The sequence below is a fragment of the Psychrobacter sp. P11G3 genome, assembly GCF_001435845.1.
GTDB lineage: Bacteria > Pseudomonadota > Gammaproteobacteria > Pseudomonadales > Moraxellaceae > Psychrobacter.
The window spans coordinates 1-57,671 of the sequence record NZ_CM003596.1 but is presented as its reverse complement, the minus strand read 5'-3'; the positions used below and the strand labels follow the sequence as shown (position 1 = coordinate 57,671).

At 42.7% G+C, this 57,671-nt stretch carries 48 protein-coding genes (1 of these 48 running past the window's edge); 22 read left to right on the top strand and 26 right to left on the bottom strand.

All coding sequences use genetic code 11. The annotated features are described in order from the left end of the window. The 3 genes from AK824_RS00235 to AK824_RS00225 all read right to left on the bottom strand — a co-directional run. Positions 1–347: the 5' portion of a DnaJ C-terminal domain-containing protein gene (locus tag AK824_RS00235; RefSeq protein WP_057757681.1), read on the bottom strand. The gene continues 679 nt to the left of window position 1, outside the view; only the first 347 of its 1,026 coding nucleotides appear in the window; its start codon is at positions 345–347; the stop codon falls past the left edge of the window. 151 nt (positions 348–498) lie between these two features. Beyond that, on the bottom strand, positions 499–2,553 hold the full coding sequence (locus AK824_RS00230) for an Lnb N-terminal periplasmic domain-containing protein (protein WP_057757679.1): 2,055 nt from the start codon (positions 2,551–2,553) through the stop codon (positions 499–501). Between the two features lie 121 nt (positions 2,554–2,674). After that, on the bottom strand, positions 2,675–3,166 hold the full coding sequence (locus AK824_RS00225; protein WP_057757676.1) for a DUF3015 family protein: 492 nt from the start codon (positions 3,164–3,166) through the stop codon (positions 2,675–2,677). A 499-nt stretch (positions 3,167–3,665) separates the two neighbouring features. Between AK824_RS00225 and AK824_RS00220 the strand changes: the two genes are divergently transcribed. Continuing rightward, positions 3,666–4,028 carry a septal ring lytic transglycosylase RlpA family protein gene (locus AK824_RS00220; RefSeq protein WP_057757673.1) on the top strand — a complete coding sequence of 121 codons (363 nt, stop codon included), beginning with the start codon at positions 3,666–3,668 and terminating at the stop codon, positions 4,026–4,028. A 72-nt stretch (positions 4,029–4,100) separates the two neighbouring features. Here the strand turns inward: AK824_RS00220 and AK824_RS00215 are convergent, their stop codons facing one another. Next, a complete protein-coding gene (locus AK824_RS00215) occupies positions 4,101–6,122 on the bottom strand; it encodes an ABC-F family ATP-binding cassette domain-containing protein (RefSeq protein ID WP_057757670.1) in 2,022 nt (673 codons plus the stop codon). Positions 6,123–6,783: 661 nt separating this feature from the next. Between AK824_RS00215 and erpA the strand changes: the two genes are divergently transcribed. The 8 genes from erpA to AK824_RS00175 all read left to right on the top strand — a co-directional run bounded on the left by erpA (position 6,784) and on the right by AK824_RS00175 (position 15,253). After that, on the top strand, positions 6,784–7,164 hold the full coding sequence (gene erpA, locus AK824_RS00210) for an iron-sulfur cluster insertion protein ErpA (protein ID WP_057757666.1): 381 nt from the start codon (positions 6,784–6,786) through the stop codon (positions 7,162–7,164). A gap of 353 nt (positions 7,165–7,517) precedes the next feature. Then, positions 7,518–9,092, top strand: a complete 1,575-nt coding sequence (gshA, locus tag AK824_RS00205; RefSeq protein ID WP_082624521.1) for a glutamate--cysteine ligase — start codon at positions 7,518–7,520, stop codon at positions 9,090–9,092. A gap of 139 nt (positions 9,093–9,231) precedes the next feature. Then, positions 9,232–9,744 (top strand): disulfide bond formation protein B, encoded by a 513-nt coding sequence (locus AK824_RS00200; RefSeq protein WP_057757661.1) that lies wholly within the window; start codon positions 9,232–9,234, stop codon positions 9,742–9,744. A 442-nt stretch (positions 9,745–10,186) separates the two neighbouring features. Beyond that, entirely contained in the window at positions 10,187–10,825 is a 639-nt protein-coding gene (locus tag AK824_RS00195; protein ID WP_057757658.1) for a copper resistance protein NlpE N-terminal domain-containing protein, read from the top strand. A gap of 261 nt (positions 10,826–11,086) precedes the next feature. Beyond that, complete coding sequence (gene mpl, locus AK824_RS00190; protein WP_057757655.1) at positions 11,087–12,568, top strand: UDP-N-acetylmuramate:L-alanyl-gamma-D-glutamyl-meso-diaminopimelate ligase; 1,482 nt, start codon at positions 11,087–11,089, stop codon at positions 12,566–12,568. A gap of 342 nt (positions 12,569–12,910) precedes the next feature. After that, entirely contained in the window at positions 12,911–13,165 is a 255-nt protein-coding gene (locus tag AK824_RS00185; protein WP_057757652.1) for a GlsB/YeaQ/YmgE family stress response membrane protein, read from the top strand. A 211-nt stretch (positions 13,166–13,376) separates the two neighbouring features. Continuing rightward, positions 13,377–13,931 carry a peptide deformylase gene (gene def / locus AK824_RS00180; protein WP_057757649.1) on the top strand — a complete coding sequence of 185 codons (555 nt, stop codon included), beginning with the start codon at positions 13,377–13,379 and terminating at the stop codon, positions 13,929–13,931. A 146-nt stretch (positions 13,932–14,077) separates the two neighbouring features. After that, on the top strand, positions 14,078–15,253 hold the full coding sequence (locus AK824_RS00175; protein ID WP_057762254.1) for a type III PLP-dependent enzyme: 1,176 nt from the start codon (positions 14,078–14,080) through the stop codon (positions 15,251–15,253). A 77-nt stretch (positions 15,254–15,330) separates the two neighbouring features. Here AK824_RS00175 and AK824_RS00170 read toward each other — a convergent pair whose 3' ends face one another. From AK824_RS00170 to dnaJ, 3 genes are all read right to left on the bottom strand, one after another. Continuing rightward, positions 15,331–16,257, bottom strand: a complete 927-nt coding sequence (locus AK824_RS00170) for a hypothetical protein (protein WP_057757644.1) — start codon at positions 16,255–16,257, stop codon at positions 15,331–15,333. A gap of 77 nt (positions 16,258–16,334) precedes the next feature. Next, entirely contained in the window at positions 16,335–17,165 is an 831-nt protein-coding gene (dapB, locus tag AK824_RS00165) for a 4-hydroxy-tetrahydrodipicolinate reductase (RefSeq protein WP_057757641.1), read from the bottom strand. A 172-nt stretch (positions 17,166–17,337) separates the two neighbouring features. Beyond that, complete coding sequence (gene dnaJ, locus AK824_RS00160) at positions 17,338–18,474, bottom strand: molecular chaperone DnaJ (protein ID WP_057757637.1); 1,137 nt, start codon at positions 18,472–18,474, stop codon at positions 17,338–17,340. Positions 18,475–18,728: 254 nt separating this feature from the next. Here dnaJ and AK824_RS00155 point away from each other — a divergent pair, with 254 nt between their 5' ends. Further along, positions 18,729–19,547, top strand: a complete 819-nt coding sequence (locus AK824_RS00155) for a DUF2939 domain-containing protein (RefSeq protein ID WP_227511173.1) — start codon at positions 18,729–18,731, stop codon at positions 19,545–19,547. A 156-nt stretch (positions 19,548–19,703) separates the two neighbouring features. On the opposite strand, the gene AK824_RS00150 is transcribed toward AK824_RS00155, so the two are convergent. Together AK824_RS00150 and AK824_RS00145 are read right to left on the bottom strand one after the other, a co-directional pair. Next, positions 19,704–20,768, bottom strand: coding sequence for a disulfide isomerase DsbC N-terminal domain-containing protein (locus AK824_RS00150; protein ID WP_057757634.1), 1,065 nt, complete (start codon positions 20,766–20,768; stop codon positions 19,704–19,706). A 377-nt stretch (positions 20,769–21,145) separates the two neighbouring features. After that, positions 21,146–21,850 carry a pseudouridine synthase gene (locus AK824_RS00145; protein ID WP_057757631.1) on the bottom strand — a complete coding sequence of 235 codons (705 nt, stop codon included), beginning with the start codon at positions 21,848–21,850 and terminating at the stop codon, positions 21,146–21,148. A gap of 197 nt (positions 21,851–22,047) precedes the next feature. On the opposite strand from AK824_RS00145, the gene AK824_RS00140 reads away from it, so the two are divergent. The 4 genes from AK824_RS00140 to AK824_RS00125 all read left to right on the top strand — a co-directional run bounded on the left by AK824_RS00140 (position 22,048) and on the right by AK824_RS00125 (position 25,143). Then, a complete protein-coding gene (locus AK824_RS00140) occupies positions 22,048–22,650 on the top strand; it encodes a YigZ family protein (RefSeq protein ID WP_057757628.1) in 603 nt (200 codons plus the stop codon). Positions 22,651–22,879: 229 nt separating this feature from the next. Continuing rightward, the gene (locus AK824_RS00135) at positions 22,880–23,977 is read left to right on the top strand and encodes a YheT family hydrolase (protein ID WP_057757625.1); all 1,098 of its coding nucleotides are present in this window, start codon (positions 22,880–22,882) and stop codon (positions 23,975–23,977) included. Positions 23,978–24,036: 59 nt separating this feature from the next. Next, entirely contained in the window at positions 24,037–24,588 is a 552-nt protein-coding gene (locus tag AK824_RS00130; protein ID WP_057757622.1) for an acyl-CoA thioesterase, read from the top strand. A gap of 177 nt (positions 24,589–24,765) precedes the next feature. Further along, positions 24,766–25,143 carry a DsrE family protein gene (locus AK824_RS00125; protein ID WP_057757617.1) on the top strand — a complete coding sequence of 126 codons (378 nt, stop codon included), beginning with the start codon at positions 24,766–24,768 and terminating at the stop codon, positions 25,141–25,143. Between the two features lie 114 nt (positions 25,144–25,257). Here AK824_RS00125 and AK824_RS00120 read toward each other — a convergent pair whose 3' ends face one another. Continuing rightward, complete coding sequence (locus AK824_RS00120; protein WP_057757614.1) at positions 25,258–25,515, bottom strand: abortive infection family protein; 258 nt, start codon at positions 25,513–25,515, stop codon at positions 25,258–25,260. Between the two features lie 216 nt (positions 25,516–25,731). Between AK824_RS00120 and AK824_RS00115 the strand changes: the two genes are divergently transcribed. Then, entirely contained in the window at positions 25,732–26,775 is a 1,044-nt protein-coding gene (locus AK824_RS00115) for an NAD(P)H-dependent flavin oxidoreductase (protein WP_057757611.1), read from the top strand. A 25-nt stretch (positions 26,776–26,800) separates the two neighbouring features. On the opposite strand, the gene AK824_RS00110 is transcribed toward AK824_RS00115, so the two are convergent. Then, complete coding sequence (locus tag AK824_RS00110; RefSeq protein ID WP_057757608.1) at positions 26,801–27,520, bottom strand: aspartate/glutamate racemase family protein; 720 nt, start codon at positions 27,518–27,520, stop codon at positions 26,801–26,803. A gap of 344 nt (positions 27,521–27,864) precedes the next feature. Here AK824_RS00110 and AK824_RS00105 point away from each other — a divergent pair, with 344 nt between their 5' ends. Further along, positions 27,865–28,119 carry a DUF2798 domain-containing protein gene (locus AK824_RS00105; protein ID WP_057757605.1) on the top strand — a complete coding sequence of 85 codons (255 nt, stop codon included), beginning with the start codon at positions 27,865–27,867 and terminating at the stop codon, positions 28,117–28,119. Positions 28,120–28,229: 110 nt separating this feature from the next. Here the strand turns inward: AK824_RS00105 and oppF are convergent, their stop codons facing one another. The 5 genes from oppF to AK824_RS00080 form a co-directional block, all read right to left on the bottom strand. Next, positions 28,230–29,252, bottom strand: a complete 1,023-nt coding sequence (gene oppF / locus AK824_RS00100; RefSeq protein ID WP_057757604.1) for a murein tripeptide/oligopeptide ABC transporter ATP binding protein OppF — start codon at positions 29,250–29,252, stop codon at positions 28,230–28,232. A 3-nt stretch (positions 29,253–29,255) separates the two neighbouring features. Continuing rightward, complete coding sequence (oppD, locus tag AK824_RS00095; RefSeq protein WP_057757601.1) at positions 29,256–30,425, bottom strand: oligopeptide ABC transporter ATP-binding protein OppD; 1,170 nt, start codon at positions 30,423–30,425, stop codon at positions 29,256–29,258. Positions 30,426–30,452: 27 nt separating this feature from the next. Continuing rightward, a complete protein-coding gene (gene oppC / locus AK824_RS00090) occupies positions 30,453–31,358 on the bottom strand; it encodes an oligopeptide ABC transporter permease OppC (protein ID WP_057757598.1) in 906 nt (301 codons plus the stop codon). A 98-nt stretch (positions 31,359–31,456) separates the two neighbouring features. Then, entirely contained in the window at positions 31,457–32,377 is a 921-nt protein-coding gene (gene oppB, locus AK824_RS00085) for an oligopeptide ABC transporter permease OppB (RefSeq protein WP_057757595.1), read from the bottom strand. A 175-nt stretch (positions 32,378–32,552) separates the two neighbouring features. Next, positions 32,553–34,223, bottom strand: coding sequence for an ABC transporter substrate-binding protein (locus tag AK824_RS00080; protein ID WP_057762248.1), 1,671 nt, complete (start codon positions 34,221–34,223; stop codon positions 32,553–32,555). Positions 34,224–35,150: 927 nt separating this feature from the next. On the opposite strand from AK824_RS00080, the gene AK824_RS00075 reads away from it, so the two are divergent. Together AK824_RS00075 and AK824_RS00070 are read left to right on the top strand one after the other, a co-directional pair. Then, the gene (locus tag AK824_RS00075) at positions 35,151–36,128 is read left to right on the top strand and encodes a zinc-binding dehydrogenase (RefSeq protein ID WP_057757593.1); all 978 of its coding nucleotides are present in this window, start codon (positions 35,151–35,153) and stop codon (positions 36,126–36,128) included. Between the two features lie 191 nt (positions 36,129–36,319). Then, entirely contained in the window at positions 36,320–37,324 is a 1,005-nt protein-coding gene (locus tag AK824_RS00070) for a YhdH/YhfP family quinone oxidoreductase (RefSeq protein WP_057757590.1), read from the top strand. Positions 37,325–37,405: 81 nt separating this feature from the next. Here AK824_RS00070 and AK824_RS00065 read toward each other — a convergent pair whose 3' ends face one another. From AK824_RS00065 to guaA, 3 genes are all read right to left on the bottom strand, one after another. Next, positions 37,406–39,010, bottom strand: coding sequence for a hypothetical protein (locus tag AK824_RS00065; RefSeq protein WP_057757587.1), 1,605 nt, complete (start codon positions 39,008–39,010; stop codon positions 37,406–37,408). Positions 39,011–39,108: 98 nt separating this feature from the next. Then, complete coding sequence (locus tag AK824_RS13610; protein ID WP_197411804.1) at positions 39,109–39,261, bottom strand: hypothetical protein; 153 nt, start codon at positions 39,259–39,261, stop codon at positions 39,109–39,111. Between the two features lie 233 nt (positions 39,262–39,494). Beyond that, entirely contained in the window at positions 39,495–41,105 is a 1,611-nt protein-coding gene (gene guaA / locus AK824_RS00060; protein WP_057757585.1) for a glutamine-hydrolyzing GMP synthase, read from the bottom strand. A gap of 694 nt (positions 41,106–41,799) precedes the next feature. Between guaA and AK824_RS13655 the strand changes: the two genes are divergently transcribed. Continuing rightward, entirely contained in the window at positions 41,800–43,926 is a 2,127-nt protein-coding gene (locus AK824_RS13655; protein ID WP_057757582.1) for a YadA-like family protein, read from the top strand. A 201-nt stretch (positions 43,927–44,127) separates the two neighbouring features. Here the strand turns inward: AK824_RS13655 and AK824_RS00050 are convergent, their stop codons facing one another. Next, positions 44,128–45,288 carry a MalY/PatB family protein gene (locus tag AK824_RS00050; RefSeq protein WP_057757579.1) on the bottom strand — a complete coding sequence of 387 codons (1,161 nt, stop codon included), beginning with the start codon at positions 45,286–45,288 and terminating at the stop codon, positions 44,128–44,130. Positions 45,289–45,654: 366 nt separating this feature from the next. Here AK824_RS00050 and AK824_RS00045 point away from each other — a divergent pair, with 366 nt between their 5' ends. Beyond that, complete coding sequence (locus tag AK824_RS00045) at positions 45,655–46,473, top strand: hypothetical protein (protein WP_057757576.1); 819 nt, start codon at positions 45,655–45,657, stop codon at positions 46,471–46,473. A 193-nt stretch (positions 46,474–46,666) separates the two neighbouring features. On the opposite strand, the gene AK824_RS00040 is transcribed toward AK824_RS00045, so the two are convergent. After that, positions 46,667–47,467 (bottom strand): crotonase/enoyl-CoA hydratase family protein, encoded by an 801-nt coding sequence (locus AK824_RS00040; protein ID WP_057757573.1) that lies wholly within the window; start codon positions 47,465–47,467, stop codon positions 46,667–46,669. Positions 47,468–47,696: 229 nt separating this feature from the next. On the opposite strand from AK824_RS00040, the gene AK824_RS00035 reads away from it, so the two are divergent. Beyond that, a complete protein-coding gene (locus AK824_RS00035; protein WP_057757570.1) occupies positions 47,697–48,434 on the top strand; it encodes a LysE family translocator in 738 nt (245 codons plus the stop codon). An 87-nt stretch (positions 48,435–48,521) separates the two neighbouring features. Beyond that, positions 48,522–49,559, top strand: a complete 1,038-nt coding sequence (gene rlmF, locus AK824_RS00030) for a 23S rRNA (adenine(1618)-N(6))-methyltransferase RlmF (protein ID WP_057757567.1) — start codon at positions 48,522–48,524, stop codon at positions 49,557–49,559. 106 nt (positions 49,560–49,665) lie between these two features. Here rlmF and AK824_RS00025 read toward each other — a convergent pair whose 3' ends face one another. The 5 genes from AK824_RS00025 to dnaA all read right to left on the bottom strand — a co-directional run bounded on the left by AK824_RS00025 (position 49,666) and on the right by dnaA (position 57,596). Further along, the gene (locus AK824_RS00025; RefSeq protein WP_057757564.1) at positions 49,666–50,292 is read right to left on the bottom strand and encodes a manganese efflux pump MntP; all 627 of its coding nucleotides are present in this window, start codon (positions 50,290–50,292) and stop codon (positions 49,666–49,668) included. Between the two features lie 126 nt (positions 50,293–50,418). Continuing rightward, positions 50,419–53,034, bottom strand: coding sequence for a DNA topoisomerase (ATP-hydrolyzing) subunit B (gene gyrB / locus AK824_RS00020; RefSeq protein ID WP_082624520.1), 2,616 nt, complete (start codon positions 53,032–53,034; stop codon positions 50,419–50,421). Positions 53,035–53,545: 511 nt separating this feature from the next. Further along, positions 53,546–54,757 (bottom strand): DNA replication/repair protein RecF, encoded by a 1,212-nt coding sequence (gene recF / locus AK824_RS00015; RefSeq protein ID WP_057757562.1) that lies wholly within the window; start codon positions 54,755–54,757, stop codon positions 53,546–53,548. Positions 54,758–54,895: 138 nt separating this feature from the next. Next, complete coding sequence (dnaN, locus tag AK824_RS00010; RefSeq protein ID WP_057757559.1) at positions 54,896–56,071, bottom strand: DNA polymerase III subunit beta; 1,176 nt, start codon at positions 56,069–56,071, stop codon at positions 54,896–54,898. A 160-nt stretch (positions 56,072–56,231) separates the two neighbouring features. Then, positions 56,232–57,596: a chromosomal replication initiator protein DnaA gene (gene dnaA / locus AK824_RS00005; RefSeq protein WP_413772225.1), complete on the bottom strand. Its 1,365-nt coding sequence runs from the start codon at positions 57,594–57,596 to the stop codon at positions 56,232–56,234. Positions 57,597–57,671 lie beyond the last annotated feature (75 nt).

Below are 57,671 nucleotides of genomic sequence, written 5' to 3'. Positions count from 1 at the left end.
CGAAAACCACCATCACCAAAGGCCTCACCGTCACCAAACTGATCTTTGATATCTTCCCAGCGAAAACCACCTTGACCCGCACCAGTTTGCCCATTGCTCCCAAACCCACTTGATCTACTTTGACCCGCGAACGGATTATTTAGCATAGCGTCATATTCAGCGCGCTTTTCTTTATCTCTGATCGTTTCATAAGCGTTGTTTATTTCTGCAATTTTATTATCAGCGTCTGGATGATCACTGACATCGGGATGGTATTGACGAACGAGCTTACGGTATTTTTTTTTGATATCAGCGTCTGAGGCGTCTTTTTTGACCCCTAAAATGTCATAGTAGTTTTTCTCTGCCATGTTATTTTCCCCAAAATAAAAACATATTAGTGGTATCAGTCTGCCAATTTCAAACGATACGGTATAAATGGCTACTAGATTTTGCTATAGCAATTTTTGTAGCCTACTTATCATCATAACAATAATTACAACAAACACCGTTATATAAATATTACCAGTAGTGGTGCCAAGCGACTGCAGCATCGATCTTATCTGAATCACCTATCACTACGCTATTATCGGCCATCACAGTGTCTGAATATGTCATTATAAGTCTGGCGTCGTTATTCTTTGATAGCTGCTGGCGTAATGTCAATTTGGCAACATCAATAGCAGCGCGCCCTTCTCGCTTTGAAGTTACGTAAGACAATTCAGCACTTTGGTTATTACGTTTCATACGTAAGCCAAGCTCAATACCGATATCTGCGTGTCTATCTTGATCATGGACCGTCGCATTGACCATACCATAGCCCAGTATATGTTTACCAAACTTAGCGCCTGCGCCAACGCCAGCTTGTGCGTAAGGGCTATGCCGATTACCAGTAAACATGTCTGTACGAGCGCCTGTTTTCAGTTGCCAAGACAGTTTAGGTTCGCCTGATAATGTTTGTCTAAGATCTTCAATCTGCTGCATGTCTAAAAATACGAAATCCGTCAATGTCCATTGATGCACATTAAAGCTATAACCCAGTGACGCTTTTACGGCTTCAAAACGTTTATCAATATCTGTATGAGCGTTAAGTGGGTCTTTTACAAATAACGATAAACCAACTTCTGCCCTCTCCTCAGATAAAACGACTGTGGTCTGCGTGGTTTTGTTGCTCAATGCTGGAGAGGGTTTGTTTGGTACAGGCAGCTGAGCCAAACCATTGCTAGCTGGTAGCGCAAAACGCTGACTGAGCAATTCGCTTTTGAAAGCTTGCTGCTTCAGTGTATTGTCTTGTGTGATTTTATAAGTACGATGTAAGATCAGAAAATCAAGCGCAACCGCCCTATCGTCCGCGTTTAAGGTAGCAAGCGGGGCAGTGCTTTCTGTACGAATGACAGAGTTTATGATGGCTTGTATTGGCTTAGATAATTGTACAAACTTCTCGCGCAGCTGCGTTTGTTCAGAGGGCAAATAGCGTACTGAAAACACTAAGGAATCAGCGCCGTTGTCGTGTTCTAATAGCTGATCGAATACATAATCTGGCGCATACCAAGGACCTACTCGCTCAGTCGTTTTTATGTCGCTTATCAGCTCAAGTAACTCTCCTGAGCGATAACCACAATTTTGTTTGATGAAGTAATAGTCAAATCGAGCGGACTTTGCTTCGTACAAATGATAGTTCAATAATTGCGTTTCAAAGGTATCTAGATTGAGCACGTACTCCCACATATCACGTTGCTCGTTCTTGGAATATACCGCGTCTTGTTTAAAAAATTCCGTCTCTGAAAACCCAGCATCATAAAACCCAAATAGTCCTTTAAGCGCGTACATCGCACCGTTCTCATTTTCTGGAATACGAGCGCCGAAGTTGTATGAATTATTAAGTAAGTCCTCGCTAGATAGCCCTCTGACATCACTGTTCGTATTATTTGCATTATCTATAGGCGTGTTGGTTTTGACCAGTACATGACCAAATGAAGAAGCTGGGTTTTTTAGATAGCTGCTTACTAGGATCAGGCTTATTTCTTGATTTGCATCGGGTAATTTTGAGCAGTTTTTGAGATCGACGTTCAGCTCTGGTAAATGATGATTAAGCCATAAATATCTGGCTGGATACTTACAAACTACGCCCTCATTATTTATTTGCTCTATCGTTGCTATAAGCTCTGCATAGGGATCAAAATTGCGTTTCGAACGAGGCTTAGGATTGGTTAAATAAAAATCTGGTGAGATGACTTCAGCCCTGCCATTTTTATAAAACAATAGATGTTGCCACTGGGAGTGCTTAGCCAATGATTTTAGTTTTATGGGGTCAATAGCGGTATCTTTATGAGAGTTTTGGTTTTGCTCCTGTACCTGCGATTCATCGAGTCGTTGTACGCTTGGCTCAATATCTGGCAAATTATCGGGCTCACTTGAAGTCATATCTACTGCGATAGACGAAGCATTACTAGAAGAGAATTTATTTTCTTTATCTACTGTTACTGGATTTGAAGCATAGGCATTCGTTTCATCAACTTCCGCATTGCAAATAGTCGTTGCAGCCAAGCAAGCTACCCATAAAAACATTTTTTGCATTTTATTTAGATACCATAAATACATGAGCAATAAAAAACACGTAAGCACTAGGTTTACGTGTTTTTATCATTAAATTATCAAAATTTTGAGTATTAAACTAAAAACTTAATACTTTCAATATTTAGATAATACAGCTTTGCTTAACGATGCTAAATAGCGTCTCAGCATTTTGATCTTGCGTAGCAGTACGATAGGCAGAAGTCTGAGTATATTGACCATATTGTGCGCGTACACTAGCAGCTGAATCACAGTTAGCAACGCTTTGTAGGGCAGATAAATGAGCACCTTGACCTGAAGCTAAGTCTTTTTCCACACTTGGGAATGCTTCTTTGATCAAAACAGCCGCTCTAACATTGCCACCTTGGCAAGTTTCAGGAGACATAGAATTAGAAGTCGCAGCGGTAGTACCCCAATCCCAAGTCACGTTAGAGATAATAGCAAGGATAGGACTTGAATTACCGAACAAAGCGCCACCAATACCGCATTCTTTGTATACTTGCTCAATCGTACGACCAGTCTCTATTTTTTTAAATTTAGAGCCAAGATCAGCATTCGCTGTACTAAACGGAATCATTGCCGCGACAACTGAAGCGAACGCAATTTTTTTCAACATAAAACTTCCTCGAAAGACGATAAAAAATAGATTATTTGATAAAAGATCAAACTTATTATGAGTATATTTGATAGATACTCTAGAATAATGTTTAACCTTATGCATTCTACAAAATAGTAAGAATATAGCAAGGTTTTTTTACATTATATTATCTATTACTATTTGAGCTTTCATAACGATAATTATGCTATATCGATAGATTTGGTCTTTATATATTACCTATTTATATTACGTTGTGGGCTTTCCAATATTTTGTCGGCTTCTTTATGAGAATCACTCTTTATAAGTCTAATTTTAGTACCTACGTCATCATTATTTTTGCTAAAAAATATCTATTTTTCCTTAAAAAACAGGTATTTGACCTCATGAGTTTTTTACACGGCAGTAATAATATGACAAGCTAGCTCTTGTAGAATCCCCTATTATTCATACTCATAGGGAGTATAGATAACGTAGGCAAGAGCATCTGTCTATTTTATTAATTGCTTAAAGGTATTAAATGTCTTATTTAATCAAGTCTTTGGTTGTCACTTTATCGCTACTACTTAGCACCACAGTTTTTGCAGCCAATACCAGTTATTACGGTAGTAAGTTTCATGGCAAGCGCACAGCGAGTGGTAGTATCTTCAACATGAACTCTTTAACCGCTGCACATCGCACGTTACCGTTCGGCACGAAGGTACAAGTAACCAATCAAAAGACAAAGCAGAGCGTCGTTGTAAAAATCACGGACAGAGGACCTTTTATTAGAGGTCGTATCCTTGATTTATCAAAAGCCGCTGCTGGTGAAATAAACTGTCAGCTTTGTACGACCACGATGGAAATACTGTCGTACGGCGATGGCAAATATCGTAAGGAATAATGTAATAAAAAAGGGATGGCTTATGCCATCCCTTTTTTATGTCTGCTTATATAACTAACTATCTATAACGCTTTATACGAACTTAGCTTCCATCTCTTCTAAAGTCGTCATTGATAGTAGTAACTTTTCTTCATTATCACTATGCTGCTGCTGTAGCGCCGTTTGCTCATTAAGCAATACAAGTAAGTCAGACTTACGGCTCTCTTCGTACAGCTCGGTATCAGCCAGTTTTTCTTCAAGCGTTACAAGCTGCTTATCAATCTTAGCCAGTGTCTTTTCTGTTTCCTCTATTTCACGGCGGATAGGTGCTGTCATTTTACGCTGTTCAGCGGCTAGCTTACGCTGCTCTTCTTTACTAAGTGCAGGCGTCGCAGCTTTGCTTTTTGACGAATTATCAGATGCTTTATTACTTGCTTGACTATTATCTGTTTCACGTGAAACAAACTTCTTACTCTCTTTTTTGCTTTTTTTCTTACCGGTATTCTTATCTGACGCATTCTCTTGTTTGCGCTTCTCTGCTAGCCACTTACCATAGTCACCAATGTCACCATCGAACTCTTCGATGATACCATCGTGTACCAGATACAACTCATCACAGACATTAGCAATCAACTCTCGATCATGCGAGACCAGTACCACTGCGCCCTTAAAACCTTGTAAGGCGATAGTTAATGCTTGACGCATTTGTAAGTCTAAATGGTTGGTTGGCTCATCGAGTACAAGGACGTTTGGACGTTGCCAAACAATTAACGCCAAGGTCAAACGCGCTCGCTCGCCACCTGAGAATAGCTCGCTTGGTGTATCAATGCGCTCACCGCGGAAGTCAAAGCTACCCAAAAATGAGCGTAGCATCGCATCAGAGGTTTTACCTGCTAGGCGACGTAACATCTCTATAGGCGTTGCTTTGGCATCTAAGATATCCATTTGATGCTGATTGAAATAGCCTAGCTTTAGGGTATCCGAAACGCGATATTTCCCTGTTAAAACCCCAAGCTCACCGACTAAGGCTTTAATCAATGTTGATTTACCAGCGCCGTTCATACCTAGTAAGCCAAGACGGGTATCAGGGGTTACCTGTACATTGGCATTGTGTAGAAGCGGTGTCTCGCTATAGCCGATATCTGCGTTGGTCAGCTCAATTAGTGGTGAGCTCATGTTTGCTGGCTCGTAAAACTGGAACGAGAAAGGATTGTCAGCCATCATTGGTGACAGCTCTGCCATACGCTCTAACTGCTTAATACGGCTTTGGGCTTGCTTGGCTTTACTGGCTTTAGCACGGAAACGACGAATAAAGTCATCCAAGTGAGCCTTAGTCGCTTCTTGCTTCTCAAACGCTTGCTGCTGCTGCGCCATACGCTCGTGACGGGTACGAATAAACTGCTGATAGTTACCAGTATATAGAGTGATTTTTTGTTGCTCTACATGCAGGATATGACCAACTGTCGCGTCCAAAAACGCTTGGTCATGCGAGATGACGATGACCAGGCCCATATAGGCATTGATCCATGTTTCAAGCCACAGAATAGCGTCCAAGTCCAAATGGTTGGTTGGCTCATCGAGTAACATCAGATCAGCACGGCTCATCAAGGTTTTAGCGAGGTTTAAGCGCATACGCCAACCACCAGAAAACCCTTCTACTGGCAGCTCATGCTGGCTAGTTTTAAAACCAAGACCTGCCATAATTTGTGCCGCTTTAGTCGGCGTACGGTATCCGTCGATTTCATCGAACTGCTGGTGCAACACACCAATTTGCTCATCACTGACACTGCTCAAATCATTTAGCGCCGCATTAATTTCATACCACTGCTCATCACCGCTCAATACATAATCGATTGCAGACTGCGTCGTAGCACCAACTTCCTGTGCCATGTGCGCCACATGCCAGCTATCAGGAATACTGACTTCACCTTTATCAAGGGTGACCTCTGTATCGCCTGTACCCATCTGCGTCAGTAATAGCGCAAATAAGGTAGATTTGCCTGTGCCGTTGTTGCCCGTCAGTCCAACTTTGTGACCTGGATGGAGCTGAAAGCTTGCACCTGCAAACAATTCACGACCATCACGGCGAACACCAACGTCTTTAAATTCGATCATATAATTTCTTCATCTCAACAATAATATAGATATAGGGCAATAAGAAACACACATAGGGTATGCCAACTGGCGGCTATTATTTCAAACGCTTGCCCCATAGGCAAACAATTAAATAACTATTTCAAAACTAAGTATTTATTACGCTAAACACCTTAAGTTGCACAAGCGACTCTTGAGCTCATACATGGTTGTTACTATTATAAAGGTTATGGCCGTAAAATACCGTAATATGACTAATAAGCTTTAAGACCGCCTAATATTATTAAGTAGTGTTTTATATAGTCACACGCTATTATTTTTTAGTCTGGTTATTGGTTTAGCCCATTGACGCAGTTATTTTAAACAATACAATATCAAAAATGGCACACTGCTATTCATTAGTAAAATTCAGTAGTTGCATCACTCTTGACAAACGAATCCGCACCCCCATTATGATATACTGCTAAAAGATAAGTGCCCTCTATCAATAGAGCCAACAAAGTGTTGTGGTGGCACAAATACTATTTTGAAATTGTACAAACAGCTTATAATGCACCAATAGCTTTGCCATAATGACAGCACCCAATTAAATCAAACGCCGTGCGTATCTTTATTTGCAAGTACCCTATTGCAAACCCAAACAGGACGACGACCGCATTTGATCCTAGCAACTGAGGTAGATATGAACGAATCAGCCAACCAATTTAGTCCAAGCTCAAGCCAGCCAGTAGACCCAACCGTATTAAGCCTAACTGATAGTGCGGCGCAAAAAGTACGCCGTCTACGCGAAGAAGAAGGCGATAGCGATCTTATGCTACGTGTCTATGTGACGGGTGGCGGTTGTTCTGGTTTCTCTTACGGGTTTAACTTTGCCAATGATCTAAACGAAGACGATGCCAATTTTGATAATGGTGATGTGACGTTAGTCGTCGATTCGCTAAGCTATCAATACTTGCAAGGCTCTACCGTTGACTATACCGAAGGACTGGAAGGGGCACGTTTTGTGGTGACCAATCCAAATGCCACCACCACTTGCGGCTGCGGTTCGTCATTCTCTATATAAGTCAAATAGACGCGGTTGCGTTATGGTTATTAAGATAATGCGATAGTGTGCTAATACTATGTTAAATGGCTTGTAGGCATAATGAACAAAGCATCTATCTCTCAGGTAGATGCTTTTTTTATCAAACTATCTGGCCAGAATAACGCTATATTCGAGATGAATTTGTATTAAAAACAGGGTCAAAACCCTCACAAATCGCTTTGCCTAAAGCTTATCGTATTTGTAATTGTCCGTGGTTTTCAAGACAGCTTTGAGCTAAACTGACGGAATTATTGACCTAACATTTACCTATTTTATGGACAAACGCTTATCGTGTTTTGATCCGCCATAATAAATAACAATAGATGACTATTATGAGTAATTTTGCGAGTAGCTTTGTTAATTTCGAAATCCCTAATTGGTTTGATAGCCAACACTTAACGGGTATGCTCCGCGGTATTGAAAAAGAGGGCCTGCGCGTAAAGCCTGATGGTTTCTTGGCACAGACCCCGCATCCAGCCAAACTTGGGTCAAAACTTACCCACCCTTTTATCACTACCGATTACTCAGAAAGCCTGCTTGAGCTCATCACTGAACCAAAGTCCTCACCAAAAGAAACCCTTAATATGCTGCGCCAATTGCACGTATTGGTCTATCAGGGCATACCTGAAGGTGAGTTGATGTGGCCATTATCGATGCCATGCATGTTGTCTTCTAAAGATGAGGATATCCCACTAGCTGATTATGGTAGCTCTAATACGGGTAAGCTAAAAACCCTATATCGTAGTGGCCTTGGTATCCGCTATGGTCGCCGCATGCAGACGATTGCTGGTCTACATTACAACTTGTCTTTTGGTGATACGTTGTTTGAGACATGGCAAGCTAAAACACCGACCGCACAACGCCAAACATTGACAGAATTCAAAAACGAGAAATACTTAGGGCTGATTCGTAACTTTAAACGTCTGACCAGCCTTGTCTTATATTTACTGGGTGCCAGTCCGAGCGTGTGTCCTTGTTTCTTGGCAGGGCGTGAGCATGATTTAGAATTGCTCAATGATTCGACCTATTACAAACCTGCTGCGACTAGCCTACGTATGGGTAAGCTTGGCTATACCAATAGCGTGCAAGAGCAACTTGATATACGTTATAACTATTTGCCAGAGTATGTCGATGGTCTGCGCCGTGCCATTCAAACACCGCACGAAAGCTTTGCTAAGCTTGGCTTAGAAGACGAAGATGGTAACCCGATTCAAATCAACAATCATATTCTGCAAATAGAAAACGAGTACTACAGCCCTATTCGTCCTAAACAAATCGCAATGAGTGGTGAAACACCAACCGAAGCGCTTGAGCGTCGTGGTATCGCCTATGTCGAGTTCCGTGCTATCGATCTTGACCCATACAGTGACGTAGGTATTCGCCTCTCTAGTGCTTGCTTCTTAGAAGTGATGGCGCTCTACTGTCTATTCAGCGATTCACCTGATTTGCTGCCTGAAGAAGAAGAGGCACTCGCTATTAACCTAGAGCGTGTGGTCAACGAAGGTCGCCGTGAAGGTTTACACATCATCAATAACGGCCAAGAGCAGTCACTTGAAAGCTGGATGCTCACGCATCTAGAGCGTATGCAGCCGCTTGCTGCATTGCTTGATGCTCACTACGGTGGTAACGATTACCGCGCGGCCGTAGCATTGATGCAAGGCAAAGCAGGACACTCGGAGTCGACTATCTCTGCACAAGTGAATTCCGATAGCAAACGCTTAGGCAGCTTATGGCAGCTTGGATTTACGTTGGCTCAGCAGCATCGCGAGTCTTTACTACAGCAGACACTTAGTCCAAACACTCAAGCTAAATACGAAGTATTGGCAGAAAAATCTATCTTACAGCAAGCTGAGGTTGAGCAGTCTGAAACAGAAGACTTTATGGAATTTTTACAGCAGTATCGCTAAGCCTTGATTGCTAGCTTTTAACTGCCAGTTATTGATTGCTAAGGTCTGATTGCTAAGCACTGACTGTGAAATTTTGACTGCTTAATCTAGATTGCTACCCCACATCTATTATAGATAAACCCATAAGAGTAACCGCACAATGCGACAGCTAACCACTTACCGTAACCTGCAAGTATTTTTGGTGATAATGGCCATCATAGGCATGAGTTTTGCGCTGTTTTATTTACAGCGTCATCTAGGGCTTTCACCTTGCCCGCTCTGTATTTTTCAGCGTGTTGGTCTAATCGTCATGGGCGGATTTGCCCTAATATCAGCGTTGTTTAATCCTAAGTCTAAAGTGATAAGACTATTGCTATGGCTTGGTAGTTTAGTAGGTATCGGCTGGGCAACTGCGGTAGCAGCACGCCATGTATGGCTGCAACACCTGCCTGCTGACCAAGTACCTTCTTGTGGACCAGGACTGAACTATTGGCTTGATACCCTTCCTATACTACAAGTATTCAAAGAAGTATTTGCAGGATCTGGCGAATGCGCCTCTGTTGATTGGACGCTTATGGGATTAAGTATTCCTGAGCAGTCGTTGATTCTATTCAGTGTGCTGCTGATCGTACATGTCTTGATATTAATGCGTATCGTAAAATCTGCTAATTAGTATCTTATGACTTAATAAAACGTTAGGTTTCTTTCCTAGTTTTGCTTTTAAAACAGACATTGCTATCTTCGATACAATGTCTGTTTTTTTGTCTACTATTAACCCGCCCTTACAACCCATATTAGCGGTACCAACAGGTATTGCTAATGTCAACTTATGCCTTTTAGATATAAGGCCAACAACAAAAAGCCCACAGAGATATTTTCAAGCCTTTGATATCTTTACTCAGCTTACCTTATAAACGGATAAGCATTAGATATTTGTCGCTTTCTACTCATAAGCTATCTGTATTTTAAATATAAGATAATGCTATCAAGTTCTTAATTTATATTATTACTACGCGCCCATGCCTTATTATCCTTATCTTTGACAATGGCTTTACGTTGTCGATAGTATAGATGAGCTTGAAAAATACTTATTAAAAACTGTTTTTGGTATGACCATGATATATTTTGCTCCCGTTCGCTCTACTACGCTTGCTATCGTAAAACGGTGGCGTCCTTCGTTACTGGTAGCGTCACTATGCGTGCTACTCGTAGGCTGTGATAGTGCCTCGTCCAATACCGATAAAGACATGGTATCTACGTTTGCGTCGACTGGTTCTGAGTCGCAGGAGGCTTCACAATCATTGCAAAATGACAATGTTAAGAGTGCTGAGCTAGCGAGTGATGATGAGACAAGCGAAATGGTGGAAGGGCAATCATTAATTGCTGCTGCTCAGTCAAATAAAGATACCTATGCAGACAGCTCTATGGAGCGATCAGAAGCAAAAAGCAGTATGCTGCAAGCAACATTGATGGGTGATTATGGTGGCATGGTCTCTTGTACAGGTTGCGACAGTATCGACGTTACATTGAACTTATTCGCCGATGGTTCCGTACTAAAAGCAAGTTATTATCATAATCCTGAAAAACCAAAAACACCCCTACTCGAATCGGGTATCTACCGACAAGACAATGATAAAATCACCATTGTCTATGAAGGAAAAAATATCGAGACCTACCATATCCAAGACAATCATTTGATACGGATCGATGAGCACGATAATTTAGAGGATGACTATACGTTATCACGAAAATAAAAGCGTCATCATGCTGACGGTTAGTTGGCGTATCGTTACATACTAAAACAGCCAAACTGTATTAGCTACATAGCGCCTACTTGTTAGGCGTTTTTTATTGGTCATCGAACAGGGTTTACTTTACAATGATTGCTTGTTGGCCCAGCTGATATATTGGTCGTTATTTATCAAAGTGGTTATTTTTACTGATGACAGCTAGGCACTTCACATTTTATTTTATCAGCTCTCTATTCTTTTCATTCAAGCGCGTACGGAACGTCTATGCATATTCATATCCTTGGTATTTGTGGTACTTTTATGGGCTCACTGGCATTGCTAGCACGTGCGCTTGGGCATACGGTCACGGGTTCAGATGCTAATGTCTATCCTCCTATGTCCACTCAGCTCGAAAATGCTGGTGTGACTATCGAAGAAGGCTATCTGGTAGAGCACTTGCAACCAACGCCAGACTTAGTGGTCGTTGGGAACGCGATGAAGCGCGGCATGGATGTGATTGAGTATATGCTAGATAATGGCTTGCGCTATACCTCAGGTCCGCAGTTCTTATCTGAGCAAGTATTGCAGTCACGCCACGTAATCGCCGTTGCAGGTACGCATGGTAAAACTACAACCACGACTATGCTTGCGTGGATATTACATTATGCTGGTATCGACGCAGGGTTTTTGATTGGCGGTGTACCACTAGTTGATACAACTGACAAGCACTTACAGCAAGTGTTTGCGCACAGCAGCTATTTGGGTGCTGATAAAAGCGATAATGATAAATCTGGTTACTTTGTGATTGAAGCAGATGAGTACGACTCTGCGTTTTTTGATAAGCGCTCAAAGTTCGTTCACTATCGTCCGCGTACTGCTATTTTGAATAACCTTGAGTTTGATCATGCAGATATCTTCGCAGATCTCAATGCGATACAAACCCAGTTCCACCATATGGTGCGTATGATTCCAAGCACTGGCAAAATTATTATGCCAGCCGCGACCATTAGTTTAGAAGATACGCTAGCAAAAGGGGTTTGGACACCTATCTGGCGTACTGCTGTCATCGATTCTACTTTAGCTGATACGAGTGAAAATACGCGTGCCCTAAAAGATAGTAGCGATTGGCAGGCTGAGCTGATTCAAGAAGACGGTAGTAAGTTCAAAGTTAATTTTGCCGCTGATAAAGAGGCAACTGCTGTCGTAAACTGGTCAATGAGCGGTATCCATAACGTCAATAATGCGTTAGTTGCTGTAGCTGCTGCCTATGATATTGGTGTCAGTGTTGAGACTGCTTGTGCTGCTTTATCAGATTTCGCTGGTATTAAGCGCCGGATGGAGCTGATTGGCGACGTCAATGACATCTTAGTCTTTGATGATTTTGCCCATCATCCAACAGCTATTACGACCACATTAGATGGTGCCAAAAAGAAGCTGGCTGATAGACGCATTTGGGCTATCATTGAGCCGCGTAGCAACACCATGAAAATGGGTATTCATCAAGACAGCTTGGCTCAATCAGCGGCACTTGCTGACTACACATTATGGTACGAGCCTACTGGTTTGGAATGGGGCTTAAAAGAGGTCATCGAACAAGCTAAGGCTACTAGCGACGCTATCGGCAACCAACAGGTGTTATCAAGCATTGACGCTATTATTGAGTATATTAGCAGTCATGCAAAAGCAGGTGATGCGATTGTGGTCATGTCAAATGGCGGTTTTGAAGGAATTCATCAGCGTTTATTAACCGCATTGCATAATGGTTAATGCTTCTAGCTAAGATAAAGAAATAGCTCTTCTTATTCTCTTACATACAAACGCAGCTCATCTAATAGATGGCTGCGTTTTTTATTTCTAATATTTATATGACTTCATTTGTGTGAATTCAGCACTACAAGTACCACATTGATAAACGCTGTTAGCACCACTGCTACCTTTGTAACCTTTCGTTTACTTATTGCCCTTACTCGATAGCAAATCGGACTTTTTCCTCACATAGCCCCTACAGTAGTAACATTTTATGCTTACTTTTGCGTCCGAGGAGTGTTTACAATAGATTTATCAAAACTTGTAACACATTATAAATATTAATAATATTAGGAGAATAACATGAGCTTTATTTGGATGATTATTGTAGGTTTAGTCGCAGGTTTATTAGCACGTGCTATCAAACCAGGTAATGACCCTATGGGTTGGATTATGACTATCGTGCTGGGTATCGTCGGTGCAATGCTAGGTGGTTTCCTAGCTGGCCTAATCGGTATTAACGCTGATGGTGGTTTCACTGGTCTTATATTCTCAGTAATTGGTGCAATTATTTTATTGTTCTTATATGAAATGATTGTAAATAAACGCCGTGCATAATTGGTTATAAATGATTACTAGCTAATTAAAATACTATATAAACAAAGCCTTGCGTTGAGCGGGGCTTTTTTATGCCACTTATCATCAAAATCCAGTCTTTATATCTGCATATAGCATCATATGACTGCGAAAGTATTGATAAGCATTACTTTTGTCCCCATTTATCTTATAATATCAACCCTATTTTGTCCTTATCATTGAGGTGAGCGTTATGGCACTACTCCCTATCTTAAGTTACCCAGATCCTCGCTTGCGTACTATCGCCAAGCCTGTTAAGGAAGTGACTGCTGAAATCAAAACCTTAATCGCAGACATGATCGAGACGATGTATGATGCTCAAGGCATTGGGCTTGCGGCCAGTCAAGTGGATCATCATATTCAGCTTATCGTTATGGATTTGTCTGAAGACAAAAGCTCTCCTAGAGTTTTCATCAATCCAAAAGTCACGCCACTGGTAGAAGAAAAGCAACCGTATGAAGAAGGCTGCTTATCTGTACCTGATGTCTATGACAAAGTCGAACGTCCTAATAAAGTCCGTATCGAAGCGTTAGACGGTAACGGTGAGGTCATCGATGAGGTAGTTGAAGGACTGCTTGCTGTTTGTATTCAGCATGAAATGGATCATCTCAATGGCGTAATCTTCGTTGACTATTTGTCTCGTCTCAAACAGACTCGTGCTCGTGATAAAGTCCGCAAAGTTCTTAAAATACGCGAAAAGCAAGAAGCACAATCAGCAGAAAAACAGACACAAGCCGTCAATTCTTAAAGCTCTACTCTTTATTCTTATCTTTTTATTTCGTCTTTATCCTTCACATAGTTACGTCTACAGTGGGTGTTAATATTTAGCATTCACTGTTTGGCGATAATTTTTTTAACCGATACAGTTTCCACAAAAGGTTTACTACTATGACAATGATCAAAATTGACCAATATTTTGAACCTGCCAGCTGGCAGAAATTCACCAAGGCTGCTGAAGGTCGCGAGACGCCTTTCTTAGTAGTTGACCTTAGTCGTATCGAAACTAAATACCATGAGATGGTAAGCCTGTTTCCTAACGCTAAACTGCATTATGCAATGAAAGCTAGCCCTGCGGTGGAAGTAATCGACCTACTAGCAAACCTTGGTTCTAACTTTGACTGTGCCTCTATTTATGAGCTTGATCGCGTACTTGGTTGCGGCGTTGAGCCATCGCGCATCTCGTATGGCAATACCATCAAAAAAGCTGAGCATGTTAAATATGCTTTTGAAAAAGGCATCGATCTATATGCAACTGATTCAGAAGCGGATCTAAAAAACATTGCCAAACACGCTCCAGGTTCTAAAATATTTGTTCGTATCTTAGTTCAAGGGTCAGAGACAGCAGAATGGCCATTATCACGTAAGTTTGGTTGCCATCCTAATATGGCAATCGACCTACTGGTTCAAGCACGCGAGCTGGGATTGGTTCCTTATGGTATCTCGTTCCATGTTGGTAGCCAGCAAAAAGACGTCGCTGCATGGGATGATGCGTTAGCTAAAGTTAAATATATGTTTGACTGGATGAAGAATGAAGAAGGTATCAAGCTACAAATGATCAATTTGGGTGGTGGCTTCCCGACCAATTACATCAGCGAAGTCAATCCTATCAAAGTCTATGCGGAAGAGATTACCAGCTATCTGACTGACGACTATAATGATGACGAAATGCCAGAAATTATTTTGGAGCCGGGTCGTTCATTGGTTGGTGGTTCAGGCGTGTTGGTCAGTGATGTGGTACTGATCTCTCGTAAGTCTGATACCGATTTGACTCGTTGGGTATATACCGATGTTGGTCTATTCCAAGGCTTAATCGAAACGCTAGGTGAAGCTATCAAGTACCCTGTCTATACGCCTAAGATGGAGACGTCTACTAGTGAAGGCACAGTAGTACTGGCAGGTCCAACCTGTGATTCAACCGATATTATGTATGAAGAAGCGGGCTATCAGCTACCAGAAGAGCTTGAGATTGGTGATAAAATCTACTGGCTAACCACTGGTGCCTATACCAACTCGTACTCATCGGTAGAGTTCAATGGTTTTCCACCACTTGAAGTGGTCTATATTGACTAGTATTTGTAATGTTTCACAAAAAAGCGCGGCACGGTTAATACTCGTATCGCGCTTTTTTGTGCGTAACGACTTAGTAACTAGTCAACTCGCAAAGAAATAGGCACGCTATTATTGTTATCAATAGTTCGGCTACCGTTACTGATGCTACTGCTTGAGTTTTGTGAAGCTTGTCCAATCGTCACCCACTGCCCACGTGGCACGATCATCGTACTGTTCAATCTTTGACCTCGGACAGCACTGCTAGCACTGCCAGTAAAATTGTTAGTAGAACTCATTTGATTATAAGATAAATTCGGCTGCAATAACCTTTCTTCCACTTGGGAGAGTTGTACTTCCACCTGTCCATTGGGCAGTAGTCTTGGTGTGACGGCAATCCCTTGTGTCGTTGGCAGTAGTATTTGCTGCTGAATCACGATCTGTGGTTTGAAGTCGTGACTAGCTGAACGATGATAAGTTGAATAGTTATTAGCATTATAGGTTTGAGTTAACGAGTAGAGCGTACCTGTGCTGATACTCGCCGCACTACCAGATAATGTTTGTACTTGATATAGATTCTTACCCTGCTGCTGGCTGCTACGCTGACTAATAACCCCTGCACCTTGGATACCGCGATTGGTAATAATAACCTGACCCTGCTGAATACTACCTTGCCCGCTACTACTATTGCCAACACGTACAGCGACCGTCAATGCCTGTGGCTGACGGTCAATCTGAGACAATAACTGCTGTACTGCCTGATAATTGCGTGCCGTCGTTTGTAGTACCAATTTATCTTGATACGTAGACACCGTGCCACCGTCTGCGCTACTACTTAATAGCTGCCTTACTGCAGGTAACAAACTAGCCCCGCCATAAGTATGGATAACATAGGTTTGAGAGGTGCTAGCTTGTACGGTAATTGGTAGAACCGCTAGACTCAGTGGAAAGGCTGATAGGCTTGCAAGGTTGATGGTACAAACAGCACCAATCAGTCTCGGACTAATATAACGTTTGATACTATTCATACCTGCTCCCTTGCTGCTATTAAGTCATTGAGCCGTCAGTCATAACGCTATAGTCAATCATCAAGTATAAATAGTCGTTAGTCACTTAATCCAAGCACGTCTTGCATATTGTACTGACCTACTTCTTGCTCAACGACCCAAGTTGCGGCACGTACTGCACCAGCGGCAAATGTCATGCGCGCGCGTGCACGATGGGTAATCTCGACCACTTCGCCATCTGCGATAAACATCACAGTATGGTCGCCTACGATTTCGCCACCACGTACTGCGTGAATGCCGATTGTGCCAGATTCGCGCTCGCCAGTTTGTCCTTCGCGGCCATAGATAGCGACGTCTTTTAGGTTTTGTCCGCGCGCTTCTGCGACGGCTTCAGCCATCATATATGCGGTACCAGAAGGCGCATCGATTTTGTGCTTATGATGGGCTTCGATGATTTCTACATCAGCATCATTACCAAACGCTTTGGCAGCCATCCCAAGTAGCTTCAATGATAAGTTAACGCCTGTTGAATAGTTACCCGCATATACGATAGTGATTTTCTCACTTGCTTTTGCCAGTACTTGTTCTTGCTGCTCATTGAACCCTGTCGTCCCGATGACCATAGCAACATTATGCTCAGCACAAACTTGCATGTTTTTTTCAGTGGCGTCAGGCAAGCTAAAATCAATCAGTACATCGATATCATTAATCACAGCGACTAAGTCATCAACAATTTGTACATTTAAATGACCGATAGCAGCAACTTCGCCGGCATCAGCACCAACTAGGCTAGAGCCTTGACGCTCAATCGCTGCTTTTAATGCAGTTTGTGGATTGTTCTGTACTGCCTCAATAAGCATACGACCCATACGGCCGCCTGCACCGATTACCCCAACGTTTATAGATTTATTATTTACTTGTTCGCTCATGTTTTTACCTTAAATGTTTTATATTTGGTGAAATTATTTTTGACCATATTTATCGTAAGTTTAGCAAATATCGACACATGAATGGCTTTTTATACCATCAATAAAAAGCCCAAAGGTTTCATGTGAAACTTTTGGGCTTAGTTCAATACTAGCTACTTAGTTAGATTATTTCTTAATCGAACAAATCACCGATTTTTTTGAAGAATGATTTTTTATGTGGCGACTGTTGATGCTTGCTGTCATCATCCAACGTGTCTTGGAATTGGCGTAACAAGTCTTTTTGCTCACGAGTCAGATTTACTGGCGTTTCGATAACCACACGGCAAATCAAGTCACCTTTCATAGTAGTACGGACTGGCGTCACACCTTTGCCGCGTACACGCAGTAACTTACCGCTTTGCGTACCTTCTGCCACTTTGATTTTTACTTTGCCATCTAAGGTTGGGATTTCGACTTCTTTACCCAATGCTGCATCAGTGATGCTTACGGGTACGTCCATATATAGGTCAGCGCCTTGACGGGTAAAGACATTGTGCTGTTTGACCCGTACTTCGACATATAGATCGCCGTTTTGTACGCCAGCGCCGCCCGCTTCACCTTCGCCAGCTAGACGAACGCGATCACCATCATCGACGCCTGCAGGGATAGAGACTTCTAAGGTGCGTGATTTATCTTTTACGCCGTTCCCATGACAGTCCGAACAAGGGTTTTTGATCTGTTTACCAGTACCACCGCAATGAGGACAAGCTTGCTGTACCGCAAAGAAACCTTGCTGCATACGTACTTGACCTTGGCCATGACAAGTCTGACAGGTGACCACATCAGAAGCATTTTTTGCCCCTTTACCATCACAGGTATCACAAGGCGCAGGAGCCGTGAAACTGATTTCTTTTTTGCAGCCACGTACAGCTTCTTCTAATGTTAGCTCAATCACATAACGCAAGTCAGAGCCGCGACGCGAACGCCCACCGCCGCCGCCACGCTGCTGACCGAAGATATCACCGAAGTTACCAAAGATATCGCCAAAGATATCTTGGAAGTTACCGCCACCTGCGCCGCCGAAGCCGCCGCCACCCATGCCGTTTTCAAAGGCTGCATGGCCCATACGGTCGTAGGCTGAACGTTTCTCTTCGTCGCTCAATACTTCATAAGCCATTGAAGCTTCTTTGAATTTGTCTTCCGAATCAGGATCATCAGAGTTGCGATCTGGATGGTATTTCATGGCAAGCTTACGGTAGGCTCGCTTAATTTCTTTGCTGTCAGCGGTCTTGCTGACACCTAATATTTCATAAAAATCGCGCTTACTCATGCTCTCTCCTATCGTCTTTACAGCCACACCGGTTCGTCAAATCATCAGCTCAATTGATAATTGTCTTAATCTTATTCGTGATTCTTAACTAACGGATATGTATAACGTTTCACATGAAACATTACAAATCATATGCTATAGAACCATGATGCTTAGACTTAACCAACAAATACGGTGAAGGCTGCTTAGCCAAATCAATTATAAAAAGTTTGCGCTATTTATGGAGATGGTCTGCTGATTTATCAAGCTCTTAAATGATGAAATTAGCAGTTGGCATCGCTGCGGCAAAAGCTAAACGATTCATTAAGGTTACTGCAAAGCTTTTCGTACCTGAGCAGTGCCCAGTCGTGCTAATATTTACCGCCACATCTACGGTCATTTATACTCATAGTGATGACGATTGCGACAAGGTATCAAGTCTTATGAAAAAGCTGGTTATTCTATTAATCATCATTGCGGTAGCAGTGTATGCAGGCTCGCCTTATTACAGTGCTTATCAGCTCAAAAACGCTTATGACGATAAAGACGGTGCCACTATCGCAGCGGCTATTGATTATGAGCAAGTGCGACCAAGCGTCCAAAATCAGCTAACCAGCCAATTTGCGACGACAATGACTAAGTACCCACTAATTTCTGAATTGGGTGGTGAGCCGTTGACCGAAGCCGCGAATGGTTTTATCGCGCAGGCAGTTGAAGGGGCCATCACCCCGCAGAATATCGAAAAGGTGATCAATACCCAAGGTCAAGCCAATACAGCAACCAAAGAGCTAGCCGCAGCATGGGCCATCGCTAGCGATCAAGTTGACTTGAAAAACCTAATTCAAAGCTTAATCATTCAGCGCGGTGATGTCGATGCCGTGGTCAAAAGCCAAATGCAGCAAGTCATGAAAAAACAAGCGGCCGAACTTGAGCAGCAAGTCGCCCAAGGCAATGACAGTGAGAAGCCAACGCTTAGCTACTGCGGTATCAACTGCTTTAGTATTAGTGGTCAGGTAAAAGGCTATCCTCTCACTATCGAGATGCAGCGTGAAGGGCTTATCAATTGGAAAATCGTTGATATCGTCTTACCATAGATTGTTTAAGACAGCTTTCGAGATGCAAAAATTTTTGAATAGAACCATAAAAAACCGCCCTACGAACTGATTCATAAGGCGGTTTTTTATTACTGTACTTAACTGTCTAATATCTTAAGTTTTTGAACTGTTGAAACACTTAACTATACCAATCAATTATTCAACACCCAAGAATTCTAAAAATTCTGGACTCTCAAAACTCGCCTGATATAGCACGCCATCTTCATGATAGATGGCAGGCGTCGCCATTACCGCGAGTCCAGCTGCTTTGTCACGATTGGGTGTCACATGGTCAACTGTACAACTTTCTGATGCAGGTGTCATTTCACCCTGTAGCATCGCCTTGTCAAATGCCTGACGACGACTATCTGCATTCGCTTGACACCAGATACCGCGCATCTGCTTCGGTGACGCCTCATATATCGGATAGCCGATGACATTGACCGTCACGCCTTTTGCATTGAGTGATGGCACTTGCTGATGTAATCGGCGGCAATAAGGGCAGTTCACATCATCCGCCACATAGATAACGGCTCTCTCAGTAGTGGTTGCTGGATAAGTAATCAGTTGGCTGTTGTCCAATGACGCAAATACAGACTGATTTTTGCGTTTTTCAAAGTTCTCATCGAGGCCGATAAATTGACCATTTTCGATGACTGATATTTCGCCATCGGTAATGTACTGCGCATCATCTGATAGTAAAAATGGTACCCCTTCTAGCGTTGCACCCCAGATAACACCCGGTACTGCGGTATAAAAGAATGGTGTTTTAACGCTCATGTTCTTAAGCGCAGCCATATTTGCTAGCATGTCAGACTTGACGCTGGTATTGACAGGTTCGCCGACCTGCGCACTCGTGCTACGTACTGGTGTTTTAGTGACAACCCGTTTGCTTGGGTTTTTCTGTAGCTCACCCTGTATGACATATCTACCATCTTCAGTGATGTGCAGGGGCAGTTGTCCGGCCAAATTCACTTGGTACATATTGGGCAGTTTGGACGGCACAATAGAAGTAATCTGTGTTTTGATACCTGCTTGGGTCAATATTTGGCGCAATCGCTTATCAACAGTCGCACTCACTGCTTGACCTGCTTGCGAATTTTGAGTGTTTTGCGTTACGTTATTACTGTTGGCGTCCGCCGAACTTGGCTGAGCGCAAGCAGTGGTTGTTAATAGTATGACGCTGATCAGGCTAGCGGACTTTAATACAGGTAATGTCACAGAGAGATTCCTATCTGGTTTTTAATAATGGCAGTTTTCAATATTAAGACCAACTCCAAATCTACCACTAACTGAAAGGTAGCAATCCACTTTCTGATTAGTCAGATTTTTAGAGTTGGTTTAAGGGTTGTCTGTCATAAAAATATAGATAAAAAAGACTGTAGCATATGGGATAGTTTTGCAAAGCACTAAATGGCTAATGTCGCAAAACTGCTACTTATCTTTAAGAGATAGGCAACACAGGTAGGTAGTAGACATAAATACAATATGGCAGACCGCAAAAAGCAGCACACTGGGTAGCGGCTGCTAATGGGTTTAAAACGATAGTTTCAAGACAAATACTAAGGCCAAAGCTTAATAGTTTCAGTGCTTATTTCTTAAAACTTGGCAACTTCTTCTGGCGTTAAGAAACGGCTATCGCCTTTTTCTAGGCCTTCTAGATTGATATGACCGATACTAGCGCGGTGCAGCTCAGTTACTCGATTACCGAAGTAACCCATCATACGTTTGACCTGATGGTATTTGCCCTGCTCTAATGTCAGACGTGCATGTTTTTCATCGATGAACTCAAGAACAGCAGGCTTGGTTGGCTCGTAATCACCTTCAAGCAAGATGCCTTCCGCCACTTTCTTCACGGCTTTTTCTTGTGCATCACTATCCATTGCATCTGCCAATGTCAGCTCGTACACCTTTGCATGTTCGTGCTTAGGACTGGTGACACGGTGCAGCCAGCCGCCATCATCACTCATCAGCAATGCGCCAGTGGTATCGACATCGAGACGCCCAGCGATACGCAGACTACCCAATTCTGGTACAGCAATCAGTTCGGTGACGATTGGATACTCTTTAACTTTTAGCGTGCACTCAAAGCCTTCAGGCTTATACAACAAGATATAGCGATTGCCAGCAGCGACCGACAACGGCTCGCCTGCCCACATCACATCATCATTGACGACATCGACATGTAGGCCAGGATCTTTAACCACTTGATCGTTTACGGTGATTTCGCCGGCGTGCATGATCTTTTTTGACTCTTTACGCGACAGCTCGGTGGCTTTACTAATGAATTTATCTAAACGCATACTATTTACTACCATCGGTTTTATTATACCAGCCCTAAATCAGAAACTAACGACGCCAACACTCAGCCGTGAGCGGCTCGTTATCTTCGATGGTTAGAAATGGTACTATAATGAAAAATTAAATGAACACTGTGCTCAATACAAAAGCCAGTGAAAGTCAGACCAGTTTAACATATCCAACCTAAGCCTGATGAAATATGAGCTATCAAACGCTAAAACGTGCCGTTACCACGCGACTCGAAATTAAAAAATCTGAGTTTATCGCTTACGCCTATCCGGTGACCTCTCGCGATCAAGCAATGTTTCACGTGGAACAACTGCGAGAGCAATACCCCGATGCACGGCACTTCTGCTGGGCATACATCATCGGTGATCCAGATAATACCACTAGTGCTGGTTTCGATGATGATGGCGAGCCAAGTGGTACAGCGGGTCGACCGATATTGAATGTGCTACAACATAAGTCAATCGGCAATGTGATTATCATCGTAGTACGTTACTTCGGTGGTATCAAATTGGGTGCTGGCGGTCTTACCCGTGCTTATGCAGGCTCTGCTCAAGCGGCCGTCGACGAGATGATATTAAACCCTTATGTACCGATGACTCAGATTCAGATACTGGCCGAATTTGCGACTGAAGCGCAATGCCGCTATATAATAGAAAGTCTTGGCGGTCATATCGACGATGTCGCCTATAATAAGCAAGTAACCTTAACCGCCACACTTGCTGAAGCAGATGTCGAAAGTCTAAAAGCGCGCTTAGCAATGGATGGTCGAGTATTGGATAAACCAGAAGATTAAAGATGCGGCCTAACTATTTTCGTCGACCGTTTTAAATAGTTCTCTTTTCAATATATTTATTTGTTAGATTTTTCAGTAGCTAATTTCCAATAGCTGTTTTCAGTAACTGCTTTTCAGTAATCATGCGTTCACTGAAAATTATTGGTTTTCACAGGTACTGGCGTTATGATAAAAAACCTTATCACACTACTCTATTTGTTTTTCCACGATCATTAAATAAGACCAATATATGTCAACTTCAACCAAACCTTTTTCTCCAGCACCTTTTAAGCCACCATTTTGGCTGACCAATCCACATCTGCAAAGCATCTTACCTAAGTTTTTTGCGCCAAAGGCACCGACCTACCGCCGTGTAGTCGAAAAAGACTCACTGGACGAGAGTGATATTGCTTATGATTTCTATGATGCGCACCCTGTAGAAGCATCAAAAAACGGCGAGCTTGAGCAAACCCCATTAATTGTCCTATTTCATGGGATGGAAGGCAGTAGTGACAGTCATTATGCACGCGCACTGGCGTACCAAATGCACGCGCAAGGCTGGCATTTTGTGGTGGCACATTTCCGCAGTTGCGGCGGTATTCCTGCTAGTGGCACGGTATTCTATAACGCAGGCGACACTGACGAAGTGCATCATGCGCTACAGAATTTGCGTGAGCAGTATGCCAATATCTACGCAGTTGGTGTCTCATTAGGAGGCAATGCACTGGCCAAATACATGGGCGAATATGAGGACAAAGTCCTATGTAAAGGTGCCGTTGTTATTTCTGCGCCAGTCGATATGTCTTCAGCTGCCATTACTATGCACAGCTTTTTGAGTCATCGTATCTATACGCCGTACCTGCTTAACCCAATTATCAAAAAAGCATTGGCAAACGATCTCACTCAAGATGAAATCAACTCTATCAAAGCTGCCAATCGTATCAGTGATTTTGATGATATTTTTACCGCGCCGCGTCACGGATATCGCTCCAAAAACGACTATTACCATACTGCATCCGCCATGCCGTATTTGCGCAACGTCACTCACCCTCTGCTATTAATCAGTGCAAAAGACGATCCTTTTATTGGCTTTACTGCTACCCCAAATGATGTCTCTGAGACTGTCACTATCTTAGATACTGAGCACGGTGGACATATCGGTTATCTGCGTTATCGCTCAGACAATGGTCATTCCAAAAGCAAATCGCCTGTCAGTAATGATAAAGAGTCCAAGACTTCAAAATTCGATATTAACTGGATACCTGAAACTGTCAGCGCTTATTTTAATTGGATTGGTGTAGCTTCTACTAGCGAGTCTTCTCAGGATGTGGTCTCTGACAATAAATAATCACTGTCATCAATGACAAAATAATAACGCCAACGTTTATAACCTTTTGAGAGTGTTTTATGTACCCATTTATCCGTTATGCTAGCACCATTGCTCATGCTGCCCTAAAAGCAAAAAAAGGCGACACACTGACGTTTAAGGACACCAGTGAGATTCAGTTTCGCTGCCGCTTATCCGATATAGATAATTTTTTGGAGATGAATAACGGCCGCGTATTTACGCTGTATGATTTGGGTCGTATGGACTTTGCGGTACGGACTGGGCTTGGCAAGCAATTGTTAAAACAACGCTGGGGCTTGGTCATCGCTGGCAGCACTATTCAATACCGTAAGCGTATTCGCGCCTTTCAAAAAGTCACGCTCAAAACCAAAATCGTCGGTATCGACGCGCGCTGGCTGTATATTGAGCAATCAATGTGGGTCAAGGGCCAGCCATGCTCATCTGGACTACTGCGTACTGGTGTGACCAAGGGTGGTAGAGTGATCGACACGGCACAAGTACTGGCTGCGTTGGGTCAGTCTGACTGGGATCTACCGCCAACAGGTTACGTGGCTGAGTGGATCAAAAGTGATGCTGATCGTCCGTGGCCGCCTGTCGATACAGCTGACTAACTTAACTTTATAAGCTAGAAATCCATTACTTTTATCTTATTTAACAGATAGTACAAGCAAGCAACCTTATAGCTACTATTTCATAACAACTCATTATATAAATACATATAATAAATGTTAGGATAGTAGTGAGTACATACTCAGACAAAACGAATATAGTCTTATAAGGAGAATAATATGGCTAATACAACAGATTATGTCGGCACGTTATTTGATAATAGCGAATCAAACCCAAGCAAAATCACCCTAGCGTTTACCATGGCAGGCGTGGCACTGAAAAAAGGCCATTCTGCTACTGTCATACTCATGGTGGATGCGGTGCATCTGGCAAAACCAAACGCGCTAGACAATGTAGATATCGGCGATCCGTTTGAGCCAGCTGGTGAGTTACTAGAGACCTTTATTGAAAAAGGTGGTCAAGTGTTGGTCTGCGGCGCTTGTATGAAACACAACGGCGTAGAAGAGTCAGATATCGACAAGCGTTTTGAAGTGATTAGTGGTGATGATGTGGTTGAGCTACTGATGAATGCGAAAGGGTCGTTGCAGTTGAATTAATAGTAAAAAGTAGAATTATAAGAATGGGTCAGTTTCTTAGTCATCGTTGGGTGGCTTGAAAGCTGACCTATTTTTTACCTTATAGGTGAGCAAACTTTCTTAAAAAGATAAATTTTAATTACCTTTTCTCATTTTATGTGTTTCCAGCAAATATATTGCTAAAGTGGAAGCAGCTCCGACTGCCAGTTTAGTATGTCTAGGTTGCAAGCCTTTAAACTGGCTATCTTTACCATGACCACTACCATATTCATTTCTAACCTCTGCCATTCCTTGATCTACAGCGGATAAACTACCTAAAATCTGTCTTATTGACTTCGCTGCTTTTGCCTTGTTAGATATGTCACGTCGAGTAATTTGAGATATTTTACTCATTATTTATTTCAATTTTCTTTGGCTATATATTTAGTGATCTCAAGTATATGTATTAATAAGCTTTAACTACAGTTTTGTAGCCAACTATCTTAACTACAACTTCGTAGTCAAAACCCACTACCCTATTCAGCAACTAAATAAACACTATCCAACACGCGCACTGCCTTCCTCTGCTACAGTAAGCCATGCAAATATCCTAATAAAAAGGAACCATTCATGACCTTACTTGATACGCTTAATATCACCTACCCTATCGTTCAAGCGCCAATGGCAGGAGCAACCACACCTGAACTGGCAGCGACGGTAAGTAACTTTGGCGGACTGGGCTCATTAGGATCTGGCATGACTGCGCCAAATGTTTTGACCAGCCAAATTGATACCATTAAATCGCTCACCGACCGTCCGTTTATGGTCAATCTCATGGTATTGTCTGAGCAAGAATCCACGACCTTTGATACCGAAATTCCCGCTTGGCTAAGTGAGTACTACCAAGACAATAATATTGAATTTGCACTACCTGAACGCCCAGCGCAGATCTTCGCAGAGCAGCTACAAGTGCTCTATGACAATCCCGTTCCTGTTGCCAGTTTTACCTTTGGCATTATCAGTGCTGAGCAAGTTCAGCGTCTGCAAAGTCTCGGCACACGCGTCATCGGCACTGCCAATCATCCACTAGAAGCGAAAGCATGGGCAGATATTGGCGCAGATGCGGCATGTGTACAAGGGGTCGAAGCGGGTGGACATCGCGGTGGTTGGTTACCGCAAAGTGAAAGCGATCCATTAGGATTATTGACTTTGATTGGCCAGACGCGCGCCTGTACTGATATTCCTTTGGTTGCAGCAGGTGGCATTATGACAGGACAGGATATCAAAGCAGTACAAGCGGCAGGTGCTGAGCTTGCACAAATGGGGACGGCGTTTTTGACCACTGACCAATGCGGTATCAATGATACTTATAAACAAGCCTTACTCGATGCCAGTCACAGCAGACGCAGCTCAGAAACGCGCTTAACTCGATTATTCTCAGGTAAGCTCGCTCGTGGTCTGTTAAATGACTATCTACGTGATTTTGCTCAATTTGAGAGTGCAGATGAGCTACCGCCCTACCCACAATTAAATGCCATGTCCAAATCTATGCGAGCTCATGCGTCTCAGAATATGGATGCAGAACATCAATCTTTATGGGCAGGACAAGGGGTAACTTTAGTCAAACAAGAGAGCACGTTTGAACTGCTTGAGCGACTGGTAAAAAAGTTATAGGCTTAAATATTTTTATCAGTCCACACTACTCTAACAAAAAATCTACCGCCGCAGCTGCATGAATAGCTGTGGTATCAAATACAGGTATGGGGCTATCAGCCTGTTTAATAAGTAGACCAATCTCTGTGCAGCCCAAGATCAAACCCTCTGCCCCTTGCGCTGCCAAATCTTTAATCACTTGACGATAATACTCTCGTGAGCTGTCTTTAAATTCACCAACACACAGCTCTTTTTTGATAATGCGGTGTACTTCTGCTCTCGCCTCATCTTCTGGTATCAATACTTGTAAACCCGCATCAATAAGACGCTGCTTATAAAAATCTTGAGTCATCGTAAACTGAGTGCCAAGTAAGGCTATTTTGGTAAGATTTTGTTTTTTGATAGCATCAGTAGTCGCATCAGCGATATGAGTCAATGGCAAGTCTGTGGCGGAGCGCACGTCATCAACCAGTTTGTGCATCGTGTTAGAGGCAATCATGATTCCTTGTACGCCAGCTGCTTGTAGACGCTGAGCACTGCTAGCCATTATCACGCCTAGCTCGTCCCATCTGCCTTGCTCCTGTAGCGCATTAATCAACGCAAAATCCACACTATGAATCAACAAATCTGCTGAATGTAGTCCGCCAAGCTGATGCTTGACACCGTCGTTAATCAGACGATAATAGCTCGCGGTACTCTCCCAGCTCATACCACCGATGATTCCTAATGTTTTTTGTTGAGACCCTCGTTGTTCTTGAGCTGCCATACTATACTCCTAGTTGTTTTTGGTCTTAGTTATAGTAAGTTATCGTAGCAAAATCGACTGTTGAGAACGCGCTGTTTTTAGAGATATTCCTTTTAGCAATAACCTCTTCAAAAAGCTTTAAAATGCTGCCTCAAAGACAATAATCATATTAATAACATATCGCAAACCCTACCATTAATAATAACGATTTTACCTACTCATTTTCGAAGCGTATCATGTGCCCTCGTAGCCAACTATCTTGTCAGTTACGCTTATTTATTACCGCATAATTATATTTGTGCCATACGCCAGCATCATAGGCTGAGCGTCATTAATTGCTATCATCCTGTAGGACACCAAATACTATGACCAACTTCCCCACTATTAGAATACGCATTCGTCGCAAGCTCTATCGCCTTATCTTTACAGGTCTGATGGCGATGATGATGTCGCTTATTATCTCGTCAGCGCTATTATTAGTAAAAGTAGGCTACGTTGATGGCTTTTTTACAGAATTGATGCATTCTTGGGGACTGGCTTTTATTTTTGCGTGGCCAAGTGCGTACATCTGCGCCTATCTAGTACAAGAGCATGTATTGAGTAGGATAGAGTTTTATTAAAATATGCCCTACCGCAGCTAAAACCACTACATAGTAGACATCACTGACTACGCTGACGAATTATCTATACTAGTGTTCTTTATACCGATAGCATCATGGATGTAGGTTAATTAAAGCTCAACCTTATTCTTTAAACAAGCCACTCTATGGTCCAAAGTACCTTCTAACACAGGTTTGATTTGTGCACACTCACTATCCGCTATTGGACAGCGAGTACGGAATACACAGCCTGATGGTGGATTGATTGGACTTGGTAAGTCGCCTTCTAATAACTGAATGACCTTATTACGTTCGGCAATAGGATCAGGTAATGGTACCGCTGACATCAGCGCTTGTGTATAAGGATGCGTCGGATTTCCGTACACAGCTTTGTTTATACCTAGCTCGACGGCATGTCCTAAATACATAACAAGCACTCTATCCGCGATATGTTTAATCACTGATAGATCATGGGCGATAAAGATAAGCGCCAACCCCATCTCTTGCTGTATGTCTTGCAACAAGTTAATGACTTGTGCTTGAATCGAGACATCAAGAGCCGATACTGGCTCATCACAGATGATGATTTTAGGCTTTAGTATTAGGGCGCGAGCAATTCCAATACGCTGACACTGACCACCAGAAAACTCATGCGGATAGCGGTTAATCTGATTAGATAGTAGCCCAACCTTTTTCATCATTGTACGTACTTCATCTTGTACGTCAGATTTTTTCATTTCTGGATAGTAGGTACGCAGTGGTTCTGCGATGATATCGCCTACCGTCATGCGTGGGTTAAGCGACGCTAGCGGATCTTGGAATATCATTTGAATATCTTTACGCTTTATTCTCATGGTTTTCTTAGAGGCGCCTACTATCTCTTCATCACCAAACTTTATGCTGCCAGCATTGGCTCTCACTAAGCCGATAATCGTTCTTGCCAGCGTCGATTTACCGCAGCCCGACTCACCTACCACACCCAAAGTCTCGCCAGCGAATAGCTCAAACGAGACGCCATTGACAGCCTTTAAGGTGTCAGGCTTTTGCCAAAAGTACGTCCCTTTTTGCTTGATATTAAACGTCGTATGCACATCCTGCACTTGTAGTAGTGGAGCTTGGCTTTCTTTGACTATGCCTATATTAGATAATGTCATGTCCTAGCCCTCCAATGTTGATAGGTTATTGATATTAGTCTTAGTGTCAGTATCTGTTATCATGCCCTTAGTAACGTCTGCTGAATCATCAATCTGCATCTCAGGATGCCAATGGCAAGCACGTTGACGCTCATTCGGCAAGAACTCAAGCGGCGGTGGTACATCACGGCAGATATCCATCGCATGCGTACAACGCTCATGAAAAGGACAGCCAGTCGGTAGATTAAGTAGATTTGGCGGACTGCCTGGTATAGTTTCAAGTTTACCTTTATCATCATCGAGACGCGGAATAGCTTTTAATAGCCCGATAGTATAAGGATGCGTCGGCGTATAAAAAATCTCTTCCGTTTCCCCATACGCCATGGTACGACCAGCGTACATCACGAGTACCCGATCACAGATACCAGCTACCACACCCAAGTCGTGAGTAATCATAATAATAGTAGTACCAAAGTCACGCTTTAGCTCATTTAACAGCACCATAATCTGTGCTTGTACGGTCACATCAAGCGCGGTCGTTGGCTCATCGGCAATCAGTAGTTTAGGGCGACAGAGCAGCGCCATCGCAATCATTACCCGTTGGCGCATACCTCCTGAAAACTCATGCGGATACATACCAATCCGTTTTTTTGCCTCAGGAATCTTGACCGCATCTAACATACGGATCGACTCCGCCCACGCATCTTTTTTACTCATACCTTTATGTAAAATTAACACTTCGGCAAGCTGATCGCCTATTTTCATATATGGATTGAGTGAGGTCATCGGATCTTGAAAGATCATAGCGATTTGCTCAGCACGAATTTTATTCAATGCTCTTTGCGATAAGCCTAGCAGCTCATTGCCTTCAAATTTTACGGAACCTTTGGTACGGCCGTTCTTTGCTAGCAGACCCATGATAGCGAACGCCGTCTGCGACTTGCCAGAGCCTGACTCACCGACGATGCCCAACGTCTCACCCTCATGCAGGTTAAAATTTAAACCGTTCACTGCAGTCACAAGTCCATCTTCGGTCGTAAATTGCACAGATAAATCTTTGACCGCTAATAAACTGCTTTCTTGACTGACTTGTTTAGCCTGATTGGCTTGGGTATTGAGCACTGAGTCAGCGCCCACTTTACGGGCAGTAGAGTCTATTTTCTCAGGTGCGCTATTGCTATCTTGCATTGACATGATGTTGTTCTCCTAGCGAGCTTGAGTCTAGCGGTCTTTAGGGTCAAACGCATCACGTAGACCATCGCCGATAAAGTTAAAACAAAATAAAGTAATGACTAAGAAAGCCGAGGGAATCAAAATTTGCCAAGGCGCAACTTGCATGGTTTGTGAACCCTCTTGGAGTAGCGCACCCCAACTGGTCATTGGCTCTTGCACACCAAGCCCTAAAAAGCTTAAAAACGACTCAAATAAAATCATCGTTGGCACTAGCAAAGAGGCATATACCACAACCACACCAAGCACGTTGGGTACGATATGACGCAGGATAATGTTAAAACCCGATACCCCGCCGACGTGGGCCGCTTCGATAAACTCTTTACTCTTCAGACTCAGCGTTTGACCACGGACGATACGAGCGACATCTAGCCAAGAGACTAAGCCGATAGCGACAAAAATTAAAATAAGGTTACGACCAAATATTGTCACTAGCAAAATCACAAAAAACATAAATGGAAAGGCGCTTAGAATCTCTAAAAAGCGCATCATAATCATATCTACTTTGCCGCCTAGATAGCCTGACGTTGCGCCATACACCGTACCAACCAATACCGCCACCGTTGCACCAGCGATACCCACCAATAGAGATATTCGCCCGCCGACTGCTGTACGCACGAGTAAATCTCGACCGAGCGAGTCAGTGCCGAAATAGTGCTTGTTTTCAATCGACGGCGCAGATTGCATAAAGTTCCAGTCGGTTTCTGCATAACCAAAAGGTGCTAGCATGGGCACAAAGATGACAAACATACCGACGAGTAATAGGATAAAAAAGCTCGTCACTGCCGCTTTGTTTTGATAAAAACGGCGCCATGCATCTTGCCAAAGGCTACGGCCTTTTATCTCTTTGATAGGCAGTTCCATAAGCTCGGTTGGCTGGTCTACGGTCAGGCTCATAGTCGTCCTTTTACTCATTTAATTGAGAATCTGATATGTATTTTTAAGCGATAATTGGCATTTATACGGTGTGCTTTAAGTGGCCATTAGTACCAATATCAATACTGGATTTTTGGATCAATAATGGCGTATAAAATATCGACGATGGCATTGAAGGCAATCGTCAATACACCAACTAAAATGGTCAAACTAAGTACAACACCATAATCACGATTCAGCGCCCCATTCACAAATAACTGCCCGATACCTGGTAAACCAAAAATAGTCTCGATCACGATAGAGCCAGTGATAATGCCGACAAAAGCAGGACCAAGATAAGAAATCACAGGTAGTAATGCTGGTCTGAGCGCATGCTTCATCACGATTCGACGCATCGGCAACCCTTTAGACTTTGCCGTACGGATATACTGACTATTCATCACCTCAATCATCGAGCCACGCATGATACGTGCAATACTAGCGACGTAAGCCAATGCTAAAGCTGTAACGGGCAGTATTAGGTTTCGCACTGCTCCATCATTCCAGCCACCGGCGGGCAGCCACTGTAAAAGAATCGCAAACACCAGTACTAATAAGGGGGCTTTTACAAAGCTTGGAATCACAACACCCGTCATAGCGAACGCCATGAGAATATAATCCATCCAAGAGTTTTGCTTGAGCGCAGCTATCACCCCAAGAATAAGCCCTAACACCAGTGCTAATATAAAAGCATACAAGCCAAGTTCCATTGATACCGGAAAAGACTGCGATAACAATTCATTGACCGTATAGTCTTTATACTTAAAGGATGGTCCGAAATCGCCTAGAGCCAGCTGCTTTAGATAATTAATATATTGCAGCCACATAGGATCATTAAGGTTGTATTTGGCTTCGATATTGGCCAATACTGCTGGAGACAAACTACGCTCACTAGTAAAAGGACTGCCCGGTGCCAAACGCATCATAAAAAAAGACACGGTTATCAAAACAAACATGGTCGGAATGGCTTCTAAAATCCGCCGAAAAATAAGCTTTAGCATAATGCCTCTTTATAAGGTTACCTGTACAACAACGCTTGATTTCAAAATGCTCGTTTTGAGTACTTACGCCACTTTCAGACTTTCTCTGGTCCATAGCAGACGGACGCTATCAATCGGAATTGCTCCTTTTCATAGCGCCTGCTAATAAGACTGTTGGATGGTCATTCTTTGATGATCAATGCTTGGCGATAGAGATATCTTTACCTTGCCAGTTGTCTAGAGGATCTTTCGTTGAAAAGCCGATGACGTAAGGTTTTACCAAACGAGGGCTGACATAGTGATAGATATTAAGTAGCCCCATATCCTGATCTAACTGTGCTTCCGCTTTTTGATATAAGCTTGCACGTTGCTCAGGCGTGACGCCTGCTTTTAACGTTTGAGCCATTAAGCTATCAAAATTGGCATTGGCGTACTTACCGTAGTTACCGCTATTGTCAGATTTGGCAATATTCAAAAATGCTGAAGGTTCGTTGTAGTCGGCACACCAACCAGCACGAGCGATTTGATAATTGCCGTTACGGCGCGTATCAAGATAGGTTTTCCATTCTTTATTGGTCAAGGTTACATCGACGAAACCGAGCGCTTGTTTCCATAACGAAGTGGCAGCAACTGCGACCTTTTTATGATTGTCATTGGTGTTATAAAGCAGCTCAAAGGAAAGCGGATTATTCTCGTTGTAGCCAGCTTCATTTAGTAGTTTTTTGGCTTCAGCAATACGCTTCTCTTTATCCCACGTAGACCATTCTGGTTTGTTTTCCACCTTGCCATTAGCTGCTATAGGTGTGAGCTGATAAGCCGCTGTTTGGCCTTGTCCAATAACCTTATCGGCAATGGTGTCACGATCTAATGATAAGGCTAAGGCACGACGTACTTTAGGGTTGTCGAAAGGAGGCTTGACGGTATTGAACTCGTAATAATAGGTACAGAGATAAGGTGAAACTCTAAGCTCATCACCATTTTTCTCTTTTAAAGAAGCAAACTGCTCGGTTGGAATCTCATTGTAAGTAACGTCCACTTCACCAGCCTGATAGCGTGCTACATCGGTCGTGCTAGAAGGAATAGGTAGCATCGTGATGGTATCAAGCGTTGTATTAGCATCGTCATAATAAGAGGTATTACGTGTCAAGACTAGCTCATCGTTAATCTGCCATTTACTGACTTTATAAGGGCCGTTGACGACGATATTGGCAGGATCCGTCCATTTATCACCAAATGCTTCGATTGTTTTTTGATGCACAGGTTTGACGGAATTATGAATAAGCATATCTGGAAAATAAGGTACTGGCTCTGACAAAGTGACCTGCAGTGTTTTGTCATCAATTGCCTTTACTCCAAGTGTGTCTATACCTGCAGCACCTTCAACGATTTTATCAGCACCAACTACTTTAGCATCAACCAAATAGCTTGAATAAGGCGACGCTGTATTGGGATCGACTAGGCGGCGCATGCTATAAACAAAGTCTTGCGCAGTGACTGGATCACCATTTGACCACTTGGCATCACGTAATTTGAAAGTCCATACTTTGTTATCCGGACTCTCCCACTCAGTTGCGATTCCTGGAATAGTTTTACCGTCTGCATCGGTATTGGTTAGCCCTTCAAATAATTGACGACCAATATTAGACTCAGGTACACCAGACACTTTATGTGGATCAAGCGATTCAGGCTCTGTTCCATTATTAATGACCAGCTCTTGAGTATCTGCTAGTACGTTTGGATCAATATTGGCTGATGAGCTGGTACTATTAGTAGCCGCATTATCATTACACCCTGTCATAAACATGGCAAGTACAAGAGAAGTCGGTAAAAATACAGCAGTACGAAGGGAGACAGAGTTGCGGGTCATATGGCGTCCTAGCAGGCAGGTGGCGATCAGATTAACTAATCTAGTAGTAAATCCATTTACAGTTAATATATCGTTTTCATAACCATTATTTACGTCGTTAAAGGCCATCATCTGACCATCTATTAATAATAAACGTTAGAAAACTATTGGTAATAGTAATAATAAAAAAATTTATTAATGTCAACAATTTTTCAGTTCACAGAAAAAACGTGAATTTAGTCATACATCTGCATATATTATTAGTTAGTAGAAACGAACAAAAAACATACTAATTTATGGAATTCTACAAGGACTTAACCAGTTTTTTTATAAAAAAACCATCATTCGTCAAAAGGCTACTCTTATGTTATAAATTGTATCTGACATATGTTTGACATTTTATAGTGCTTACGAACTACTACTTGGAATAGCACTCTATTATTAAGTGTAAGACATTTGATAATTTAGATAATCATATGGCAGAGCATTCATGTGATACGTTCTAGTGCGACCTTGAGTAGCACGGTGATTAATTAAGATATTCGCTGTAATTCATTGAGTCATGTTACCAATGATTTTTCTTTTTAGTTTCTCTCTAAAAGGCCCTAGTCATTAGAGAATCCTGCTGAAACCCATAAACCAAATAACATGAACAGCTCTAGATCAGTGTGAGCAGTAACACAAAGAATATGACCGATGTAAGCCAAGCTTTCTATAACAAAATTCCGTTAGCGCAAATGTATCCCACTCCTAGACGACCAGTCTATTTTTAAGTATAGTGTCTTTGTTAGTCGATAACCTCTAAGCATCATTATCATGGTATCGTTTCTACTAGAAGAAAAAATACATCGATGAGTGATCTCAATGACATGATGTTTATAGTCGGCTATTCATACTCTTAATACACTTATACATAAATTACATCATAAATATATAAAGGAAATCATCATGCGTAGTGCTATTCATCACAGTTTTGGCAAACCCTCCAACGTATTAAGCGTTGGCGACAGCCCCATGCCGCAGCCAGCGGCCAACGAAGTCCGTATCAAAACTATTCTCTCCCCTATTCATAACCATGACTTGCTTACCGTAAGTGGTCAATACGGCTATAAGCCTGAGATGCCAGCCATCGGTGGTAGTGAGGCGCTAGGTATTATCGATGCGGTGGGTGATGACGTCACAGATCTAAGCGTCGGCCAACGTGTGGCTTGTGCCAGTGTGCATGAGACGTGGGCGGAGTATTTTGTTGCACCTGCCAGCATGGTATTCAACATGCCTGATAGTATCGAAGACGAGTTGGCTGCACAGCTGATCGCTATGCCGCTGTCTGCCCTAATGCTATTAGAGTTCCTAGAAGTAGATAGCGGTCAATGGATTATTCACAACGCGGCAAACGGCGCTGTGGGTAAAACCCTTGCCATGCTCGCAGCAGCACGCGGCGTGAATACGATTAACCTCGTACGTAGTAAAGATGCGATAGAAGAGCTGACCTCGCTCGGTATCAAAAACAATGTCGTCACTGCTGATGATGACTGGAAAGACCAAGTTCGCGCCATCATTGGCGATGACAAGATTACAGCAGCCGTCGATTCAGTCGGTGGTGAGTCGAGCAATGAGCTACTATCGTTACTGGGTAGCAAAGGCACGCTGGTCTCATTCGGTATCATGTCAGGCAAGCCAATGGCACTAGACGCTGGCAGCTTGATCTTTAAGCAGGCCGTTGTAAAAGGATTCTGGGGCAGCAAAACCAGCCAAGAAATGGATCTGGAAAACAAACAACGTCTAATCGATGAACTACTAGAGCGCGCTTCGAACGGCGACCTAAAACTCCCTATCGAAGCTATCTATAGTCTGGACGACATCACGACTGCCGTCTCTGGAAAAGTACAATCAAGCAAAAAAGGTAAAGTTATCCTGAAGCCTTAAGCGATACTCTACCTTGCATTGATTGTCCTTGAAGGCATCATAAATATGAAAAGTCCATTTGTATTACTCGTTAGATAATACTATGGGCTTTTTTATTTTAACCATGCTGTTGTCATGATGGTTTCAATGTAATTAGTTTCATAAGCAATTGCCTATCAACTCAAATAATAATACTTAATAAGGATATAACCATGTCAAACGATACAACGTTTAAAGCCTTAGTCGTCGAAGAAACCAGTGATGGCGAATTTAAAAAGAGCATTCAAGAGCGTAAAGTCAGTGACTTGCCGGAAAATGACTTGCTCATCGAAGTGCATTATTCATCGTTAAACTTTAAAGATGCGATGTCAGCCACTGGTAATAAACGAATCACCAAACAGTACCCGCATACCCCAGGTATTGACGCCGCTGGCGTGGTCGTCAGTGATAAATCAGGCACATTTAGCGCAGGACAAGAAGTATTAGTATTCGGCTATGATCTCGGTATGGACACAGATGGTGGTCTCGGTCAGATGATCTCTATACCTGCCGATTGGGCGCTACCTTGCCCAGAAACGCTGACGCTAAAAGAAGCGATGACCTATGGTACTGGCGGTCTAACCGCAGCGCTAAGTGTCCAAAAGCTAGAAAAAATGGGCGCAAAACCCAGTGATGGCCCAGTTGCTGTCACTGGTGCAACAGGTGGCGTCGGTACAATCAGTATCGCTATCTTAAAGCAGCTCGGCTATGACGTGATTGCATTCTCAGGTAAGCCAGAGCAAAGCGAGCATCTAAAAGAGCTTGGCGCAAGCGAAGTACGTCATCGCGATACCATCAATGAAATCGGTAACAAGCCTGTCGGCCGTGAGCTATGGGCAAACGCTATCGATACCATCGGTGGTGATTACCTATCTAACTTGCTCAAACAAACTAAAGCGGGCGGCGCGGTGACGAGCTGTGGTCTAGCAGGTGGCGCTGAGTTTTCAATGACGGTCATGCCGTTTATCACGAGAGCAGTATCATTATTGGGTATCGACTCGGTCTATATTCCATTGGCTGACAAGGAAGCTATCTGGAAACGTGTCGCCACCGATATGAAACTACCTAACCTTGAGAGCTATGGTGAAGAGATTACGCTAGAACAAACACCAGAATACTTAGATCGCTTTATGTCTAGCAAAGTGGTTGGGCGTTATGTGGTGAATGTGAAGGGTTAGTTAGTATTTGGTTTAAAACTAATTTTCATAAAAAAAGCAGCATCTCTTTTGAGGTGCTGCCTTTTTTCTATTAGAATGCTTTTATTGGTTATCATATTTCCAGTGAAATAAGAGCTTTGCTAAAACTTTAGTGTCAAAATTACTACCTGCAACTGACTTATAAGATTTCTTTCTATCTTTAAAAACTGCTTCTAGCTCTTTATTACTTATATCAGTATAAAATTCTGGAAAAGCGTCAAAATGGTTCATAAAAACACCCCATTTGAAAGCTAGTTTAAAATCTTTCAACCCTTGTATATTACCGTTCTTATTAGGCTGTGCTAACGCTACTAGCATATAATCTTCTATAAATTTAATTTGCCTATTACCTGCTGAATATCTAATGGTATCAAATGCTTTCCTCATACTTGTAAGGGATGATTCAAACTCTTTATTGCAAAAAGACTTCATACCATCTATCCAATGTACAAGCCAAGGATAAATGACATCATTGCCAACTCCGTAGTATTCGTTTAGCCATTGTTGATAATTATACTTTTGTTTCATCACACTGTAGCCTTCAATACAATTCTTTATATTTATCTCAAATTCATTATTATGAAGACTGTCGATAGTGACTAAATAGTCTTTGAAAGTTTTAATTACAAAGTTATTCGGTGACCTACTAATTTCTGGCAAAACGTTTATTTCTTCGGGAGAAAACTGAGCAAAATGCTCGTTCCACTTGTTAGTTATTTCAAAGAACATTGCTAACTTAGCCTTTCTTAATATCTGTTCGCTAGTTACTTCACCATTCTGTATATTACTATCCAACTCTAGAGAATCAAATGCCAAACAAGATATTTCATAGTCAATTTCGATCAATTCTAAATATGACTTCATTTTCACAAGAATCTTTAGTGCTTCTTTTATATCAGTATTCTCAAAAAGACTATCCAAGCAGTAAGTAGCGAACCTAGCAATAAATAAGAAAAATACATATCTATCTTTTTTGTCGCTATCAATTTTGTGAGCTGTAAACGCCCTATGGAAAACATCTAAGATATTAGAAAATGGTGGTAGCTTAACAGTACCAGATAACCAATTTCTTACATTAGCTAAGTCCTGATCAATTTGATCAATACATTCATTAGTACTAAATTTAGAAGTGTCATGGAATACTTCTAGATTTTTGTCTTCACAGTCGTATATCCAATTCATAACTCGGGTTAAGGGCGTTGTATAGTCATACTCTAAGAACCAAAATTTGCCATTAGGTGGAAGAGAGATATTTAAGAAATTACTATAGTGCTGTGTGTATTTAAATATTGAGATAGTAGCTCTTTGTAGGAAAGCAGTATTGATCAGAAATGATAAAGATTCTTTCTTATCTAGATAAGTATGGTCGGTTAATACAGTTTGAGTATATACCTGAAATATCTCAATGAGTGGGGCAAACAATATATCACCATACATAGAGTTTGAAAACATACCGTTTATTGCTGACCTAAACCCATCAGCATGTTCTTCAAAATTCTTTAAGAAATCACCCTCTTCTTTAGCTACTCTATCTAAACTTCTATGTAAGCTTTTATTATGTATATTAAGGTCAACAATAGATTGTTTTTTTGACGGAATAATACCCGTTGCATTGTATAGAAATTTAAGCAGATCACCTTGCGATGGAAACTGAGCTAAAGCAGGCATAACAACTCCTAATAAAATTTTATATTATTAAATCTCAGGTTTTCTGAATACAGAAAGCCTGAGGGATTTAAAAACTGATTATAAAGATACTATAAAACCTATTTAGAGTTGGTTGGTTCATGATTAGGATTCAACTGATTAGCATGGTTGTCCTGAGCTTGTTGGTAAGTCTCATTCGTACCTGAAGTACCACCATTTGAATTCTCAATATCTGCTTCATGGTTGGGTGTTGAATTATTTGAGTCACTCATAGTATGTCCTTAATAAGTTAGTTATAAATTGTTTTACTTACCAATGGGTAAGTAAGTTAACTATAAATAACCGTACTCAAAATAACCAATAATTCTGGCGACGTAAATTTACTATGCTTCTTATCCCTTTTAACTTAGACCCTAAACCAAAAAAAACACCCAACCAAGTTGAGTGTTTTTATACTACTAAATCAAGCTAATCAGTTTTTTAGTTTGATAGCTTTTATTAAGTGTTATTCCCACTCAATCGTTGCAGGCGGCTTGCTCGACACATCATAAGTCACGCGTGATACTTCAGCGATTTCATTCATGATGCGGTTCGATACCGTTTCGATCAAATCATACGGCAGATGCGCAAAGCGAGCCGTCATAAAGTCTACGGTTTCAACCGCACGTAGCGCGATTACCCATGCATAGCGGCGGCCATCGCCGACCACGCCGACAGATTTGATTGGTTGGAATACCGCAAATGCTTGTGCCGTCTTGTCATACCACCCTGAGCGCTCAAGCTCTTGCATAAAGATTGCATCAGCCAAACGCAAGATATCCGCGTATTCTTTTTTGACTTCACCAAGGATACGCACGCCCAAACCTGGACCTGGGAACGGATGACGATAGATCATTTTGGCTGGCAACCCTAGCGTAATACCAAGCTTGCGCACTTCGTCTTTGAACAAATCACGTAACGGCTCAATCAGTTTAAATGCCAAATCATCTGGCAAACCGCCAACATTATGGTGGCTCTTAATCACGTGTGCTTTGCCTTGATGTGACTTAGCAGATTCGATCACGTCTGGGTAAATCGTACCCTGTGCCAAGAACTCAACGACTTTACCATCGCTCTGCTCGCTCACTTGACGCGCGCTATCAGCGAATACGTCGATGAAGGTTTTGCCGATGATTTTACGTTTTTTCTCTGGATCAGACTCGCCTGCTAGCGCATCTAAGAACAAATCTTCAGCATCAACACGGATAACTTTTACGCCCATGTTTTCTGCAAAGATTTGCATCACTTGGTCGCCTTCATGCAAACGCAATAGACCGTTATCGACGAACACACAAGTCAGCTGATCGCCGATTGCTTTGTGCAATAGCGCGGCAACGACTGAACTATCAACACCGCCCGATAGACCTAGCAATACTTGCTTGTCACCGATTTGCTCTTTTAGCTGCGCGATACGCATATCAGCGATATTGTCTGGCGTCCACTCACCTGCACATTCACAGATTTGATGCACGAAACGACCAAGCAGCGCTTGACCTTGTAGCGTATGTGTCACTTCTGGGTGGAACTGTAGGCCGTAGTATTGCTTGTCATCATTGGCCATAATCGCGATTGGACAGCTTGGCGTGCTAGCGATGATATCAAAGCCTTCAGGTACTTCGATAACCTTGTCACCATGACTCATCCAAACGTTTAGCTTGGCAGCCGCGCCGTCAGTCTTGCTGTCTTCGATACCGTCAGTCAGCTGCGAGTGACCATTTACTTCGATAGTCGCTGCACCAAACTCATGAATATCACTGGCATGAACTTGCCCGCCAAAACGATCTGCCATCGCTTGCATACCGTAGCAGATACCTAGTACTGGTACGCCTAGATCAAATACCGCATCGTTAATACGTGGGCTGTTTTCTGCGTGGACGCTCTCAGGGCCACCTGACAAGATGACGCCTTTTGCGCCAAAATCGATGATGCGCTGAGTGTCGATATCATAAGGGAACATCTCACAAAACACCCCAGAATCGCGCACACGGCGAGCGATTAACTGGCTATATTGCGAGCCAAAATCGAGGATTAAGATGCGATCTTCTTTGATTGCAGGAGTGGCAGCAGCAGTGGTCATAAATCGATATCCATCAATAGATAAATTGGTGCCCTATTTTAACAAGTTTACGCACTATAAGGGTTACTTCCTCCGCAAAATTTCGTTATTCAATAGGTTTTTTATCAGAAACTGCCTAATCAAGCTTATGAATACTCTTAACTAACCTGATAGGCGCTCATTTTTTACTAGCAACTTTCTACTAATCACGTAAACAGCCTATAAAATTTGCACTAGTCTTCAACCCCAATCGCTTAATTACAGTACCACCTTATTTAGGATGGTAATTAGTCAACAATCATCTAAAAATACTACAACTATAAGACTTTACGGAATCACTTTAATTGTTCTAGTTAATGATACAACTACTCGAATTAACACTTACTCTTTAAGGTTTGTGAAGGACACCTGTTTAATACCATATCATATTGAAACAATGGAAAAATAATAATCGATTTTTATTACGGAGCAGTGTACATTATTAATTAGTTCTTACTAATACAGATACAATCTGCGCTTTTAGATACAAAGTCGCATTGTTTTAACGGTAGTTAAAAATGACCTTATTAACAACTGTTTAACAAAACTTTGTAAGGTCAATTGTTAAGTTATCTGGCAGTAAAGTTATTTTAGACTGACGAATAGTGCAAACACCTCTTTCAATACCCACTGAACCAACCTAGAGCCTTTAGGGCCTTAAAAAAGGATAAAAATTATGGAAATGGAGTTCTCGAAACGCTCAGCACTTAAGCTTAGCTCACTCACTTTGGCGGTTGCCGCAGCAACACTAACCTCAGTCTCTGCATTTGCTGATGCAACGCCAGACTGTAATGCAGGCACTGACGCAACTGCTCTAGAGTGCGGTGTTAATTCTACTGCAACAGGTGTGGATGCCCTTGCTGTTGGTACAGACTCAGCTGCAACAGGTAACTCTACTACGGCAGTTGGTGGTGAGTCAGTTGCTACTGGTCCAGGAGCAACCGCTATCGGTTGGCAAGCAGTTACTGCTGGCAATCGATCAACTGCATTAGGGCATCAGACCTCTGCAATCGGTATTCAGTCAGTTGCTGTCGGTGAAGATGCAAGCGCAACAGGCAATGGTGCAATCGCGATTGGTGGTAATAACGATGTCAATAATGATGGTACTTTAGACGAAGACGGTGTTGGCTCAAATGCCAATGGTAATGACGCTGTGGCAATCGGTGCTGGTGCTAGTGCGCAAGGCAACTCTACTACGGCAGTTGGCGGCGAATCAGTAGCGACTGGTCCAGGAGCAACGGCTATCGGTTGGCAATCAGGCGCAAATGCTGAACGCGCTCAAGCATTCGGTCACTTGGCTCAAGCGAACGGCGAACGCTCTACGGCAGTCGGTGAAGCAGCAATAGCAGGCGGCAGTAACGATACGGTCGCGATTGGTAACCAAGCCAATGCTGGTATGAACTCGGCTACCGCAGTCGGCGGTCAAGCCAATGCTGCAGGTTTAGGGTCTACTTCAGTAGGCTGGCAGTCAGCAGCAACTGGCGAACGTGCGCAGGCATTTGGTCATCTAGCGACCGCCCAAGGCGAGCGATCGTTAGCTATTGGCGAAAACGCTGACGCGCAATCTGGCTTCGCTACCGCTATCGGTAACGAATCAATTGCTAACGGTGTAGATGCCCTAGCAGTAGGTGATGCAGCTAATGCTACAGGTCCTTCTACTACGGCAGTTGGTGGCGAATCAGTAGCCACTGGTCCAGGCGCAACCGCTATTGGTTGGCAATCAAGCGCAAATGCTGAACGTGCGCAAGCATTCGGTCATCTAGCTCAAGCAAATGGTGTGCGTTCTACGGCAGTCGGTGAAGCAGCCATGGCAGGCGGCAGCAATGATACAGTCGCCATTGGTAACCAAGCCAATGCTGGTATGAACTCGGCCACCGCAGTCGGTGGCCAAGCAAACGCCGCAGGCTTAGGGTCTACTTCAGTAGGTTGGCAATCAGAAGCAACTGGCGAACGTGCGCAAGCTTTTGGTCACTTAGCATCAGCGACTGGTCTACGCTCAACAGCAGTCGGTGAAGCAGCTAGCGCCGAATCAGATAATGCCGTCGCTATTGGTAATAACTCGGTAGCGTCAGGTTTAGATGGTGTAGCGATCGGTGGGGATAGAAGCGGAGTGCGTCAAACCACGGCTTCTGGTACCTCTTCAACTGCGGTTGGTGCTCAAGCTCAAGCAACGCAAGCGGGAGCTAGCGCAATAGGTTGGCAATCAACCGCTAGTGCTGAACGTGCGCAAGCGTTTGGTCATTTAGCTTCTGCAACAGGCGTACGTTCGACCGCTGTTGGTGAAGCCGCAATGGCACAAGGTGCAGGATCTATCGCGCTAGGTAACCAATCCACCGCTAGTGGTTCAAACGGTATTGCTATCGGTAACGGTGCTTCTGCTGCAAATGATGACCAAATTGTCTTGGGTAGTACAGGTCAATTACAGGCGAGCACTGCATCACAATCTGGGACTACCAGTATCGTGACAGCTGATGCAAACGGTACATTAGGTACCAGTAGTATAGACTCATTTGCAAGCGCTAGACAGTTCAACGATTTGCGTAGTCAGTACAATCGTCAAGAAGATCGTTTAGATGAAGCAGAAGACGGTATTGCCATGGCATTATCGATGGAGACACCGGTTATTCCTTCAGGTAAGAAGTATGCGATGACTATCGGTACGGGCTACTACAATAGTAGCACCGCAATCAGCGCATCGTTTGCTGGACGAGTAAGTGACAGTGTTACCATTTCGACAGGCGCTGGTTTTGGTACTGATACTGGTAAAGTAGGCGCACGTGGCGGCGTTACTTTTGCCTGGTAAATAACTTGCAAGTACTTGCTTGAACCATTGGTTTATACAGACAAAGCATAGACCATTGAAACAAGCCAAACAAAAACCCCGCAATCGCGGGGTTTTTATTCACTTAGATATAATCAAGTCTATAAGCAGAAAGCTAATCTAACTTTCAAACTAGTGCATAAGTGCAAATATCTAACTCACATTTTATATCTGCTTGATGCTCTATTTGAGGTTATCTTCAAAGGCTATACGCATACGATGCAACCCTTCTATCAATATTGCTTTAGGACAGGCCACATTTAGGCGCATTTTTAAATGTCCTTCTTCGCCATATTTAATGCCGGCGTTTAGCTCAACTTTAGCAGCTCTAAGCGCATCATACAGCGCCTGATCGTCTTGGCTATATGCTGAGCAATCTAGCCAAATTAGGTACGATGCTTCTGGGCGCATGATTTTAATATCAGGCAAATGCTCATTTAAAAACTGCACCGTCAACTCAATGTTGGCTTCGATATAACTAAGCGCTTGCTCTAGCCACTCACCGCCGTGCTCGTAAGCACTACGCATGGCTGTATACGCAAATAGGTTCAGCTCGTACTCATCATTTAATTGCTGCTGCTGACTGATTTTTTTAATTAGCGCTTTATCTTTAGCAAATATCATCGAGCCTTTAATACCTGCAATATTAAAGGTTTTGGTCATCGAAGTCAGGCTGACTACGTTGTGCTCATAGCCTTTTGCCAGCGTCAGAAATGGCGTAAACGTATGACCCGTTAATGTCAAATCTTGATGAATTTCATCACTCACAATCGCCACGTTGTGCTTTTTGCAAACGGCCAGTAGCGCTTCCAGCTCTTCCCTCGTCCATACACGCCCGCCAGGATTATGCGGATTGCATAGTAGATAAAGCTTAACCTTATGTTCGATTATCTTGGCTTCGATATCAGCCAAGTCCAGATGATATTTACCTTCGACTTCCTTCAGTGCAGAGAGCACAAGCTTACGGCCATTTTGCTCAACCTTGCTCATAAAAGGCGTATAGATAGGATCGTTGACCATTACCGCCTCGCCTACCTTGGTAAAAACATTCATCATCAGCGCTAGGCTTGGCACGACACCAGGGGAAAACAAGATATTTTGCTTCTCTAACTGCAAGTCATAACGACTGCCATGCCAGTTAATAATTGAGTCATATAAAGCGTCAGTAGGTTTGGTATAACCCAAGATGCCATGCTGCATGACTTGCTCAACCGTGCTTAGTATCGGTGCGGCAGCCTTAAAATCCATATCTGCTACCCATAGCGCAATCGTGTCATCGCTATAGTGCCACTTGAGTGAGCCGGTATCGCGTCTGTCGATTATTTCATCAAAGTTATATTGCATTGGTACTCTTCTTATTTGGAATAATAATGGTTTGGAACGTCAAAAATACAGCGCAATATATGCATTGTATTATCAATATACGCTACGCTATCTGCTCTAGTAGATTAAGGCGCATTCAATTTTTCACAAAGAATTAAAGTGATTTTAGACCCTAAATATCCATTTATCGGCTTAAATAACCGTCAAAGATATAAAGTAAACTTTATTTCAATAATGATTAAAAATTAATGCTACATTAAGGTTTCGGACTCTAACTATGATAAAGTTATTTATGCCAAAGTACGCTGATGTTGCCATGATTATAATCTATCAACATCTACCCAAACTATCTAATAAGCCATCAAGGCTAACAAAAAGGAATGAAGAATGAAAATGGACTTTTTACCGAAATCAGTACTAAAGATTAGTGCCCTTACCTTTGCCATTGCCACAACTGCTTCTTGCACTGCTATGGCAACAGGAACTGACCATCAGACTGCAAACGCAGCTAGCAGCACCGCCATCACTCTCGGCAATGCTGCCACGACTAGCGGCACCAATGATACCGTTGCCATTGGTAGTCAGGCCAATGCAGGATTAAACTCAGCTACTGCTGTTGGTGGTCAAGCGAACGCTGCTGGTCTAGGCTCAACCTCTATCGGTTGGCAGTCAAAAGCCACTGCTGAACGTGCGCAAGCTTTTGGTCATCTAGCCAATGCAAGCGGTGTGCGTTCTACTGCTGTCGGTGAGGCAGCTATGGCAGGTGGCAATAATGATACGGTTGCTGTTGGCAATAAAGCCAATGCAGGTCTCAACTCAGCCACTGCCGTTGGCGGTGAAGCCAATGCTGCTGGTCTAGGCTCAACCTCTATCGGTTGGCAGTCAAAAGCTACCGCTGAACGCGCACAAGCATTTGGTCATCTAGCCAATGCAAGTGGTATGCGTTCTACCGCTGTCGGTGAAGCGGCAGCAGCACAAGGCGCAACTTCAGTCGCGGTCGGTAATAAATCTATGGCAGGTGGCATGAACAGTATCGCTATTGGTAATGAGGCAAAGGCGTCTAAAGATAACCAAGTCGTCTTAGGTAACGCTGGGCAAGTGCAGTCTAGTACCGCAGCACAATCAGGTACGGTCAGAATCGTTACGATTGATGACAACGGCACTTTAGGTACGATGATGGTTGATTACTACCAGAAAGCTAAATAATTATAGTTGAGCGGTTAAAACTGATACTGGTATAGTTAGTCATACTAGATAAAACAAAAAACCTCGCGATTGCGAGGTTTTTTTGGGTGGTATGTTCGACTAAATAGGACTTTTACGGAGGTTTAAAAGATAACTCCACATATCGAACTTTTATCTTTTGCGTATGAGAAATAACTCTTAAACCATATTAGTATTAACGCCCCTTAAACTCGGCCTCACGTCTCTCAACCATCGCCATTACACCTTCTTTTGCATCTTCTGAATGAAACAGCGGCGGCAGATAACTATGAATATTAGCCAATGCCTTCGCGGCCCCATTACGGCTAGCGTCTTGTGCTGAAGACAATGCGCCTCTGACACCCAAAGGCGCGGCTTTGCAGATCTCTTGGGCTATCGTCAATGCACGCTCGTATTCAGACCCATTTGCTACCACTTCACTGACCAAATTCAGCCTATCAGCCGTTTGCGCGTCAAATGCTTTACCAGTAAGCAAATACGGCATGGCTTTTTGCCAGCCTGCTGCCGCGACAAAACGCACCGTTGCACCGCCAAATGGCATGATACCGCGCTGGACTTCCATTTGTGCAAAGTTACAGTTATCACTAGCGATGACCACATCACTGTTTAGCATCAGCTCGATAGCCACAGTGAAGCAAGTGCCTTTGACCGCAACGACCACGGGTTTGGTACGCAATTTTCCACTGATACCCCATGGGTCGATTTGATCGTCATTAAACTCAAACACGCCATCGTTTAGCTTGTCTTGTAGCTCGACTAAATCTAATCCAGCAGTGAAGTGATCACCATGGGCAAATATCAACGCACAGCGTAAGTTATCGTCTGCCTCGTAGCGAGTCATGGCGTCAGACAGTTGAGCAATCATATGACTGTCAAAAGCGTTGCGTTTGTTAGCGCGATTTAGCCCGACAAGGCAAACATGGCCTTGCGTGTTATAAGTGATGCGGTTTTCTGTGGCGTTACTATCCGTAGTCATGGTTTCATCCTTGTTAAAGTAATCATTGGCATATAATGAGTGGTTATATAGTCAAATCTCGGTAATTTATGTGTAGAGATTGAGCGATAAGTTACCTTTAATATAGACACCCTCGTTCTATAACACAAGCAATAGAGATGACTCGCATAGTGCAAAAATCGATAAAAGTTGACCTCATTTACGATAAGTGCAACTATGTTGCAGGTCTAAATATGGTTCAGAGTATTTTATGGAATTTTGGCACGGTTTTTTGCTCATCACTAGCGTACATCTATTGGCTGCAGCCTCACCTGGCCCTGATTTTGTCTTAGTCTCGCAGCAGACATTAGCAAAAGGCCGACGCACAGGTTTGATTTGTAGTCTCGGTATTACCTTGGGTCTTGCCGTCCATATTATCTATTCTGTATTAGGACTGGCGACTGTCATCGCTCATTCACAGCCGTTATTGACTACTATTAAATGGTTAGGTGGCGGCTATCTGATTTATCTTGGTTGGCAAGGTATTCAAGCTAAGCCTAAAAAACCAGCAGAGTTAGAAAAAACACATCCTTTGGAAAAAGCAGACCCGCAAGTAGGTTCAAGCGCTCACGTTTCGCAAGATTCCCTTGCTAGCCAAACCACATCTGCAACAAAAGAAACCACTATCGAAAAATCGTCTAGCAATGGCGAATCTACCTTTGCCACGTTGCGTCGCGGATTTCTTTGTAATGTCTTTAATCCTAAAGCCCCTGTCTATTTTGTAGCCATTTTTACTCTTGTATTATCGCCTGACATACCGCTTTGGCAATTGGCTATTTATGGTGTATGGATGATGGTGTTACAGATGGCGTGGTTTAGTACGGTAGTCATGCTACTCTCTATCCCTGCGGTACATCGACGCTTCCAAAGATTTGAGCATTGGATCGACCGTGTATTGGGTACTGCGATGATCGTATTAGGGCTCAACTTGATATTGCGTCATCGATAAGCGACCGATAAAGCGCGGATAAACAATTAGCAACCTGCGAAATCTGCTACACTGGTTACTTATATCCATATATCGTAGCCTGACATTATGACAAGTAAGCCCATGACCCGTAACCCTGCAAATAGTAAACACAGAAACAGATCTCCTGCGACCGCGAAGAAACTCGGTCAGCTGCACCCACGTAACCCTCACCAAGGTCGTTACGACTTTGCGGTATTGACTCGCGCTTTACCTGAGCTTGCTGACCACACCATTACCAACCCTAAAGGTGAGTCGACGATTAATTTCTCGGATCATCAGGCTGTTCGCGTGCTGAATAAAGCACTGTTGGCGAACTATTACGGGGTTAAATTTTGGGACATTCCTGAAGGCTATCTATGTCCGCCTATTCCTGGACGTGCCGATTATATTCACTATATCGCGGATTTACTGGCGCAAACCACTCACGTAAATGCCGATAACACACCGCCAACGGGCAAGGAAATTCACGCCCTTGATATCGGTACTGGTGCCAGTGCTATCTATCCTATCGTCGGTAGCCAAAGCTATGGCTGGCGCTTTACAGCAAGTGATATTGACCCTATTTCGGTCAACACCGCAGCGCTGATTTGTGAAGCCAATCCAAAACTAAAGAGTGCGGTCAAAGTAAAGCTGCAGCCTGAGCCTAAGTTTATCTTTAAAAACATCATTGGTCGTCAAGATTATTTTGATGTCGTGGTTTGTAATCCTCCGTTTCATGCTTCATTAGAAGAAGCGATGGAAGCCAATAGCCGCAAGCAGCACAATCTGCAGCGCCATCGTGGTAAGAATGAAAGCGAGCAAATCAGCCGTCATTCAACCAAATCAGGCAACGCTGCGCAAAACCTAAACTTTGGCGGTCAGCACAAAGAGCTATGGAGTGAAGGTGGCGAGATTGCGTTCTTGACCAAAATGGCAAAAGAAAGCCAGAGCTTTGCAGAACACGTTGGCTGGTTTACTACTTTAGTGTCGAAATCTGAAAACGTTAAGCCATTGCAATTATTGTTAAAGCAGCTAAATGTCGCTCAAATGCGTATTATTGAAATGAGCCAAGGTCAGAAAAGCACTCGTGTACTAGCTTGGCGTTTTGACACTGACGAAGAGTAATCACTAAGCAAAACTACTAACCTGAGTTTCACGTGAAACAAAAAAGCACCGTTTTGATATTCAAAGCGGTGCTTTTGCATAAATACTCAGTAAGAGTCTAAACAAATTAGCTAAAAAACATCACTTTTAGACCAATCGCAATAAGCACGATACCGCCCAATGCTTCAGCTTTATCCTCTAGCCATGTACCTGAGCGACGTCCCAAATAAACCCCGAGCCAGCCAAATATAGCGGTTACTACAGCGATAATAAGGCAAGCTAACCACGCGTTCAGTGCCAATAAATTCAGCGTAAACCCTGCTGCCATTGCATCAATACTGGTTGCAACTGCTAACGTAAACATAGTGCGGTTATTAATATGTCCGTGCTTACTCGTGGCTACTACTGTGTCGCTACCAGTGTTAGTGGCATCATCATTAACGTCCAGATCATCACTGTCATCATCTGACTCATCAGCAGTAAATACTTCGTAAAGCATTTTGCCACCTAGAGCAATCAATATAGTGCCGCCAATCCAAGGTGCAGCAGCGGCCAACCAACCCAACATTGCCGCACCCAATAAGTATCCAATAAAAGGCATTACGCCCTGAGCACCACCAAAGTAAATCGCAGCATAAATAGCCAAGCGCAATACATATTGACGACTGTATTTTTGAGCCTTAGCACCCAACCCTATCGACACTGCAAACGCATCCATCGCTAGAGCAATAGCGAGTAAAATTACTTCAACCATTTGGTTCCCATAAATTATAATTATTAAGTAATAGCAACTTTAAAAAATGAGTTTCACGTGAAACAAAAATACCGCCTTGAATATCAAAGCGGTATTTTTATAAATTATCAGTAACCAATTTCAAATTTAGATATCTAAGTTCGATACTGTTAGCGCATTCTCTTCAATAAAGATACGACGCGGCTCAACGTGATCACCCATTAGGCAAGTAAACATATGGTCAGCGGCGATAGCATCTTCGATAGTAACGCGTAGCATACGACGATTTTCAGGGTCCATCGTTGTATCCCATAGCTGGTCGGCGTTCATCTCACCTAGCCCTTTGTAACGTTGGATAGCTAGACCACGACGTGCATCCAGCATCATTTGTTGCCATAGGTAATCGAAATCACGTACTGGGATATCTTTCGTTGTGCCCGCACTTGCTTCACGGCGGATAAAGGCATCGCTCTCAAGCAACGTATTCCACTCACTTGATAGACGTAACAACTTTCCATACTCACCAGAGTTGATAAAGCTAGCATCTAACAGATAATGGTGTGCCAGTTGATGCACGTATACCGTGACGCGTGGCAACCACTGAGCCTTGGTAGATAAAGCCTCACTATCTGACGCTTCGCCTTCCTCAGTACCTACTACTGGCGTCATACCCAATAGATCTGCTGCGGCTGCATCCATATTTTTTGGCTGCGGCGCATGAATATTAACCAGTTCAATCTCAGGGCTTAGATCGCTACCGAAGTGATCAAGCTTAATCTGCATTGCTGCTTTCCAATCCTGCATGGCAGACTCATCATAAGTCATGTCAGTGCTAAGTTTTGGCGTATGCGTCAATGCGTCCAAAATCACCGCTGGGAAGCGAATCTGCAGACGCGCCTTGATCAACTGCGTTTGGTTGTAGTCATTGAGTAGTGTCTCAAGCGCTTGACCAGTAATCGCAGGCGCATCGGCACTGATATGCAGCTTGGTATTGTCAATGGTTGAAGACAATAGATACGCTTTAAGCGCTTCGTCATCTTTTAGATATAACTCTTGACGACCTTTTTTTACTTTGTATAGCGGTGGCTGAGCAATATATACATAACCACGCTCGATCAATTCAGGCGTTTGACGGAAGAAGAACGTCAATAACAAGGTACGAATATGCGATCCATCAACGTCGGCATCGGTCATGATGATGATTTTGTGGTAGCGTACTTTGTCAGGATTATACTCATCAGGACCGATACCACAACCTAATGCAGTAATCAGGTTACCCACTTCGGCAGATGATAGCATCTTATCAAAACGAGCACGCTCGACGTTTAGAATCTTACCTTTTAGTGGCAAGATTGCTTGCGTTTTACGGCTACGACCCTGTTTAGCTGACCCACCTGCAGAGTCACCCTCCACAATATATAGTTCAGATAATACTGGATCTTTTTCTTGGCAATCAGCCAATTTACCAGGTAGACCTGCAATATCCAAAGTAGTCTTGCGACGTGTCATTTCACGCGCTTTACGAGCCGCGTCACGCGCACGTGCTGCATCTATAATCTTATTAGCAATAGCTTTACCAGCACCTGGATTCTCTAACAGATAGTCGTTGAACTTGTCATGCATGGCTGATTCAACAGCAGATTTTACTTCGCTTGATACCAGCTTATCTTTGGTCTGACTTGAGAATTTTGGATCTGGTACTTTTACAGAGACAATTGCCGTCAACCCCTCACGAGCATCATCACCCGTTGCAGCGACTTTCTCTTTTTTGAATAAGTTTTCACGATCCATATAACTGTTCAAGCAACGCGTCAATGCTGAACGGAAACCAGATAAGTGAGTACCACCATCTTTTTGCGGAATATTGTTAGTGAAGCACAATACTTTTTCGTTATACGTATCTGTCCACTGTAGCGCAACTTCTACGCTGATACCATCATCTTGCTGACTGGTAAAATGGAATACTTCATTGATACCGTCTTTACCAGCATTGATGTAACTAACAAACTCTAGCAAGCCACCTTTATGCTCAAACTCATGACGCTTATCAATACGCTCATCAGTCAAAACAATACGCACACCAGAGTTCAAAAATGACAGTTCACGTAAGCGTTTTGCTAAGATATCGTACTCAAAGATCGTACCAGTAAACACATCACTGCTAGGGTAAAAGCGGATTTGTGTGCCCGTCTGATCAGTTGCTTCCATCTGTTGGATATCGCTATCAGGTACGCCGTCAGTATAAGTCTGATGATAATGATAGCCTTCACGCCAGATATTCATCTCAAGCTTTTGAGACAGAGCGTTAACGACTGATACACCTACACCATGCAAGCCACCTGACACTTTATAGCTATTGTCATCGAACTTACCGCCTGCATGCAATACGGTCATAATAACCTGAGCCGCTGATACACCCTCTTCTGGATGGATATCAACAGGCACACCGCGACCATTATCCATCACACTGACAGACTCATCTTCGTGAATAACGATATCAATCTGATCACAGTGACCAGCAAGCGCCTCATCGATAGAGTTATCCACTACCTCAAAGACCATATGATGCAAGCCTGTGCCATCGTCAGTGTCACCGATATACATACCAGGGCGCACGCGTACAGCCTCTAACCCACGTAGTACACGGATATCCTTAGAACTATAATCAGAAGGTAATACTTCTGAAACTACAGTAGGCACGGCGGCTTCAGTAGTGCTGTCGTCTATCAATTGCTCGTGGTCAATAGGTAATGAATCACTCATGTACATTCCTTAATCTAGCCATAATCAGCCATTTATAATTAGCGCACTTATAAAAAGTCCACTGCATAATGGCATCTTAAAATTAACGTCTATTATTCATAATCTAGAGTGCATATGAGCAGCTAAACCACTAACCACCGTTAGCCTCAAAAAAGGCTGCACAGAGATAAAATTAATAAATTATTTATTAGTAATAGTCTTTGTTTTTCTAGCCATTGTTAAAACTATTGAAATAAATAAAATACATAATTATCAAATACTTATAGGTAATTAAAAAATAGAAATCTTTTCTATGATGCTGTCAAATAAATTGCTGAGCACAGGACAAAAATAAAGGGTTATTTTAACATTTTTTTGCTTCTAAGTCACTGTTTACTGAGAGTTTTATGGTCTGTGAAAGGTCGTCTTAACATAGTAACTGTCATGACAGATAATAGTGGTTAGTGTACTGAGTAATGAGAGGTGAAAGTAGATAGGTAATCATCAAAAGTATAAGTAGAAGAATGAAATATTAGTTAGTAAATAAGATTTTTCCTTGTTTCACGTGAAACACATTTGGTTGTGACCAGAGTTCATTAACTAAAGGTAAAATATCATCTGTCAGACTGGTCATAAATACTTGGCAAGGGAGTTTAGCGAGGGTCGATAGCAGTATTTCTATAGCTCTATCATCTAATTCTGCAGTGATATCATCTAGGAGTACAACAGGTGTTGCTCTCGATGATAAATCATCCTTGATTGAGTTACTGCGCTCTTCATCGTTTAGCAACAGTGGTAGCTGCGATAGGCGTAATGCAGTAATAAGCAGCTTTTTTTCACCGCGAGACAATACGTTTGCTGCTTGCTCTTTCAAAGTCGGTAATTTGGTTTGAATACCATGTCCTGAAGCTGCTGTTCCGGCATCTGTCGTTTGATCGTTTACAGACTCATCAGAACGCCAATGCACATGAATATCAGCACGATGATTGCCTATACGGGTATATCCCAATTGCAAATCCTGCTCCAACCGCTCACTAAGCTGCACATCTAGCGCGACACTGGTGTCATAACCAGCGTTATAGCTTAGGCTCAGTTGCTCAGCATAAGAGGGCAATAGCTGTACGATACTCTTGGCAAAATAAGGTTGCCATTCAATAAATACTTGCTCTCGATAATGATGAATCAAAGCAGCATGGTTGCTCAACCCTTTATCCCATGATTTCAGCTCAGCAAGCTGTACTTGGGTTAAATGACGAGTACTTTTTAGTAAACTATTGCGCTGTTTTAGGAGACGTTGATAAGCCATCCATTGTGGATGAAACCCTTGTTTCATGTGAAACACCAACCAATCTAGCAGCTGTCGACGGCTCGCACTTCCCTGCTCCAACATATCCATTGTCGATGGATCTATCAGTAACGTAGGTAGCTGCTCTGTCAAGATACTTTGGTTGTAAACAGTGGTTTGATTGAGACGTAGGATAGTCGTAGCATCTGCTTGCTTTTGAATAGCTAAAGTACGACTATCATTGAGCTTGGCATGAACAGTTGTATTATTCTGATGATGCTGGATATAACGTTTAGGCTGGTGATGGCGAAAGCTCTTACCTCTTGATAACAAGAATATAGCTTCGAGCAACGAGGTTTTACCACTACCATTTGCACCGATAATAATGTTGCAAGCAGCAGGCTCTAGACTAATTTGAGTAAGGTTTCTAAGATAGGATATTTGTAGACGTTCAATCATAGTATCGATAGCCGCCTATTAAAGCCTGCTTACTTAGCAGGCAAAAGTTTATTAAAAACCAATATATAGTACTGAAAATAAAGCTCTTTGAAACGTACTATTTCTATTCAATTTTGTTTGTTTCTAAAGAAAAACGCATTATATACGCATTGGCATAATGACATACTGATGGAACTCATCATTTAGTTGATTGACCAATACAGAGGCATTCGATTGGCTCATATGCATTTGTAAATCGCCTTGGATAACGCTTAATACATCTTGCAGATAAGCAGCGTTAAATGACAGCTCCATCGGCTCGCCTTGATACTTAGCTTGTATCATTTCAACTGCTTCATCCTGCTCAGCATTATTAGCACGTACTTCGACCATACCATCGCTAGCAAAATTAAAGACCACACCACGAGATTTTTCATTACTCAAAATGGCAACGCGGCGTAATACGTCCGTCATTTTTTCCTGACTGAATAAAGCCAGCTTATCAGTATTGCTCGGCATTACACGGCGATAATCAGGGAACTTGCCATCAATCAAACGTGCGGTAAATGTTACCATTAGATCTTGGCTGACCTGCCCTGCACTATCGACATCGCCAAATGGCAAACTTACTTGTAAAAACTCTCGACCGAAGCTCAGAGTAACTACGTTGTCCTGATCACCCAACATTTTACCAAGCTCAGAAGCTAAACGCTCAAGTTCGATTACTGCCTTACGTGGCAAAATAGCCTGCATATTGAGATCTGCGCTTACATTGATAACACTACGGGCTAATGCCAATCTATGGCCATCTGTTGCTACCGTTGTTAGTTGCTGCTGTGAAACGTCAAAGAGCATACCTGTTAGATAATAGCGTACATCTTGAATCGCCATTGCAAACTGCGTTTTGTGAATCAAATCTGTCAGACGATTACGGCTAATAGTCAGAGGTGTGATATTTTCAGGGTTACCCAAGCTCGGATAGTCTTCGCTTGGTAGTGTCCCTAATGTAAAACGACTCTTACCACTAGTTAACAAGCAACGCTCATTTGCTTGAGTTGCTAGATTAACTTGCGCCTGGGCAGGTAGCGATTTACAAATATCTTTTAGCTTGGTTGCAGGAAGCGTCGTTGTACCTGCTTCTACACAAGCACCAGCAGGCAATTTCAATGTCGATGTCAGCTCTACCTCTAAATCTGACGCTGTTAAGATAAGCTCAGAATCTGATAGCTGTAGCTTAATATTACCCAATATAACCATATTGTGGCGTTTATCAGCGGCTTTGGCGATCAAGTTGATAGCTTTTAGTAACGATTCTCGATTGATCGATAATTGCATGCTTAGTTACTCTTATTTGAATGATTCTTTTATAAAAATTTGTCGTAATGACTCAATAATACCTTGTCTGCTGACGATAATCTACAGAGCATCTGTGCACTTATATTTTCGATATTATAAACCATCTGTATCTACTAGAATACAACGATATCTAACGCTTTTATCCTGCCTGTAACATCAGAGCTAGGGTTTTATAATCCTTATCAAATGCAGGATCTGCTGCTCTTAACTCATTTACTTTATCGCAAGCGTGCATCACCGTCGTATGGTCGCGTCCACCGAACGACTGACCAATTTCAGGGAAGCTATCGCCTGTTAATTCACGCGACAAAGCCATCGCTATTTGACGTGGTCTTGCAATACTACGCGTACGTTTACGCCCCATAATATCTTTGACCGTGACATCATAGTACTCAGCAACTATCTTACGGATATTATCCATATTGACTGCTTGCACACGCATCGCAACGATGTCTTTTAGCGCATATTGCACCATTTCAAGAGTAATCTGTGCCCCTGTTAAGTTAGCATTGGCAAACACCTGATTTAAGGCACCTTCTAAACGTCTGACATTAGACACCACATTTTGCGCAATGAATAGTGCACATTCCTTTGGTAATACCATCCCGTAGGAAGCCGCTTTTTTCTGCAGAATTTGCACTCGAGTATCAATTTCAGGAGGATCAACAGCGACTGTTAACCCCCAAGAAAATCGTGATCTAAATCGTTCATCAAATTCCGTCATTTGGGAGGGATGGCGATCAGAGGCTAAAATCAATTGCTTATCACCACTAGTAAAATCTGCAAATAACGTTAGAAACTCATTACTACTTTTAGTCTTTCCTGCCAATACATGAATATCATCTACAATCAATAAATCTACTTTTTTAATTTTCTTTTTGAAATCTTCTATTTTATTATTTCTTAATGAATAAACTAATTGATTTATAAATTTTTCAGAAGTGAAATAATAAAAACTTTGATTATTTTTTAAATAGCGATGAGCTACAGAATGCATTAAATGCGTTTTTCCCAAGCCAGAAGGGCCATATATAAATAAAGGATTGTGACGATTTTTTGATTGGCGCTTACCAAGCTCATAACAAGCCTTGTAAGCCAAGTTATTGGACTTGCCTGTAACAAAGGTTTCAAAAGTAAATTCGGGGTTCAGATAGCTTAATGATTTTGTATCAGCAGACTCAACTGCCTCAGTATGACGCATGTTCGCTTCGATATCTGCTTTTGCGTTGTTGTGATGAATAGATTCAAATTTATGTTCGGATGGGGTAGGGGAGACCTCGTCTTCTACAAACAAAGAACCTGATTGACTGTTATCTTCTACATTGCGACCAGCATTATCAACACGTACGACGACCTCTTCAATACTACCTTGGCTGTGTTTGGTCACCAGTTGCTGAATATCTTGAAGATGATTCTTCTTGATATACGTCACAAAATAATCATTGGGAGCAAGAATAATCAAAGTTTGCGCTTCTTGATGAGCTGACAGAGGTCTCAGCCACATAGTAAACACGTTGTCTTTGACGTTATAACGCAAATCGTTTAGACATTTATCCCAAATATTTGCTGTGTCTATCAT

Coding starts and splice junctions, on each gene's coding strand:
- mpl (WP_057757655.1), top strand. CDS start 11,087: ATGCATATTCATATCCTTGGTATTTGTGGTACTTTTATGGGCTCACTG.
- erpA (WP_057757666.1), top strand. CDS start 6,784: ATGAACGAATCAGCCAACCAATTTAGTCCAAGCTCAAGCCAGCCAGTA.
- AK824_RS13655 (WP_057757582.1), top strand. CDS start 41,800: ATGGAAATGGAGTTCTCGAAACGCTCAGCACTTAAGCTTAGCTCACTC.
- dapB (WP_057757641.1), bottom strand. CDS start 17,165: ATGAGCGAACAAGTAAATAATAAATCTATAAACGTTGGGGTAATCGGT.
- AK824_RS00080 (WP_057762248.1), bottom strand. CDS start 34,223: ATGACCCGCAACTCTGTCTCCCTTCGTACTGCTGTATTTTTACCGACT.
- rlmF (WP_057757567.1), top strand. CDS start 48,522: ATGACAAGTAAGCCCATGACCCGTAACCCTGCAAATAGTAAACACAGA.
- dnaA (WP_413772225.1), bottom strand. CDS start 57,596: ATGTGGCTGAGACCTCTGTCAGCTCATCAAGAAGCGCAAACTTTGATT.
- dnaJ (WP_057757637.1), bottom strand. CDS start 18,474: ATGAGTAAGCGCGATTTTTATGAAATATTAGGTGTCAGCAAGACCGCT.
- def (WP_057757649.1), top strand. CDS start 13,377: ATGGCACTACTCCCTATCTTAAGTTACCCAGATCCTCGCTTGCGTACT.
- AK824_RS00075 (WP_057757593.1), top strand. CDS start 35,151: ATGCGTAGTGCTATTCATCACAGTTTTGGCAAACCCTCCAACGTATTA.
- AK824_RS00200 (WP_057757661.1), top strand. CDS start 9,232: ATGCGACAGCTAACCACTTACCGTAACCTGCAAGTATTTTTGGTGATA.
- oppB (WP_057757595.1), bottom strand. CDS start 32,377: ATGCTAAAGCTTATTTTTCGGCGGATTTTAGAAGCCATTCCGACCATG.
- AK824_RS00170 (WP_057757644.1), bottom strand. CDS start 16,257: ATGAATAGTATCAAACGTTATATTAGTCCGAGACTGATTGGTGCTGTT.
- gshA (WP_082624521.1), top strand. CDS start 7,518: ATGAGTAATTTTGCGAGTAGCTTTGTTAATTTCGAAATCCCTAATTGG.
- AK824_RS00215 (WP_057757670.1), bottom strand. CDS start 6,122: ATGATCGAATTTAAAGACGTTGGTGTTCGCCGTGATGGTCGTGAATTG.
- AK824_RS13610 (WP_197411804.1), bottom strand. CDS start 39,261: ATGAGTGACTCAAATAATTCAACACCCAACCATGAAGCAGATATTGAG.
- oppC (WP_057757598.1), bottom strand. CDS start 31,358: ATGAGCCTGACCGTAGACCAGCCAACCGAGCTTATGGAACTGCCTATC.
- AK824_RS00110 (WP_057757608.1), bottom strand. CDS start 27,520: ATGGCAGCTCAAGAACAACGAGGGTCTCAACAAAAAACATTAGGAATC.
- AK824_RS00175 (WP_057762254.1), top strand. CDS start 14,078: ATGATCAAAATTGACCAATATTTTGAACCTGCCAGCTGGCAGAAATTC.
- gyrB (WP_082624520.1), bottom strand. CDS start 53,034: ATGAGTGATTCATTACCTATTGACCACGAGCAATTGATAGACGACAGC.
- AK824_RS00120 (WP_057757614.1), bottom strand. CDS start 25,515: ATGAGTAAAATATCTCAAATTACTCGACGTGACATATCTAACAAGGCA.
- AK824_RS00115 (WP_057757611.1), top strand. CDS start 25,732: ATGACCTTACTTGATACGCTTAATATCACCTACCCTATCGTTCAAGCG.
- AK824_RS00230 (WP_057757679.1), bottom strand. CDS start 2,553: ATGCAAAAAATGTTTTTATGGGTAGCTTGCTTGGCTGCAACGACTATT.
- AK824_RS00140 (WP_057757628.1), top strand. CDS start 22,048: ATGAGCTATCAAACGCTAAAACGTGCCGTTACCACGCGACTCGAAATT.
- AK824_RS00195 (WP_057757658.1), top strand. CDS start 10,187: ATGATATATTTTGCTCCCGTTCGCTCTACTACGCTTGCTATCGTAAAA.
- recF (WP_057757562.1), bottom strand. CDS start 54,757: ATGATTGAACGTCTACAAATATCCTATCTTAGAAACCTTACTCAAATT.
- AK824_RS00070 (WP_057757590.1), top strand. CDS start 36,320: ATGTCAAACGATACAACGTTTAAAGCCTTAGTCGTCGAAGAAACCAGT.
- AK824_RS00135 (WP_057757625.1), top strand. CDS start 22,880: ATGTCAACTTCAACCAAACCTTTTTCTCCAGCACCTTTTAAGCCACCA.
- AK824_RS00065 (WP_057757587.1), bottom strand. CDS start 39,010: ATGCCTGCTTTAGCTCAGTTTCCATCGCAAGGTGATCTGCTTAAATTT.
- dnaN (WP_057757559.1), bottom strand. CDS start 56,071: ATGCAATTATCGATCAATCGAGAATCGTTACTAAAAGCTATCAACTTG.
- AK824_RS00125 (WP_057757617.1), top strand. CDS start 24,766: ATGGCTAATACAACAGATTATGTCGGCACGTTATTTGATAATAGCGAA.
- oppF (WP_057757604.1), bottom strand. CDS start 29,252: ATGACATTATCTAATATAGGCATAGTCAAAGAAAGCCAAGCTCCACTA.
- AK824_RS00040 (WP_057757573.1), bottom strand. CDS start 47,467: ATGACTACGGATAGTAACGCCACAGAAAACCGCATCACTTATAACACG.
- oppD (WP_057757601.1), bottom strand. CDS start 30,425: ATGTCAATGCAAGATAGCAATAGCGCACCTGAGAAAATAGACTCTACT.
- AK824_RS00185 (WP_057757652.1), top strand. CDS start 12,911: ATGAGCTTTATTTGGATGATTATTGTAGGTTTAGTCGCAGGTTTATTA.
- AK824_RS00220 (WP_057757673.1), top strand. CDS start 3,666: ATGTCTTATTTAATCAAGTCTTTGGTTGTCACTTTATCGCTACTACTT.
- AK824_RS00105 (WP_057757605.1), top strand. CDS start 27,865: ATGACCAACTTCCCCACTATTAGAATACGCATTCGTCGCAAGCTCTAT.
- AK824_RS00145 (WP_057757631.1), bottom strand. CDS start 21,850: ATGCGTTTAGATAAATTCATTAGTAAAGCCACCGAGCTGTCGCGTAAA.
- AK824_RS00050 (WP_057757579.1), bottom strand. CDS start 45,288: ATGCAATATAACTTTGATGAAATAATCGACAGACGCGATACCGGCTCA.
- AK824_RS00225 (WP_057757676.1), bottom strand. CDS start 3,166: ATGTTGAAAAAAATTGCGTTCGCTTCAGTTGTCGCGGCAATGATTCCG.
- AK824_RS00130 (WP_057757622.1), top strand. CDS start 24,037: ATGTACCCATTTATCCGTTATGCTAGCACCATTGCTCATGCTGCCCTA.
- guaA (WP_057757585.1), bottom strand. CDS start 41,105: ATGACCACTGCTGCTGCCACTCCTGCAATCAAAGAAGATCGCATCTTA.
- AK824_RS00155 (WP_227511173.1), top strand. CDS start 18,729: ATGATGAAATTAGCAGTTGGCATCGCTGCGGCAAAAGCTAAACGATTC.
- AK824_RS00045 (WP_057757576.1), top strand. CDS start 45,655: ATGAAAATGGACTTTTTACCGAAATCAGTACTAAAGATTAGTGCCCTT.
- AK824_RS00025 (WP_057757564.1), bottom strand. CDS start 50,292: ATGGTTGAAGTAATTTTACTCGCTATTGCTCTAGCGATGGATGCGTTT.
- AK824_RS00035 (WP_057757570.1), top strand. CDS start 47,697: ATGGAATTTTGGCACGGTTTTTTGCTCATCACTAGCGTACATCTATTG.